Annotated in this window: 52 protein-coding genes and 1 pseudogene (1 of these 53 running past the window's edge); 32 read left to right on the top strand and 21 right to left on the bottom strand. The window is 46.5% G+C overall.

The window, feature by feature from the left end; translation table 11 throughout:
* Positions 1-77 precede the first annotated feature (77 nt).
* Positions 78-1,343 carry an MFS transporter gene (locus tag N2245_RS10795; RefSeq protein WP_494536736.1) on the bottom strand — a complete coding sequence of 422 codons (1,266 nt, stop codon included), beginning with the start codon at positions 1,341-1,343 and terminating at the stop codon, positions 78-80.
* Between the two features lie 33 nt (positions 1,344-1,376).
* Positions 1,377-2,693 carry an HD-GYP domain-containing protein gene (locus N2245_RS10790; RefSeq protein ID WP_494536735.1) on the bottom strand — a complete coding sequence of 439 codons (1,317 nt, stop codon included), beginning with the start codon at positions 2,691-2,693 and terminating at the stop codon, positions 1,377-1,379.
* A gap of 532 nt (positions 2,694-3,225) precedes the next feature.
* On the opposite strand from N2245_RS10790, the gene polA reads away from it, so the two are divergent.
* From polA to N2245_RS10750, 8 genes are all read left to right on the top strand, one after another.
* Positions 3,226-6,000, top strand: a complete 2,775-nt coding sequence (gene polA, locus N2245_RS10785; RefSeq protein WP_494536734.1) for a DNA polymerase I — start codon at positions 3,226-3,228, stop codon at positions 5,998-6,000.
* Between the two features lie 80 nt (positions 6,001-6,080).
* Complete coding sequence (gene infC, locus N2245_RS10780; protein WP_494536744.1) at positions 6,081-6,677, top strand: translation initiation factor IF-3; 597 nt, start codon at positions 6,081-6,083, stop codon at positions 6,675-6,677.
* Positions 6,655-6,855 carry a 50S ribosomal protein L35 gene (gene rpmI, locus N2245_RS10775; protein ID WP_012874719.1) on the top strand — a complete coding sequence of 67 codons (201 nt, stop codon included), beginning with the start codon at positions 6,655-6,657 and terminating at the stop codon, positions 6,853-6,855. The genes infC and rpmI overlap by 23 nt, the downstream gene beginning before the upstream one ends.
* A 9-nt stretch (positions 6,856-6,864) precedes the next feature.
* The gene (gene rplT, locus N2245_RS10770) at positions 6,865-7,230 is read left to right on the top strand and encodes a 50S ribosomal protein L20 (RefSeq protein WP_494536733.1); all 366 of its coding nucleotides are present in this window, start codon (positions 6,865-6,867) and stop codon (positions 7,228-7,230) included.
* Positions 7,231-7,245: 15 nt separating this feature from the next.
* Positions 7,246-8,052: a TrmH family RNA methyltransferase gene (locus N2245_RS10765; RefSeq protein ID WP_494536743.1), complete on the top strand. Its 807-nt coding sequence runs from the start codon at positions 7,246-7,248 to the stop codon at positions 8,050-8,052.
* Between the two features lie 3 nt (positions 8,053-8,055).
* Positions 8,056-9,066 carry a phenylalanine--tRNA ligase subunit alpha gene (pheS, locus tag N2245_RS10760; protein ID WP_494536732.1) on the top strand — a complete coding sequence of 337 codons (1,011 nt, stop codon included), beginning with the start codon at positions 8,056-8,058 and terminating at the stop codon, positions 9,064-9,066.
* 37 nt (positions 9,067-9,103) lie between these two features.
* Positions 9,104-11,536 carry a phenylalanine--tRNA ligase subunit beta gene (gene pheT / locus N2245_RS10755; RefSeq protein ID WP_494536731.1) on the top strand — a complete coding sequence of 811 codons (2,433 nt, stop codon included), beginning with the start codon at positions 9,104-9,106 and terminating at the stop codon, positions 11,534-11,536.
* Positions 11,537-11,543: 7 nt separating this feature from the next.
* A complete protein-coding gene (locus N2245_RS10750) occupies positions 11,544-12,569 on the top strand; it encodes an aminotransferase class I/II-fold pyridoxal phosphate-dependent enzyme (RefSeq protein WP_494536730.1) in 1,026 nt (341 codons plus the stop codon).
* A gap of 5 nt (positions 12,570-12,574) precedes the next feature.
* On the opposite strand, the gene rph is transcribed toward N2245_RS10750, so the two are convergent.
* From rph to uvrC, 3 genes are read right to left on the bottom strand one after another with little or no spacing between them, the layout of a single operon-like run.
* Positions 12,575-13,312, bottom strand: coding sequence for a ribonuclease PH (rph, locus tag N2245_RS10745; protein WP_494536729.1), 738 nt, complete (start codon positions 13,310-13,312; stop codon positions 12,575-12,577).
* A gap of 22 nt (positions 13,313-13,334) precedes the next feature.
* Positions 13,335-13,952, bottom strand: a complete 618-nt coding sequence (locus tag N2245_RS10740; protein ID WP_494536728.1) for an L-threonylcarbamoyladenylate synthase — start codon at positions 13,950-13,952, stop codon at positions 13,335-13,337.
* 2 nt (positions 13,953-13,954) lie between these two features.
* Positions 13,955-15,796, bottom strand: coding sequence for an excinuclease ABC subunit UvrC (uvrC, locus tag N2245_RS10735; protein WP_494536727.1), 1,842 nt, complete (start codon positions 15,794-15,796; stop codon positions 13,955-13,957).
* Positions 15,797-15,892: 96 nt separating this feature from the next.
* Here uvrC and ftsY point away from each other — a divergent pair, with 96 nt between their 5' ends.
* The 8 genes from ftsY (at position 15,893) to N2245_RS10695 (ending at position 22,058) form a co-directional block, all read left to right on the top strand.
* Positions 15,893-16,837, top strand: coding sequence for a signal recognition particle-docking protein FtsY (gene ftsY, locus N2245_RS10730; RefSeq protein ID WP_494536726.1), 945 nt, complete (start codon positions 15,893-15,895; stop codon positions 16,835-16,837).
* Between the two features lie 14 nt (positions 16,838-16,851).
* A complete protein-coding gene (gene ffh / locus N2245_RS10725) occupies positions 16,852-18,177 on the top strand; it encodes a signal recognition particle protein (RefSeq protein ID WP_494536725.1) in 1,326 nt (441 codons plus the stop codon).
* 99 nt (positions 18,178-18,276) lie between these two features.
* The gene (gene rpsF / locus N2245_RS10720; RefSeq protein WP_494536724.1) at positions 18,277-18,573 is read left to right on the top strand and encodes a 30S ribosomal protein S6; all 297 of its coding nucleotides are present in this window, start codon (positions 18,277-18,279) and stop codon (positions 18,571-18,573) included.
* A gap of 15 nt (positions 18,574-18,588) precedes the next feature.
* The gene (locus N2245_RS10715) at positions 18,589-19,032 is read left to right on the top strand and encodes a single-stranded DNA-binding protein (protein WP_494536723.1); all 444 of its coding nucleotides are present in this window, start codon (positions 18,589-18,591) and stop codon (positions 19,030-19,032) included.
* 24 nt (positions 19,033-19,056) lie between these two features.
* On the top strand, positions 19,057-19,407 hold the full coding sequence (rpsR, locus tag N2245_RS10710) for a 30S ribosomal protein S18 (protein ID WP_494536722.1): 351 nt from the start codon (positions 19,057-19,059) through the stop codon (positions 19,405-19,407).
* 84 nt (positions 19,408-19,491) lie between these two features.
* Entirely contained in the window at positions 19,492-20,688 is a 1,197-nt protein-coding gene (locus tag N2245_RS10705; RefSeq protein WP_494536721.1) for a peptidylprolyl isomerase, read from the top strand.
* Positions 20,689-20,769: 81 nt separating this feature from the next.
* A complete protein-coding gene (locus tag N2245_RS10700) occupies positions 20,770-21,738 on the top strand; it encodes a branched-chain amino acid transaminase (protein ID WP_494536720.1) in 969 nt (322 codons plus the stop codon).
* Between the two features lie 8 nt (positions 21,739-21,746).
* Positions 21,747-22,058 (top strand): hypothetical protein, encoded by a 312-nt coding sequence (locus N2245_RS10695; protein WP_494536719.1) that lies wholly within the window; start codon positions 21,747-21,749, stop codon positions 22,056-22,058.
* 2 nt (positions 22,059-22,060) lie between these two features.
* Here the strand turns inward: N2245_RS10695 and N2245_RS10690 are convergent, their stop codons facing one another.
* From N2245_RS10690 to N2245_RS10650, 9 genes are all read right to left on the bottom strand, one after another.
* Positions 22,061-22,525: a hypothetical protein gene (locus tag N2245_RS10690; RefSeq protein ID WP_494536718.1), complete on the bottom strand. Its 465-nt coding sequence runs from the start codon at positions 22,523-22,525 to the stop codon at positions 22,061-22,063.
* A 21-nt stretch (positions 22,526-22,546) separates the two neighbouring features.
* Positions 22,547-23,245: a succinate dehydrogenase iron-sulfur subunit gene (locus N2245_RS10685; RefSeq protein WP_494536717.1), complete on the bottom strand. Its 699-nt coding sequence runs from the start codon at positions 23,243-23,245 to the stop codon at positions 22,547-22,549.
* 24 nt (positions 23,246-23,269) lie between these two features.
* Positions 23,270-25,000, bottom strand: coding sequence for a succinate dehydrogenase flavoprotein subunit (gene sdhA / locus N2245_RS10680; protein ID WP_494536716.1), 1,731 nt, complete (start codon positions 24,998-25,000; stop codon positions 23,270-23,272).
* 11 nt (positions 25,001-25,011) lie between these two features.
* Positions 25,012-25,392, bottom strand: a complete 381-nt coding sequence (gene sdhD, locus N2245_RS10675; RefSeq protein WP_494536715.1) for a succinate dehydrogenase, hydrophobic membrane anchor protein — start codon at positions 25,390-25,392, stop codon at positions 25,012-25,014.
* Between the two features lie 13 nt (positions 25,393-25,405).
* A complete protein-coding gene (gene sdhC / locus N2245_RS10670) occupies positions 25,406-25,765 on the bottom strand; it encodes a succinate dehydrogenase, cytochrome b556 subunit (RefSeq protein WP_494536714.1) in 360 nt (119 codons plus the stop codon).
* Between the two features lie 79 nt (positions 25,766-25,844).
* A complete protein-coding gene (locus N2245_RS10665) occupies positions 25,845-26,930 on the bottom strand; it encodes an isocitrate/isopropylmalate dehydrogenase family protein (protein ID WP_494536713.1) in 1,086 nt (361 codons plus the stop codon).
* An 86-nt stretch (positions 26,931-27,016) separates the two neighbouring features.
* Positions 27,017-27,853, bottom strand: coding sequence for a response regulator (locus tag N2245_RS10660; RefSeq protein ID WP_494536712.1), 837 nt, complete (start codon positions 27,851-27,853; stop codon positions 27,017-27,019).
* Between the two features lie 8 nt (positions 27,854-27,861).
* Positions 27,862-29,262 (bottom strand): sigma-54-dependent transcriptional regulator, encoded by a 1,401-nt coding sequence (locus N2245_RS10655; RefSeq protein ID WP_494536711.1) that lies wholly within the window; start codon positions 29,260-29,262, stop codon positions 27,862-27,864.
* 94 nt (positions 29,263-29,356) lie between these two features.
* The gene (locus N2245_RS10650; RefSeq protein WP_494536710.1) at positions 29,357-30,247 is read right to left on the bottom strand and encodes a DMT family transporter; all 891 of its coding nucleotides are present in this window, start codon (positions 30,245-30,247) and stop codon (positions 29,357-29,359) included.
* Positions 30,248-30,321: 74 nt separating this feature from the next.
* On the opposite strand from N2245_RS10650, the gene N2245_RS10645 reads away from it, so the two are divergent.
* The 8 genes from N2245_RS10645 (at position 30,322) to N2245_RS10610 (ending at position 39,962) form a co-directional block, all read left to right on the top strand.
* On the top strand, positions 30,322-30,846 hold the full coding sequence (locus N2245_RS10645) for an adenine phosphoribosyltransferase (protein ID WP_494536709.1): 525 nt from the start codon (positions 30,322-30,324) through the stop codon (positions 30,844-30,846).
* An 18-nt stretch (positions 30,847-30,864) separates the two neighbouring features.
* Positions 30,865-32,130, top strand: a complete 1,266-nt coding sequence (locus tag N2245_RS10640) for an adenosylhomocysteinase (protein ID WP_494536742.1) — start codon at positions 30,865-30,867, stop codon at positions 32,128-32,130.
* A 24-nt stretch (positions 32,131-32,154) separates the two neighbouring features.
* Positions 32,155-33,579 (top strand): phosphoglucomutase/phosphomannomutase family protein, encoded by a 1,425-nt coding sequence (locus tag N2245_RS10635; protein WP_494536708.1) that lies wholly within the window; start codon positions 32,155-32,157, stop codon positions 33,577-33,579.
* A 10-nt stretch (positions 33,580-33,589) separates the two neighbouring features.
* Positions 33,590-34,261, top strand: a complete 672-nt coding sequence (locus N2245_RS10630; protein ID WP_494536707.1) for a uracil-DNA glycosylase family protein — start codon at positions 33,590-33,592, stop codon at positions 34,259-34,261.
* 29 nt (positions 34,262-34,290) lie between these two features.
* Complete coding sequence (locus N2245_RS10625; protein WP_494536706.1) at positions 34,291-35,952, top strand: ribonuclease J; 1,662 nt, start codon at positions 34,291-34,293, stop codon at positions 35,950-35,952.
* Between the two features lie 208 nt (positions 35,953-36,160).
* Entirely contained in the window at positions 36,161-38,170 is a 2,010-nt protein-coding gene (locus N2245_RS10620; RefSeq protein ID WP_494536705.1) for a DNA translocase FtsK, read from the top strand.
* A gap of 49 nt (positions 38,171-38,219) precedes the next feature.
* Positions 38,220-39,263 carry a sensor histidine kinase gene (locus N2245_RS10615; RefSeq protein WP_494536704.1) on the top strand — a complete coding sequence of 348 codons (1,044 nt, stop codon included), beginning with the start codon at positions 38,220-38,222 and terminating at the stop codon, positions 39,261-39,263.
* Positions 39,264-39,281: 18 nt separating this feature from the next.
* Positions 39,282-39,962, top strand: a complete 681-nt coding sequence (locus tag N2245_RS10610) for a response regulator (protein ID WP_494536703.1) — start codon at positions 39,282-39,284, stop codon at positions 39,960-39,962.
* 5 nt (positions 39,963-39,967) lie between these two features.
* Here N2245_RS10610 and mutL read toward each other — a convergent pair whose 3' ends face one another.
* Positions 39,968-41,725: a DNA mismatch repair endonuclease MutL gene (gene mutL, locus N2245_RS10605; protein WP_494536702.1), complete on the bottom strand. Its 1,758-nt coding sequence runs from the start codon at positions 41,723-41,725 to the stop codon at positions 39,968-39,970.
* 32 nt (positions 41,726-41,757) lie between these two features.
* Here mutL and recO point away from each other — a divergent pair, with 32 nt between their 5' ends.
* Positions 41,758-42,522 carry a DNA repair protein RecO gene (recO, locus tag N2245_RS10600; protein WP_494536701.1) on the top strand — a complete coding sequence of 255 codons (765 nt, stop codon included), beginning with the start codon at positions 41,758-41,760 and terminating at the stop codon, positions 42,520-42,522.
* A 3-nt stretch (positions 42,523-42,525) separates the two neighbouring features.
* On the opposite strand, the gene N2245_RS10595 is transcribed toward recO, so the two are convergent.
* Both N2245_RS10595 and N2245_RS10590 read right to left on the bottom strand, forming a co-directional pair.
* The gene (locus N2245_RS10595) at positions 42,526-43,017 is read right to left on the bottom strand and encodes a hypothetical protein (RefSeq protein ID WP_494536700.1); all 492 of its coding nucleotides are present in this window, start codon (positions 43,015-43,017) and stop codon (positions 42,526-42,528) included.
* Between the two features lie 4 nt (positions 43,018-43,021).
* Entirely contained in the window at positions 43,022-43,762 is a 741-nt protein-coding gene (locus tag N2245_RS10590; protein WP_494536699.1) for a SpoIIE family protein phosphatase, read from the bottom strand.
* A gap of 103 nt (positions 43,763-43,865) precedes the next feature.
* On the opposite strand from N2245_RS10590, the gene gatB reads away from it, so the two are divergent.
* Together gatB and N2245_RS10580 are read left to right on the top strand one after the other, a co-directional pair.
* Positions 43,866-45,317, top strand: a complete 1,452-nt coding sequence (gene gatB, locus N2245_RS10585) for an Asp-tRNA(Asn)/Glu-tRNA(Gln) amidotransferase subunit GatB (RefSeq protein ID WP_494536698.1) — start codon at positions 43,866-43,868, stop codon at positions 45,315-45,317.
* Positions 45,318-45,424: 107 nt separating this feature from the next.
* A complete protein-coding gene (locus N2245_RS10580; RefSeq protein ID WP_494536697.1) occupies positions 45,425-46,684 on the top strand; it encodes a Glu/Leu/Phe/Val family dehydrogenase in 1,260 nt (419 codons plus the stop codon).
* Between the two features lie 4 nt (positions 46,685-46,688).
* On the opposite strand, the gene N2245_RS10575 is transcribed toward N2245_RS10580, so the two are convergent.
* The 3 genes and pseudogenes from N2245_RS10575 to N2245_RS10565 form a co-directional block, all read right to left on the bottom strand.
* Positions 46,689-47,345 carry a potassium channel family protein gene (locus tag N2245_RS10575; protein WP_494536696.1) on the bottom strand — a complete coding sequence of 219 codons (657 nt, stop codon included), beginning with the start codon at positions 47,343-47,345 and terminating at the stop codon, positions 46,689-46,691.
* Positions 47,346-47,355: 10 nt separating this feature from the next.
* Positions 47,356-47,772: pseudogene (locus tag N2245_RS10570) on the bottom strand (potassium channel family protein); the annotation flags it as partial.
* Positions 47,773-47,786: 14 nt separating this feature from the next.
* The gene (locus N2245_RS10565) at positions 47,787-48,512 is read right to left on the bottom strand and encodes a metallophosphoesterase family protein (protein ID WP_494536695.1); all 726 of its coding nucleotides are present in this window, start codon (positions 48,510-48,512) and stop codon (positions 47,787-47,789) included.
* 128 nt (positions 48,513-48,640) lie between these two features.
* On the opposite strand from N2245_RS10565, the gene N2245_RS10560 reads away from it, so the two are divergent.
* Positions 48,641-48,862, top strand: a complete 222-nt coding sequence (locus N2245_RS10560; RefSeq protein ID WP_494536694.1) for a hypothetical protein — start codon at positions 48,641-48,643, stop codon at positions 48,860-48,862.
* Between the two features lie 16 nt (positions 48,863-48,878).
* Entirely contained in the window at positions 48,879-49,511 is a 633-nt protein-coding gene (locus tag N2245_RS10555) for a hypothetical protein (RefSeq protein WP_494536693.1), read from the top strand.
* 36 nt (positions 49,512-49,547) lie between these two features.
* On the opposite strand, the gene secA is transcribed toward N2245_RS10555, so the two are convergent.
* A complete protein-coding gene (gene secA, locus N2245_RS10550) occupies positions 49,548-52,247 on the bottom strand; it encodes a preprotein translocase subunit SecA (protein WP_494536692.1) in 2,700 nt (899 codons plus the stop codon).
* 296 nt (positions 52,248-52,543) lie between these two features.
* Here secA and selA point away from each other — a divergent pair, with 296 nt between their 5' ends.
* The 3 genes in view from selA to N2245_RS10535 are tightly spaced (at most 23 nt apart) and all read left to right on the top strand, a layout consistent with a single transcriptional unit that may run on beyond the window.
* On the top strand, positions 52,544-53,950 hold the full coding sequence (gene selA, locus N2245_RS10545) for an L-seryl-tRNA(Sec) selenium transferase (protein WP_494536691.1): 1,407 nt from the start codon (positions 52,544-52,546) through the stop codon (positions 53,948-53,950).
* 23 nt (positions 53,951-53,973) lie between these two features.
* Positions 53,974-54,936: an LLM class flavin-dependent oxidoreductase gene (locus N2245_RS10540; RefSeq protein ID WP_494536690.1), complete on the top strand. Its 963-nt coding sequence runs from the start codon at positions 53,974-53,976 to the stop codon at positions 54,934-54,936.
* 18 nt (positions 54,937-54,954) lie between these two features.
* Positions 54,955-55,760: the 5' portion of a Gfo/Idh/MocA family protein gene (locus N2245_RS10535; RefSeq protein WP_494536689.1), read on the top strand. It continues 439 nt past the right edge of the window; the window shows 806 of its 1,245 coding nt (coding positions 1-806); the start codon lies at positions 54,955-54,957; its stop codon lies beyond the right edge, outside the window.

Below are 55,760 nucleotides of genomic sequence, written 5' to 3'. Positions count from 1 at the left end.
CCACACCCCTCTCAGGGGCGCGAGAAAAATAATATCAATTAGTTGGAACAACGTCAAGGTGATTTTGCAGAATTTTTCTATTTGGCTTCTCTGGCTTCTTTGATAAGTAAGCCCAGCATTCCAACTAACGTTAGGGCTATTCCTAACAATCCCCACATATTCTGAACACCGATCTTCTGGGCTCCTATTCCAGCTAACCAGTTGGCAGTGATTATTGACAAGCTAAGCAACATGCTTCTCAGCGAGAATATTCTGCCAAGCACATCTTTGCTACACAATTCCTGTACTAGCGTTACGCTTGGTACAAGCATCATCATGTTACCAATGCCACTTAGCGCTAGCACGAACATGGCTACCCAGATATTACCTATTATCGCGAGTATACCTGTGGAGATTCCCATGACTATAAGCCCACATAATATAACGGGACCTTTATGGATCCTATATCCCCATCTGCCAACTAGCAATCCTCCTAGAACGCTTCCGAAGCCTATTGCACCCTCAAGGAGTGAGTACCCGAAGCCACCTGTATTAGTAACTACAGCTGCGTAGCCGTAAGATAGAGTGTTTGCTCCTGCACCTATCAGCGCTGCTAAAGTTACGAGTACAGTATTGGTCCTAATATATGGATTTTGGAAAGCTACTTTCAGGCCAATAACAATGTCGCTCAATATCCTGCGCCAAGAGATGCTAGTACTAATTTTGCGACCGCTAGAAACGGAGTCACTGGTAGACATCATTGCTATCATCCAGGCGGAGAACCCGTAAGTGGCAGCATCAATTAGAAATGCTAGATGTATCCCGCTGTTTTCAGAAGCAACTGATAATCCAGCTATTACTAATCCAGCAACTGGATAGCCAATGATATCGGCGATGTTATCCGTTATTGACGAGAGTGAATTTGCTGCCAATAGACTTTCTTCTGGAACAATAGAGGGAATTATGGCTTGTTTTGCCGGCCTAAAGAAGAGTGTTATTGCGGTGATTAACACCGCCATCATGTAGATGGAGTTTATGTTGATACTTGCTAACCATGGTATGCTAGCCGCCATTGGCACTCTCAATAAGTCAGATACAAGCAGTACTTTTCTGCGATCCCATTGATCAACCAGTGCTCCTGCTACTAGTCCCAGAAGCAGAGATGGAAGCCCTATAGATACCCAGACGAGTGAGACCTTTTCCATATTGTTGGCGGTCAGGTTACCAACCAGCACAAGCAAAGCGATTTGGTGGAGTCTATCTCCAAAGGCTGATACCAGCTGCCCTATCCAGAGCAGCCTAAAATTGTTGTTCGCTAGCACGCTTTTGTAAGAGTAGCTATTAGCTATAGCCTGCGAGCTCAACCCTTAGCTCCATTTCACTCGAACAACTGCAACCTATGTATTTGCCTGTTTATCGAACACTACATTTATGGATATAGGCATTGCTACTTCAGCCCTGTTTTCCATGACCTTCAAAAAAGCTTCTACGACTTTCGGATCGAACTGTCTCCCTGCTTGTCTCTTGATCTCGAGTAGTGCGTCTGGCTTGTCAGCACCTTTCCTATAAGGCCTGCTGCTTACCATAGCGTCATAGGTGTCCGCAACTGCTATTATCCTTGCCCCGAGTGGGATATCCTCGCCCGCAAGTCCATCCGGATATCCCATGCCGTCCCATCTCTCATGGTGATGCCTAATGGCTGAAAGACACTCTTCATAGGCGCTAAGCGGGGATAAAATGTCCTCTCCATACTCTGGGTGTTTTCTTATCAGCTCCCACTCTTCATCTGTCAGCTTGCCGGGCTTAAGAAGCACGGCATCTGGAATGCCTATCTTGCCAAGATCATGCACTCTTGCAGCAGAAACTATGGTTTCAGTGGTTTCCCCAGGAAGTCCTAGCTCCTCACATATAAGTCTAACGTAATGTGCAACCCTGATAGAGTGTTGGTCGGTTTGTGGATCCCTACGGTCTAAAATGTCTGACAATCTTTCAATAGTTTGAAGTGTCTGTGTTCGTAGGTTGTCGAAGTTCTTGAGAGAGTAGTAAACTGCTGCTAATGGGGATGCTACTAGTAATACAGAAAAGGGGTTGAGAGAAAACAGTATTGCAATCAGTAATCCGAGGGCTGGTTGAATTAGAAACTGTACTACTATCCCACTAAGCCCTTTCCTAATGACAAGAAGAGGGCTAACTTCCTCTGATAATGAAATCACTGTAGATACTAAAAACGAGTTGATAACTAAACAAACGATTGCACAAACTATAGCTGCAATAATATTTTTGGGCATTAGAAAATAAGCAGCGTTTATAGATTGATATGAAGCTATTCCCTCTTTAAGAGCTTGCCAAGTGAGCCCTGCTATGAATGTTGTAATTGCCCATTGACTGCCATTGAATATGCTTTTAATAATAGGTTTTCGTATTATAAAGTCTGATATTAAAGTGCCTAAGGCTACCAACGCGCATTGCTGGGGGAAAAGTAGTATGGCGCCAAAAGTTGCTACTGTGGACATCGACAAATTCATGTTCTTCATGAATAACTCTACTCTGTAGATGTCCGATAATATAACTGCTAGAACAAATGCCAATAGGGCTATCTGATCTCTATTAGAGAGATAGACTAGGTTCTTTGCTGATAAGATTATCGTAGCCAACCCAACTAGGGTTGTGATTGCTACGAACAATAATACCTTTCTGGGTATCTGCCCTAACAAAAGCTATGCTCCCAATCTATCTAATTGATGCTAATGTTCTGTGCCTCATGATACATCATTTTATGCGCTTTAGCTCTAGATAAATAGTACTATTTTATGGATTACTTTTCTTTGTCTTACCCTGCTAAACGCAAAAACATCGGTGGTTTTACACCGATGTTTTTGCGTTTATTTCGAAATTTTTAGCCGAAGTCGGGGATTAACCCCACCTAAGTCCGAAGCTAGACCACTTCATGATTAGTACCTCCTATTTTTACTCTCGTCTATCTCGGTTTTTGCTTCTCTGATGCGCGCATCTCTTTGATGCATAAATGCTACAAAATGCTAAGGCGAAAGTCAATACCCTAAATGTAAAAATTTTTGTAAGTATAGATATTTCGCAATCTACAGAGCATGCCATTTATGTTCGTATTATAATCATCAATTTGGATTGTTGCATAAACGATACAAAACTCCTCGTGAGAGTCCTGAGTTGAGGAGTGTTATAATGGTCAATGACTTGTAAAAGCAGCTAATGGTTGAAGGGTGCGCTGTGAAGGTAGTACTGATAGATGCTTACTCTCTAATCTATAGGGCTTATCACGCTCTGCCGTCTGATTTGGCAACTTCCAAGGGGGAGAAGACCAACGCCATCTATGGCTTTTGTAATATGTTGGTTCAGGTAATAAATCGCGAGGAGCCCGACGCTATTGCTGTTGCTTTTGATATCGGGAGGGCATTCCGTCATGACGAGTTCGTCGAATATAAGGCACAGCGTGCACCCATGCCTGATGATTTGCAGGCCCAGATAGGGAGAGTAAGGCAGCTTATAGCAGCTTTTGATATCCCTGTCTATGAGGTACCAGGATACGAAGCCGATGATGTTATAGGTAGCCTTGCTAAGAAACTATCCTCACAGGGGCATCAAGTAGTCATAGTTACGGGAGATAAGGATTTTCTGCAGCTAGTAAGCGATTCGGTTAGCGTGGTGTTACCCGCCAGGGGCAGGTTCTCGGAAGTACAGGTATATACTCCGGATCTGGTTCGTCAGCAATATGGTTTCGATCCCAAGTACATAGTAGACTTCAAAGCTCTAATGGGTGATACTAGTGACAACATCCCTGGTGTTCCTGGTGTTGGAGAGAAGACGGCCAGAAGTCTTATTCAAACCTTCGGTAGCCTTCAAAATATACTCGAGAATGTTGATTCGATCAAGCCTGAACGTATACGCAATGCGATAAAGGAACACCAGTCGCAGTTAATGCAAAATCTGCGACTGGCTACCATAGTTACTGATATAGATGTTGATATTGAGCCTGTGATATCCCGTGTATGGACTCCAGATATACAGAAAGTAAACGAGATATTCCGTGAGCTGGAGTTCCGCAGCTTAATGTACCGTCTACCTAAATATTTTGAACCAAAAAATATCTCGGATGAGAAAGTTGCCTCTGTAGAGAGGGGTGAGCAACCTCAGATCCAGGAGAGATATGAAATCATAAGTGATCAGGAAAGATTGCGCCGCTTGGTGAAGGAGCTTCTTGCGAAGGAATACATAGCTTTTGATACGGAGACAAGTGGCAAAAATGTGATGGAATCGGACCTGGTAGGTGTCAGCTTTTCCCCTGAGGCGGGGATAGCTTACTATGTCCCCATCAATGGGTTTAGTGATGATGGTACAAAAGACTTGCTTGGTGAACTTAGTCCTCTGTTAGAAGGTGGACCGAAAAAGATAGCCCATAACGCTAAGTTCGATTATATAGCTCTCTACAAACACGGAATAAGGGTGTTGCCTCTCTACTTTGACACCTCAATAGCAGCCTTTCTGCTCAATGAGACCTCTGTAGGTCTTAAGGATCTCGCTGCTACGAGACTCGGTGTTCAAATGACTACCATAGATTCGCTCATAGGCAAGGGCAAAAATCAGAAGACCATGCTGGAGGTCTCTGTGGATGAATGTGCTCGGTACGCTTGTGCCGATGCAGATATGACCTTCCGCCTGTTTACGATGTTAGAGAAGGAAATAGCTGATCGAAAGCTCCAAGACTTGTTCTATACTCTTGAGATGCCCTTGGTGCCGGTCTTGGCCGACATGGAGATGACCGGTGTTGCCGTTGATGCTGATGCTCTTAAGTCTCTATCAACTAAACTTTACGAGCAGATACGTGATATTGAATCTCAGATATATGAGATTGCTGGATACGAGTTTAATCTTAAATCTCCGCAGCAATTATCTAAGTTCTTGTTCCAGGACTTGGGACTCAAGGGTATACGTAAGACATCCAAGGGTTACTCCACGGATGCTGCCACTTTGGAAGCACTCAGTGGTCAACATCCAGTTATCGACCTGATTCTCAGCTACAGACAGCTTACGAAGCTCAAGGACACCTATGTAGATGCACTACCTCTAATGGTAAGTAGATCAACCGGAAGGTTGCATACGAACTTTAGTCAGACTTCCGCAGTTACTGGCAGACTTGCCTCAAGTGATCCCAACTTGCAGAACATACCGATAAGGTCATCGCTTGGTAAGGAAGTTAGGAAGGCATTTGTAGCTGGCAGTCCTGAAAAAAACAATGCCATCTTCGATGAACCTTCTGTCCTACTTAGTGCTGATTACTCGCAGATAGAGCTGAGAGTCCTTGCCCATGTGACCGATGAACCTAAGCTAAAGGAGGCATTTTCCAAAGATATCGATATCCATGCCCTGACGGCTTCCAGGTTATTTGGGGTCCCTATAGAGTCTGTAGATGACAACATGCGGAGAATGGGTAAAACTATCAACTTTGGGATAATATACGGTATGAGTGGCTTTAGATTGGCAAGAGATACGGGCTTGGAGCAGCGTGAGGCCAATCTGTTCGTAAAAAGGTATATGGATCAATTCCCCAGAGTTAAGGCCTACTTCGAGCAATTGATCAGGGAAGCCGAGAAGAAGGGTTACGTGGAGACTCCGCTAGGTAGACGTAGGTATCTTCCAGATATCACCTCTTCAAATCCACAAAGACGAGAGGCTGCACGAAGGGCGGCAATCAACATGCCCATTCAGGGTATGGCTGCAGATATCATCAAGCAGGCGATGATAGATGTCCGCTCAGCTCTGGAAAGAGAAGGCATAAAGGCCAAAATGATATTGCAGGTCCACGATGAGCTTCTTTTTGAAGTTGCTGAGAGCCAACTGGATAGAGCTGCCGAGGTTATTGTAAGGGAGATGTCAACGGCATTCGATCTCTCCGTGCCGTTGGTAGTTGAAGCAGAATATGGCCCTAATTGGGGCGAAATGACTCCAATAAGGAAGGTTTCTGTAAGCCAAGAGGCTAACGCATAACGTCTTTATTTTGGTATATTTATGAGTGTTACCATATCTCCCGGAAGGGTCTAATTTGTACTTAACACAGGAGGTTACTAATCAGTAAGAACTTAAGGATCAATGAAAAGGTCAGAGCGCGCGAGGTGCGTGTGATAGATGAGGATGGTACTCAATTAGGCATCATGCATCCTCTGGCAGCTCTGGATCTCGCGCGCCAGAAGGGTCTTGACCTGGTGGAGGTGGCTCCCAACGCTAATCCACCAGTCTGCAGATTGATGGACTATGGTAAGTTCCGCTACGAGCAGACTAAGAAAGAGCGAGAGTCTCGTAAATCTCAGAAGCAGATTGTCATCAAAGAGGTGAGGCTCAAACCCAAGATAGATGTCCATGACCTGCAGACCAAAGCCAAGCAGGCCAGGAACTTCCTGGAAGAGGGCGATAAAGTTAAAGTCACTGTGCAGTTCAGGGGGCGTGAGGTTGTACATCCTGAGATAGGCCAGGAACTCGTCCAGAGGCTGATGGATCTTATAGGGGATGCTGCTACTGTAGAGCAGCAACCAAAGCTTGATGGCAAGAATATGACTGCCCTGCTTGCTCCTAGAAAGGAATCAGCTAAGCCTAAGAAGGCTAATCAGTCACAAGAAGAAAGTACTCAAGGGGAAGCAAAAGGAGATGCCGAAACTAAAGACAAATAAAAGTGCAAAGCGAAGATTCAAGATAACTGGCACTGGAAAGATCCTCAGGACGAAAGGTATGAAGAGCCACCTTCGGAGGAAGAAGTCTACCAGGGCCAAGCAGGATTTTGATCGTATGTTTGAGGTATCGCCCGCGGATCGCAAGAGGCTTCGCAGGGCACTACCATACGGAGTTTAGGGGGTAAAGATGCCTAGGGCAACTAACAGAGTAGCGTCTCATAGACGTCATCGTGAGGTTATAAAGGCTGTAAAGGGACACAGGGGTACCAGAAGTAAGCTCTGGGGCAAGGCTAATGAGTCCCTGATGAGGGCCTTGCAGTATGCGTACAGAGATCGCAGGAACAGAAAGAGAGATTTCAGAAGGCTATGGATAACCCGCATCAATGCTGCAGCAAGAATCAATGGTCTAAGTTACAGCCAGCTCATGCATGGCCTGCAGTTGGCTAATGTTGAGATAGACAGAAAGATCCTTGCTGATATGGCTGTGAAAGAGCCTCAAGCCTTCGCTGGGATTGTCGAGCAGGCGAAACAGGCTATTGTCGCTCACTCTTGATGTCTAGAGGGTAATATTCTGATTACAAGCAGATCTAACCAGCAAGTCAAGTGGTTTAGACTGCTGAGAGAGCGCCGGGGGCGGAAAGCCTCCGGCGCATTTCTAGTTGAGGGGCCAAGGGCTATACAGCAGGCTATATTGGCAGGACACAAACCTCTCAAAGTTCTATATTCTCCTGAAGTGGTTGTCAGGAGGGATGTTGTCAACAAGGTCCTTGGCCAACTAAATTCAGAGACCCAGCTTCTAGAGGTCTCGGAAAACGTATTATCCAGTGTTTCTGATACCGTTACTTCTCAGGGTATAATTGCTGCCTTCAAACTTCTAAGTTGGCACCCTAGGGAGGGTGTAGATGTTGATACTGGTCCGGTGCTTGTGCTGGATAGGGTGTCGGATCCTGGAAATGTAGGGACCTTATTGAGGTCCGCTGCAGCTGCTGGCAGTGCAGCTGTGCTACTTTCTGAGGGATCAGCGGATCCTTATAATCCCAAAGCTGTAAGGGCTTCAGCTGGCGCTTTGTTCGCAGTCAGCTTTGCTGTGCTGCCTTGGAAAGAGATACATGAAGTGTTGCATGCTGTGCCGAAGAGATTTGCAGCTTATTATTCAGACTCTTCACAGGCTTATTACTTAGCTGATCTATGCCCTCCCTGTGCTATACTTGTCGGAAGCGAGGCATCAGGGCTAAGCTATCAGGCATTGTCTTTATCTACTCACAACCTCTGGATTCCGATGCAAAACAATATAGAATCTCTCAATGCAGCTGTTGCGGGATCTATTCTATTATTTGAATCTAGAAGGCAAATGCTAGTCAGGGAAGGTAGATAGAATATGAGCTTAACAGAGGAGATCACTAATCTACGCGAACAGGCCCTAAGCGAGCTAGGTTCAATCTCAGATGAGCGCAGCTTGGAAAACTGGCGTGTAACTTTTCTGGCCAGGCGTGGCCGTTTGGCCGATATCATAGCACGGATTCCTTCCCTTCCTGTTGAAGAAAGGCCTGCTGTAGGGAAGATGGCTAATGCCCTCAAAGCCGAGCTACAACAATTGTACGAGAGTAAACTATCTGATATTAGGCGATCAGCCATATCGCAAGTAGATGTAACCTTGCCAGGTATACCGCCTATAGTTGGTGGGCTGCATATCACTCGCCAGACGATATATGAAATGGTTCGAATCTTTGGTGAGATGGGATTTAGCGTATATGAGGGTAATGAAGTTGAGACGGATGAATATAATTTCTCCCTCCTAAACATACCTCAGGAGCATCCGGCCAGGGACATGTGGGATACCATCTACATAGATGACAAGCTCTTATTAGCTACTCATACCTCGCCTGGGCAGATTCATGTTATGAGGAAGTATTGTCCGCAACCTATAAGATTTGTTTTGCCAGGGAAGGTACACAGATACGAGGCCGTAAGTGCAAGACGTGAGAGCATGTTCTATCAACTAGAAGGCTTGGCGATCGGGGAAGGTATAACCTTGGCCACACTCAAGGGTACATTTGAGAACTTCGCAAGGCAACTCTTTGGCCCTGAGCGTAAGCTTAGATTCCGTGGATCTTACTTCCCTTTCACGGAGCCCAGTGTAGAGATAGATATAACCTGCTCATGCCTAGGTAAAGGCTGTATCCTTTGCAAGGGCAGTGGATGGCTAGAGATCGCAGGCGGGGGTATGGTTCATCCTGTGGTTCTCAGGAATGGTGGATATGATCCATCAAAGGTATCTGGGTTTGCTTTTGGATTTGGGGTGGAGAGATCCGTTATGCCTAGGTTTGGTATAGATGACATAAGATTATTCTATGGTAATGATCTAAGATTTCTTCGCCAGTTTTCCTGATCGCATGTAAATAACTACATGAAGGGAGTCCGGAAGGGTGAGGGTACCAGTAAGTTGGCTAAGAGAATATGTAGATTTTTCCTGTTCTATTGAGGAGCTAGCCCATACTCTGACCATTGCCGGTTTAGAAGTTGAGAACATAGAACGTATAGGTCAAGAATGGGAGAACATATACGTTGGGTTGGTGCTACAGGTCGAGAAGCACCCCAATGCAGACAGGTTACAAATAGCTCACGTCGATTATGGTCATGGTCAGGTTAGTATAGTAACGGGTGCTCCAAACATAGCTCCTGGACAGAAGGTAGCCCTAGCGCTAGCGGGAGCTACGCTAGTAGACCCCTATTCCGATCAATACAAGACTTTCAAGCTAAAGCCCTCTAAGATAAGGGGAATACTTTCTGAGGCTATGGCCTGCTCTGAAAAAGAGCTTGGCTTAGGGGAAGATCATACTGGTATCCTCGTACTTGATCCGGAAGCTCCGGTAGGGACTAAGCTCCAGGACGTGCTTGGGGACTATATACTGGATATAGCTCTTACTCCTAACTTCTCTTACGCCAACTCAATAGTAGGTATAGCTCGCGAGGTCGCTGCTCTTACCGGTACCAAGGCTAAAGTCCCAGTTCCCAATGTAGAGCTGTCAGGGGACGTGGGCGTAGATGCCTGGGTTGAATCTGAAGATCTTGCTGCCAGGTACATGCTACAGAGGCTTGATAACGTCAGGATAGGACCCTCATCTGCGAAGATAAGGCGAAGGCTTGTGCTATGCGGGATGCGTCCCGTGAACAATGTGGTCGACATAACCAACTACGTCATGTTGGAGTTGGGACAGCCTTTACATCCTTTTGATGCGGATAAGGTGAAAGGAAAAGTAGCTGTGAGGAGCTCTTACCCAGAAGAGCAGCTAGAAACAATTGACCACCAGCTACGGATTGCTCCTCCTGGTACTGTCATGATCGCTGATGATGAGAAGCCAATAGCCCTCGCGGGCATAATGGGAGGGCTCAATACAGAGGTCACAGACGATACAAGGAATATACTCTTAGAATCGGCTACTTTCAATGCCCCACGTATAAGACGTGCAGCTAGACTTCTTGGTCTGCGCAGTGAAGCTTCCTCCCGTTTTGAGAAAGGTATGGATCCAGAGCTCGCAGGTCTGGCCCTTGCAAGGGCTGTTGAGCTCCTGCAGCAGGAGTGTGGTGCCCAACCTAAGGGCGCTCCATTCGATTGGTATCCTAACCCTAAAAAACGCGCTTACATAGATTTCCCAGTTTATGAGGTAAAGCGATTGCTGGGAATAGACATACCAAAGGATCGGATAGAAAGGATACTTACTTCCCTTGAATTTGAGGTGCAACAAGAGGAAGGTGACTTGCTAAAGGTCCTACCCCCAAGCTACAGAAATGATGTTTCCATAACAGCTGATATAGTTGAGGAGGTAGGAAGAATATGGGGTTATGAGGAACTTCCTTCGCAACTACCAGGAGGTACCCTCCCATTCAACCTCACAGATAGGTTTTTCTGGGTGGAGAAAAAGGCTCGTGAGTGGCTCGCAGCTGCTGGCTTACAGGAAGTCATAAACTATGATCTTATATCAGCCCGTCTCATAAATAAAATGGCAAGCCTCTATCATGAGGGTATGCATCCACCTGTCTGGAGACCACTTGATGAAGTTATCAAGGTTATCAATCCCACCTCTCCCGAAAGAGAGTACCTTCGACCATCTTTGATCCCTGGCTTGTTGCAAAACGTTGGCGATAATCTGAGATTTGTCGACAAGGTTTGGATATATGAGTTAGATAGGGTATTTGTAAAGGCTGACGGAGAGCGACCTCAAGAACCTAAGCGCCTTGCTATAGCAATGGCTGGTGTGAGGTGGCCTGTATCTCCGCACCTGCCCCAGACTAAGACGACTATTTTCGACCTAAAGGGAACGATACAGGCATTTCTGCATCACCTTGGGGTAGAGTTCGAAATGCTTCCCTCTCAACTTGGCCCAGATGCTGTTAACGTGTTGCAGGTGTCTGTCGGTGGAAATGTTCTAGGTAATATATTCCAGATAGATCCTACCTTACTTAGGGATTTGGATATTGATGAAGATGTTTTTGTGGCTGAGCTTGACTGGGAACAGATCAAACAACACGCTAGACTAGAGAGAAACTACGTACACTTGTCCCGTTATCCAATCGTTAGGCAGGACTTAGCAGTCTTGGTAAGTGCGAGTATACCGGCAGGAAATGTGATCAGAGTTATATGGGAACAAGGGAGCCCACTTCTAGTGCAGTGTGAACTTGCTGAAGTGTATCAAGGTGACCAGATACCCGAAGGTACAAAGAGCCTGCTTTACAAACTGGCTTTCCAGGCTGAGGATAGAACTCTGACTGAAGAGGAAGCTACTAAGGTTAGACAGAAGATCGAAAACGCACTAAGATCCGAGGTGGATGCAAAGATACGCGGTGTTGACATAGAATAAAAGTACTATGAGTCTCAGATCAACTAGGGATAAGAGCCTGACAGAGCAACCTCTAAGGTTGCATATGAATGAAAACCCCTATGGTTGCTCGCTGCTGGTATACGAATCCCTAGCAATGAGTGAGCAACTTACTAGAGTGCAAAGCTCTGATCCCAATCACTTGCTGGCAGCTATAGGCAGATATGCTCAGCGTTCGCCGGACGAGATATATGTAGCAGATACCTTGAATGATCTCCTTTTTAGGGTATTCTTTATTCTAGGCCAATACAACAAGGATTTGTTCACCGCCAACCCCGTATCTGAGCCTATACGCCGAATTGCTGAGCTCTTGGGACTGGAGTTGATTACTTTTAGAACACGAGTCAGTTCCGGACAGTTTGTGTTTGATTCAGAGAAACTTCTAGATCTAGGTGCAAAGGTAGTTTATATCCAGTCGCCCCATGATATCACAGGTGCAGTTGCAGCCTATAAAAATATGGTAGAGCTTCTAAACGCTGGCGTACTCATCATCGTCGATGAGATCTACTCTGAATTCACAGAGCGCCCAATAGGTCTACTTGGAAAAGAGTTTCCTAATCTGGTCTCTATAAGAAGTTTTGCCCCTTGGGCAGGACTCTGGGGTATACCTGTTAGTTATGCTTTGATGTCGGCAGACCTAAGAGAAAGGCTAAATGCTATTTGGCCTATTAGAAATCTTACTGCTGCCTCGCGTATAGCGGCTGGAGCTTCCTTGGATGATGCCCAGAATCTGATGACCAGGGTTAGAAGGATAAGAGTGGAGAGGGGTAGATTATATAGGCAGCTTCGTAAGCTCAACTTCGTGGAGCCTCTGCTATCACAAGGTCCGTTTGTCACCTGTAAGGTTACTCGAGGTACAGCTGCTAAGGTCTGTGATCTCCTCAAAAGAGAGGGCATAATGGTCTATGACTGTGCTAACGGTGGATTGCCTGGCTATATAAGAGTATCCGTAGGAACCCCAGAAAACACTGATCAGCTTATAGCTACCATGTGTCGTATATCTGTTGAAATATAAGCCTGCTATTGGGGCAAGTCTAATGAACTCAGCACTTTGCTCTGGCTATCCATTAGCTCTGCTATCCCCTTGTCAGCCAAAGAGAGCATAGCATCTAGTTCTTCCCTGCTAAATGACACTCTTTCGGCGGTAGCCTGGATCTCAATGTACTCTCCGAGATGGTTCTTGACTATGTTGAGGTCCGTATCAGCTGTTGAATCTTCTGCATAGTTTAGGTCAAGCATTGGGATACCATTCACTATACCAACGCTCACAGCTGCCACGGGGCTTACTAGATCTCTATATGTGTCTGGGAAGATCTTCCTGAGGGCTAGTACAGTGGCTACGTAGCCTCCGGTTATAGAGGCTGTCCTTGTACCCCCGTCTGCTTGCAGAACATCGCAATCTACTATTATGGTGATCTCACCTATTTGGTCCAGCTTGACAGCTGCTCTCAATGACCTGCCTATCAGGCGTTGTATTTCTTGTGTTCTCCCTTGTAGCCTGCCAGTGTGCGATTCCCTAGGGGTCCTTGTCTGTGTGGAAGCTGGTAGCATCGAGTACTCAGCAGTTAGCCACCCCTGTCCTGTTCCCTCTATGAACTTTGGAACGCCTTCTTGAATGGAGGCTGCACATAGAACCTTAGTAACCCCGCATTGGATGATTGCAGATCCCGGAGGGAATGCTAGCGGATATATCTCTATGCTATGAGGTCTGAGCTCGTTAGGTTTTCTGCCATCAATTCTTACTACGTCTTGCAGCATACTTTCCCTTTCTACTAACTCTTTATTTCTCAATTATCGCTCTTATCTGCTCAGCTAGCGCTCCCTCACGTACAATTAAGGGCTTTTCCTTGCTTAAGTCGACTACTGTACTTGGCTTGCCGATCCTGCAGGCTCCGCCATCCAAGATGATAGCTACTCTGTCTCCCAGGTCGTGCTCCACATCGTCGGCTGTCAGAGGATTACGCTCTCCCGAGATATTGGCGCTCGTTACAGCCATTGCCCCGCCACACTGACGTATGATCTCTCTAGCAGGTTCATAGTCAGGGATTCTAAAGCCAACAGTACCATCTTTCGACCCCACGGCTTCGGCTACGTCCTCCCTGGCTCTAACTACCAAGGTTAGAGCTCCTGGCCAAAATGTACGCGCTAGCTCAATGGCAATGGCATCTATATCTTTTGCATATTCCTCAAGATAGGAGTCATCTGAAAGCAATATTGGTATAGGCTTATCTAGAGGTCTCTCCTTAGCTCTGTAAATTTTGGATACCACCTGTGGATCGACTATTGACCCTACACCATACACTGTATCCGTGGGGAAGGCTATAAGTTCGCCCTTTAAAGCGAAATCTACTGCTTGTCTAATAGCTTCTTTGTCTTCTATAGGTTTACGTATAGCCAAATCTATAGAGCCTCCTTCAGCCTTATTACCGTTGCTCGATCTATCCCCTTGACTGCAGCCATTATCTCGTCAATACTGGCTTCTCTGATCTTTGACACACTACCGAAAGCCTGTATCAAGGCCTTCTTGCGTTTCGGTCCTATACCTGGAACCTGGTCTAGAATACTACCTACAGACTTCTTGTTATGCAGGGATCTGTGGTAGCCAAGAGCAAATCTGTGTGCTTCATCCCTTATTCGCTGTAGAAGATACAGAGCTTCCGAATCTCTAGGCAACATTATAGATTCCGATCTACCGGGTTTGAACAGTTCTTCTTGCTGTTTCGCAAGCCCGAAGACTGGTATGTTGCCGAGGCCAAAGCTCTGGAGGACTTCTACTGCTACTCTGAGTTGTCCCTTGCCACCGTCGATAATTATGAGGTCTGGAAGCTTACCCCAACTAGTCCCCTTGTAATCATCAGAGATAGCCCGCTTAAACCTTCTAGTAAGCACCTCTCTCATCATCTCGAAGTCGTTTGGACCTTCGACTCCCTTGATGCGGAATCGACGATATTGATTACGAGCAGGGGCTCCATCTTCGAACACTACCATGCTACCTACAGCATCGACTCCCTGCACGTTAGATATGTCGTAGCACTCTATTCTAGTGGGCTTGGTGGGTAACTGAAGCTCTTTCTGTAGCTCCAACATGGCACCGGTTCTTTTCTGTTCCTCGCTTAGCCACTTGAAGCGCTTTCTTTCAAGTCCTTCCTTGGCATTTTGAGCAGCCATGTTCACTAGCTCTAGCTTCTCCCCCTTAGTAGGCACCTCGAGAAGGATCTCTCTCTTGTGGTAATCTTGTAGTGCTGATCGTATAAGTTCTATCTCATCTGGTGGGTATTGCAACACTATGCGACCAGGTACGTTATATGCACCTATATAAAACTGCTCCAAGGCTATTTGTATTATCTGGCCTGGTGATTGGTCTTCTATAAGCTCAACAACTGAGTGATCATGTCCCACTAACCTGCCATCACGGATAAATAGTCTTTCTATACCGGCCTCACCGCCATCGATCGCTATGCTTATTATGTCCATGTCCTCGTTGGTCGGTAGGACTACTTTCTGTCTCTGCCTTATATCCTCTATGGCCTTGATCTGGTTACGATATAGCGCTGCCTTCTCAAACTCCAAGTTCTCAGCAGCTTCTTCCATCTTCCTTCTGAGCTTCTCCGTAAGCTCATCGTGCTTCCCTTCGAGGAACAATATTACCTGTTCGGTAGCTGCTCTGTATTCTTGAGGATCGGCTCTACCCGCACAGGCCCCCAAGCATCTGTGTAGGTAGTAAGGTAGGCAAGGGCGTGACTGCTTACCATCGATGGGTTCGTTCTCTTTATGGCACAGCATGAAGTGCTGGTGAATCAGCTTGATAGCTTCAGCAGCCGATCCCAAGGCGGTGTACGGACCATAATACTTGCTGCCATCGTTTATGATCTGCCTGCATTTGAGCACCCTGGGGAATTCTTCCTGGACCGTGACCTTGATATATGGTAAACGCTTGTCGTCCTTGAACATGGAGTTGTACTTGGGCATGTGGTGCTTGATCAAGGTCACTTCTAGAGTGAGTGCTTCGTGCTCAGAGTCGGTTACTATGTAATCTATGTCGTGTATCTGTGGGACCATCTCCCTGATCTTCTCTGGGAGATGTTTAGAGCTAAAGTAACTCCGCACCCGGTTACGAAGCACTTTGGCCTTGCCGACGTATATCACTTTGCCATGCTTATCTTTCATGAGATATACGCCAGGCTTTTCGGGGATAGCTTGTAGTCTTGTTATTATTTCCTCTTTACCGAGATTATTGGACATATAAGGAAAACACCCATAAGATTCTATCACAACAAAGAAAGAGCCCAGGGAATAGGACCTTATATAATTATGTTGTGTCTTTGGAGGTGTGTATAGGTGGTTTTTAGATTCCTAAAGCGCAGACAAGATCCACAGGAGAGAGAAGAGAAGATCGAATCGGGATTGGAGAAATCCCGCAGAGGTATCTTTAGTCAAGTAGCTGCTCTTTTTGATCGCGAAGAGATAACGGACTCGACTTGGGAAGAACTTGAAGAGCTTTTGATAGCAGCTGATGTTGGAGTGGAGACTACTTTGATGCTGCTTGATGTGCTTCAAGATAGAGTTGAAGCTGAGCGTATACGTAGACCTTCCGAATTGAGAAAGGCCCTTAAGGAAGAGTTACAGGCAATATTAGATTCCGCTTCTAATCAGCCAATCGAAGTCAACGATGGCGAGCTACTTGTTATGCTCATCGTTGGGGTCAACGGAGTAGGAAAGACTACCACCGTTGCTAAGCTCGCTCACAAGTTCGCTTCTGAAGGCGCAAAGGTTGTGGTGGGAGCAGCCGATACCTTTAGAGCTGCTGCTATAGATCAGTTGCAGATATGGGGTGAAAGAGCTGGAGTTCCTGTTATCGCTGGCGCTCCGAACTCGGATCCTGCAGCTGTAGTTCATGATGCTTTAGCGGCTGCAAGATCCAGGAGCGCTGATGTACTGATAGTAGATACGGCGGGGAGGCTACATACCAAATACAACTTGATGGAGGAGCTTAAGAAGATACAGCGTGTGATAGACAGGAATGGCAGCCCTGCCCAGGAGAACCTGTTGGTTCTAGATGCTACCACTGGGCAAAATGGACTTGTTCAGGCTAGGAAATTTGCCCAAGCAGTACATTTGGATGGTGTCGTGCTTGCTAAGATGGACGGCACCGCTAAAGGTGGTATAGCCTTCGCCATCGTCAACGAGATGAAAATACCTATTAGGTATCTTACTACTGGTGAGAAACTAGGGGATATAGCGGAATTTGATTCTAAAGATTTCGTAAACGCCTTGTTAGGTTAGGGGAGTGCTCGAGTATGTTTGAAAACCTTACCGATAGACTACAGGGTGCCTTTGATAAATTGACATCTAAGGGGAAGCTGCAGGAGAGCGATGTCGATCTCGCACTTCGAGAAGTACGTATTGCCCTCATGGAGGCAGATGTCAATCTGAAGGTTGCTAAGCAGTTCATAAATCAGATTAAAGAGAAGATCAGTGAGCAGCGTGCTCTGGAGAGCTTGACTCCTGCGCAACAGATAATCCAGGTAGTGCATCAAGAGCTCGTGAGTTTGTTGGGTAGTGACCAGTGCAAGCTAGAAACTGCCTCCACTCCTCCAACTATATATATGCTAGTCGGTCTACAAGGTAGTGGTAAGACTACCACGGCTGCAAAGCTCGCATTGTATCTTCGCAAGCAGGGCGCTCGTCCTTTGCTGGTTGCTGCCGATATCTACAGGCCAGCAGCCATAAAACAACTTCAAACACTTGGTAGCTCTCTAAACATACCGGTATATTCAGAGGGTGCGTCTGTACCTCCCGAAAATATCGCAACAAATGCAATCGACTTTGCTAAGCAGTCCTCTCTGACGCATGTGATTCTGGACACTGCCGGGCGTCTGCATATAGACGAAGCCATGATGGCCGAGCTTGTTCGCGTAAGAGATAAAGTCTCACCAACGGAAATCTTGTTGGTGGTAGATGCTATGACCGGCCAAGAGGCTGTAAAAGTCGCTGAGCAGTTTCATAATACCCTGGGCGTTACCGGTGTAATTATGACTAAGCTCGATGGTGATGCACGCGGTGGTGCCGCCCTATCGATAAGGGCAGTTACCGGAGTGCCCATTAAGATGATAGGCACTGGTGAGCGTCCGGATGCTTTCGAGCCACTGATCCCTGACAGATTGGCCTCAAGGATATTAGGCCTTGGAGATATGCTCACACTAATCGAGCGCGCTCAGGCAGAGTTTGACGAAAGAAAGGCCAAAGAGCTTGAGCGGAAGATGCGGACTGCTACCTTTACCCTGGAAGACTTCTATGAGCAGCTCCAGACAATGAAGAGGATGGGGCCACTATCTCAACTTCTAGAGATGCTCCCTGGAGTTGGTTCGGCCATACGTCGTCAGGATATTCAGATAGATGACAGGGAGCTTAAAAAGGTAGAGGCCATAATCCTAAGCATGACTCCCGAAGAAAGGCAGCATCCTGAGATAATCAAGGGTAGTAGACGACGCAGAATTGCTGCTGGGAGTGGGACAACTGTAGCAGATGTCAATGCCTTGCTAAACCAATTCAACCAAATGCAGAAGATGATGAAGCAGATTACATCAGGCAGAATCCCTAAACTGCCCGGTCTATTCGGTTAGTCTATAGGTTGGCAAATATGATCTAGTTGGTATAATTTTGTGTTAACCTTTCTGCCCGGCATTAGAAAAGCCCGGCAAACCCATAGGAAGGAGATTTGCATGAAAGATTACGAATTAATGGTTATCATAGATCCAACTACACCGGATGAAGAGATACCGAACGTCTTAGAAGCTATCAAGCAGAACATTGCTGCTCATGGCGGTGAGGCAGGTGAGCCCGATACAAGCCCCCCATGGGGGAGGAGAAGGTTAGCCTACCCTATCAGGAAGCATAACGAGGGCTTCTACGCGGTGCTCCGCTTCAGGCTAAGTCCATCGGAGTCACGGAATCTGGATCGGGATCTAAAACTCAATGATCGAATAATGAGGTTTCTCATAACTCGCACCGATAAATAAGTAAGGAAACAGAACATGGCTAGAGATCTCAACAAGGTAATGCTAATAGGACGTCTGGGCACGGATCCAGACCTAAGATATACCCCAAACGGGACGCCAGTTGCTACCTTCAGACTTGCCTGCAATAGGAGAAGGGCTCCCTCGTCTGAAGGAGAGCAGAGAGAAGAGACAGATTGGTTTACGATTGTGGTCTGGAACAAACTGGCGGAATTGATTGGTAATAATCAGCTATCTGTTACAAAGGGGTCGCGTATATATGTTGAGGGCCGTCTGCAAACCCGCTCTTGGGATGATCAGCAGACTGGTCAAAGGCGTACTGTTGTTGAGGTCGTTGCCAACGACATAATTCTTCTTGATTCCCGTAATCGACAGGCTGAGAAATCTGATGAGCCCGATTTGGATACACAGGAGGGCTTGGGAGATAGCTCAGATATAGATATAGATGACATAAACTTCTAGATTTGATAAAAGGAGTGATATAAGGTGAGCGAAGAGCTTGAAACTCAGGTTCCTGAGACGTCTGAAGCTGAATCCACGACAGCTGCTACAGCAACGGCTGAGACTTCCCAGCCTGCTGCTTCTGAGGCTAGGGTAAGGCCTAGAGGTAGATATGTACCTAGACGGAAGGTGTGTGCGTTCTGCGCAGATCATATAGATAAGGTCGACTATAAAGATATAGCCCGGATAGGTCGATACCTGTCTGACAGGGCTAAGATAGAGGGGCGTAGAAAGACTGGTACCTGTGCCAAGCATCAGAGAAGTCTTGCTGTAGCCCTAAAAAGAGCTCGCTACATGGCGCTAATGCCTTATACAGCACAGCATATACGTCCATAAATGGGATAAGCTTGCTTAACTAACAGAGACCTGATAAATGCAGGTCTCTGTTAGTTTTATTTGACAGTTGCTTTGGGGGATTGGATGGCGAAGCAAGTGCTCAGGTCGTTTTTTGATCGTTTTTCATACAGGCGCTATTCCACTGTTAGTAGGGTTGATCGTGAATATCTTCTGCAGCGTCTAATAATTTCATTTGTGGCGATAGCGTTACTAATTGTCGTACTTATCATCGCTGTTCCTCTGATCAAGCAGTATCTTTGGGAACCATCTCGGACATTAGCCGTTGTGGGCAATGAACGTATCAGAAGGGCTGATTACGATCAGTACGTGAAGATGCAAGTATTAGGTATAACCGATGCACCTGAAAGTCTAGCTTCCCTCTACCAGGTTTATAAGGCTGATCCCGAATCTTTCCCTCAAAGAGTCAAAGATGCTATCAATTCCTCCATGTTCTCAACAAGTGATGTTGATGCCTACACTCTTGATCAAATGATAAATAATCTAGTTCTGAATCAGACTGCTAGTAAGCTAGGTATAAATATTTCTGAGCAAGAAGTGCAGGCTAAGATAAAAGAAGTTATGTCGGCAGTAGGTGCATCTGCAACGCCTACCTCGCTACCTACCACTACAAAGCCTTCATCAACCTCAACACCTCAAGCTAAAAGCACTCCTAAGATCACACCCACGGCTGCTAACTTACCGTCAGATTACCAGAATTTTGTGTCTTCGCTCCAGAAGTCTGCGGGCATTTCAATGGACATGTATGAATCCATGGTGGTACGCCCTGCACTTATACGCCAGAGATATCTTGAAACCAAGGTTCCTAAAAGTGCTGAACAGGTACATGTACGTCATATACTAGTCAGTACTAAGCAGCAAGCCGAAGAAGTTATTAAGGAGCTTAGGCAAGGTAAGAAGTTTGAGGTTATCGCCAAGGAGAAGTCGATAGATGATCAGACCAAGTTGAAAGGCGGTGACCTAGGATGGGCTCCTAGAGGCTTCTATGAGAAGTCTTTTGAGGATGCTGCTTTTGCTCTTACCAAAGTGGGGCAGATAAGCCCACCTGTTCAGACTAGCTATGGCTGGCATGTAATTCAACTGCTTGGTAGGGAGAAGGACCGTCCGCTAACAGAGACACAGAGACAGCAGTTGGGGCAGTACATGTTGCAGCAATTTATACAGGAACAGAGGCAGCAGATGCAGAAGTCTGGGGATCTAAAGGTGAATATACCACCTACCCCTACTCCTATATCGTCACCAACGCCTACTGTTACCGGGTAAATAAGGTTAGTACTTGTACCAAGATTAAGATTGGGCTTATTCTTACTATGGGTGGAACTCTTTGAAAGGAGAAGTTTTCAGATGAATCCTGGGAAATATGCTTATCTTAGTGGTAATTTTGTGCCCATAGAAGAGGCCAAGATCTCTATAATGACTCATGCTTTCAACTACGGCACAGGTTGCTTCGAAGGTATCAGGGCTTACTGGAACCCGGAGCAGTCGGAGATGTATGTGTTCAGGCTTGCCGATCATTATAAGCGTCTTGAAAGATCTGGCAAGCTGCTAATGATGGATCTTCCAGCCAGCATAGATGAGCTGTGTAATATAACAGTGGAGCTCCTTCGTCGTAACGAACACAAAGAAGACACTTACATCAGGCCTTTGCTCTATAAGTCTTCTACGGTGATTGGCGTTAGACTACATGATCTAGAGCACGACTTTGCTCTCTTCACATCTCCCATGGGGCAGTATGTTGAGGTCGAGGAAGCAGCGAAGGTATGCGTGTCTTCTTGGCAGAGGGTGACGGACAATTCAGCTCCAGCAAGAGCAAAGATAACAGGTACTTATATTAACGCTGCACTTTCCAAGACCGAGGCCTCCTTAGATGGTTATGATGAAGCAATTGTACTTACTGATAACGGTCATGTATCGGAAGGTAGCGCGGAGAACATATTCCTGGTAATGGATGGAGTGCTCGTTACACCTCCAGTATCAGATAACATCCTTTCTGGTATAACTCGTTCTACTCTAATTACCATTGCTAAGGACATACTGGGTATCCCCACTATTGAGCGGAGTATAGACAGAACAGAGCTGTACGTAGCTGATGAAATATTCCTATGTGGAACTGGTGCTCAAGTAGTGCCTGTAGGGGAGGTTGATAGAAGAAGGATAGGTAATGGGGGCGCGGGCCCTGTAACAAGTGAGCTTAAGTCTCTGTACGAAAACATAGCCAGAGGGATAGATGGGCGCTACCCAGAATGGCGCACTCCAGTTTATAATCGAGCTGCTGCCAATGTGGCCGATTCTCTTATGACATCTACTTCCTGATAAGAGGAATGGGTAACATCAATTCTGAGGACCCTGTCAAGGGAGAGGTAAATACGACTGAATCTGGTGGCTCTAAGCGGGTTGAGGGGTCTCCTCAACCCGCACCACCGCACGCCCGAAGTTTTTGGAATCTTGCAGGTTTGTTATTGGCTACGATTGTCCTGCTATTTCCGCTTGTCTGGATAGTGGTTGTAATCGGCAGGGCTATGGGTAGGTTCCCTGGCTCTCAAATCGATTGGCTATATGCATCTCTACTTGTTGCGATACTGGCGGTGATTGTATGGTTACTGTCTAGAATATTTTCATCACGTATAGGCTAGGCCTACTTCCTAGCCCTGCGCCTTCTGCTTCCCTGCCGTACAGGCTTATTTCTCTCAGGTCCTTTCAGCGACGTTGATGTAGGTACATACCTCTTGCGTCTTCGCTCTGCCTCTACCTGCATTCTGTACATTTCCTGGTATTTAGTGAAGTAGAAGTATAGGCTATAGGCTATCGTAGCGTATATAAGTAGTAGCATAAAGTAGAGCCAAGCTCTTCTGTTGAAGATTACACCTTGGTAGAAGCACCCTGCTACCAACAGCGAGGCTATACCTAGCCAGAAAAATGTCCCACCCATTACCCTCAGGTACTTGGATGCTAGAGGGTTGCTCTCAATATATCTTTTGCTCCAGTACCATATGCCAGCCCCCAGCAGGGTACTGAAGATATATACTACTAATACACCGAACAGTGCAGGCTCTGTAGTCAACTCTTGACCGGACAGTATTTCAAAGAGGTAGTCTACCATTCAGAGCTCCTGTAAGTAGTCTCATGACCTATCATAGAGAAGTTTTCTCTTAATTTCCTCTATAGCATTGGTGACTTGTATACCTCTGGGACAAGCGTCTGTGCAGTTGAAGACTGTTCTACAGCGCCATACACCGTCTACATCGTTAAGCACAGCCATCCTCTGCCCAAAACCCTTATCTCTGCTATCGAATATAAATCTATGCGCGTTAACTAAGGCTGCTGGACCTAGAAAGTCAGGATTAGACCAGAATGGTGGGCAAGCGGTAGTACATGCGGCGCAGAGTATGCACTTGGTTGTATCGTCGTAGAGCTCTCTATCTTCAGGAGACTGTAGTCGTTCCTTCTCAGGTGGTTCTTCGTCATTTATTAGATATGGCATTATTGCCCTGTATTTTTCAAAGAAAGGTTCAAGGTCTACCACCAAATCACGAATCACTCTGAACCCAAGCAATGGCTCTATAGTCATCCTTTGACCTATATCCCTAACCAGCACCTTGCACGCTAGCCTGTTTACGCCATTTATTCTCATAGCATCAGACCCGCACACTCCGTGAGCGCAAGATCTGCGGAAAGTCAGGGTACCATCCTGGTACCACTTGATATGGTTTAGCAAATCAAGCACCCTGTCTGTAGGCTCCGCTTCTACCTCATATGTAGCATAGTAAGGCTTCTGGTCGGTCTGTGGATTATAGCGCCTGATCTTGCAAGTTACTAGCATAGTCTTGTCCTCTACGATGTCTCTCTAGTACTTTCTCTCCTGAGGCTGGAACTTAGTTATGGTTACTGGTTTATACTTTATCTCCTTGTGGTCGTCTTTGTTCCAGATTAAAGTGTGTTTCAAGAAGCGTGCATCATCCCTCTTGGGGAAGTCCTCCCTGTAATGGGCGCCGCGACTCTCTTCGCGAGCCAGCGCACATTCTATAACTGCCTCAGAAATGTCAAGCAGTGATCCCAACTCCAAGGTCTCGGTCAGTTCTGAATTGAACCAAGTTTGCCTGTCTTGAAGCGCAACATGTTGATAACGCTCCTTAAGCTCCTGGATGCATTCCCTTGCCTGCAACAGACCTTTGGCGTTGCGTACCACAGAAACCTTATCCATCATCTCTTCCCTGAGCTGATCGCGAATACGGGCTGGAGATTCACCATGCTTCCTTGAAAGGAGTTCTGATATCTGCTCTCTAGCTGGTGCGTCTGGCTTAGGGGGTAAGGTTAACAAATCGTTCTCACATACGAACTTTGCCATGTGCTTTCCAGATCTACGCCCAAATACTATCAAGTCTACTAGTGAATTCGTGCCTAGTCTATTCGCACCATGGACGGATACACATGCACACTCACCAGCAGCGTATAGCCCATGAACTGGGGTGTTATGCTCATCCTTTAGAACTCTCCCATCGACGTCAGTGGGAATACCCCCCATAGCATAGTGTGCTGTAGGTTGTATAGGGATTGGGTGATGAACGGGATCGATCCCGAGATAAACTCTTACGAATTCGGCCAGATCTGGTAACCTCTTCTCTATTACCTCGGCACCCACATGAGTTAAATCCAGATAGACATAGTCCTTGCCGTCTATTCCTCGTCCTTCTTTTATCTCCTGATAGATGCATCTGGAGACCATATCTCTAGGTGCCAGATCTAGGAGCGTAGGCGCATAGCGCTCCATAAACCTTTCTCCTAGATTGTTACGAAGTATTCCGCCTTCTCCTCTAGCACCCTCGGTAAGCAGGATTCCTAGTTTATATACCCCTGTGGGGTGGAACTGGTACATCTCCATATCTTCAAGGGGCAATCCGTGCCTGTAGACTATTGCGACTCCATCTCCGGTACAGGCCAGAGCATTGCTGGTAATCTTCCACGCTCGTCCGTATCCTCCTACTGCGAGCAGCACGGCTTTCGAATGGAAGACATGGATCTCACCGTCCTGTATGTTAAGTGCAACTACTCCACAACATGCATCGTCCTGAAAGATTAAATCTAATAGTTGGAACTCAGAAAAGAAGTGAACATCGTGCTTAATACATTGCTGATATAAAGTCTGAAGGATCATATGTCCCGTACGGTCTGCCGCAAAGCAAGACCTGCGTACTGGGCCTTCCCCAAAGTTTCTGGTATGACCACCAAACCTGCGTTGGTCTATCTTGCCGTCTGGTGTGCGACTGAAGGGCAGTCCGTAATGTTCAAGCTCATATACACCTTCTATGGCCTCTCTAGCTAGGATCTCGGCGGCATCTTGATCTACCAGGTAGTCCCCACCCTTGATCGTGTCAAACATGTGCCATTCCCAGTGATCCTCTTCTAGGTTCCCTAGAGCCGCACCTATGCCACCTTGGGCAGCTCCAGTATGAGACCGAGTGGGGTAAAGTTTACTGATGACTGCTGTTCGTATATTGGGGTTTTGTGCTAACTGCAGTGCTGCCATCAAGCCAGCGCCACCGGCACCAACTATCACTGCATCGTACTTATGATACACCTCGAGTCTCCTTAGCTAGTCTGAGGTTGGAAGGTTAGTATTACCAATGCTCCGAGAACCGTGAATATGAGAGATATCGAGTAAAGAGCTGACAGCGCAAACAACCGCCAGCTACGAGATCTGATGTAGTCGTGGATTATTACTCTTATGCCGTTGACTCCATGACTCATCGCCAATAGCAACAGTACTAGATCGTAAGTCCTCCAGAATGGAGTTGCAAATCTAGCTGCTACGAAAGCATAGTTTATCTGTTCAACAGGGGTGGCTATATGCATGATGTACACATGCCCTAGTGCTAGAAATAGAAGAAGCACCCCTGAAATCCTGAAGTAATACCAAGACCAAAGCTCGAAGGTGCCTGTAGGCCTCTCTGACCTTCGTCTGTCGTACATATCCTAATCCTTTCTAGGCCTTGAAGAATATGGGGCCCAGCAACAAGATCCCGGTAGGTATCAGGCACACAATGGTTAGCCCCAGTGCTGCATAAAACATTTGCTTTTGATATTTGTAACCGGATGGCCAGAAGTCTATGAGTATGATTCTCACACCGTTAAAGGCGTGATATAAGACACCTGCTATAAGTACGAACTGGAGAAATCTCATGATCGCCCACTCGTGGTATATACGAGTTATAGCATCATAGTATTTTGGGCCCCATCCAATCAGTGCCGTGTCCACTATATGTATGAACAGGAACAATAGAACCCCAACGCCGCTGATTCTATGAAAGATCCATGCCCACATGCCCTCTCGACCACGGTACATCTGTCAACTGCCTCCTGCTGGTAGAAGATGATCCAACCATGGGCATTATAGATGCGACTTGGCAGTTAGACAACTGTTCCTAGATTTTCTGCAGCTTCTCCACTATGGCCCTAGCTACCTCGCTAGTACCTGACGCCCTATCACGCTGATCCATGGGAAGTAAATCATAGGTTACGGTCTTGCCCTCTGCGATTACCTCAGCTATGGCTTTCTCGAGCCTATCTGCGGCTTCACGCTCGCCGAGATGTCTGAGCATCATGACGCCAGATAGCATCATTGCCATGGGATTGGCTTTGTTCTGGCCTGCATATTTGGGTGCACTACCATGTATCGGCTCAAATAGAGCACCGTCCTCTCCTATGTTGGCTCCTGGTGCTACTCCGAGTCCACCTACCAGTCCAGCGCATAGATCTGAAATTATATCTCCATATAGATTGGGGCATAGGAGCACGTCGTAGAGTTCAGGCTTCTGAACCAACTGCATACACATGTTGTCGACTATGACATCGTTACATTCGATCTCGGGATACTCTTTGGCTACCTCGCGGGCGATCTCAAGGAAGAGTCCATCGGTGTATTTCATTATGTTGGCTTTATGCACTATAGAGACTTTCTTTCTGCCATTTTGTTGTGCGTACTCGAAGGCAAAACGTGCTATCCTCCGTGTGCCCTCTACCGAGATAAACTTTATTCCTATCCCGCTATCGTCCGGAATCTTGGCAGAGGATAGCTTGGAAAGGAATTCTGTTGCTTCCTTGGCCTCCTGAGTCCCTCTCTCAAACTCGATACCGCTGTACAGATCTTCTGTGTTCTCTCTAACTACCACTAAATCAATGTTCTCATACCTAGATTGCACTCCCTTGTAAGTTTTGCAAGGGCGAAGGTTAGCATATAGATTTAGAGCCTTCCTTAGGGCAACGTTTACGCTACGGAAGCCTGTACCGACCGGAGTCGTTATAGGACCCTTTAGTGCTACTTTATTCTTCTTTATGCTGTCTATAACCCTTTGGGGTAGTGGAGTCCCCTCGGATGCTATGACATTCTCTCCGGCCTGCTGAATATCCCACTCGAAAGGAACTCCAGTGGCTTCCAAAACCATCTTTGTGGCCTCAGTAAGCTCTGGCCCAATGCCATCTCCTGGTATCAGGGTGATTCTATAGGTCACTGACTACCTCCACTCCGTAGTAATTAGAATTGTTTTTACTTCCACAAAAAATTATGGAGCCTCTGAAATAGGCTCCATAGCGCATTCTACTCTGGTCCCGAATCTAAGGAGATCTTTTCGTCCAAGCTGAAGTTAAGGTTTGGAAACTCCCACTTCTTGGCTACGCCGTCCCTGTCGAGCGCTATAATGTAACCCCTCTCTTTGTCCTTGTTAGATAGCAGTGTCTGTAAAGCATCCTGAAAGGCTTGCTTTGCCTGTCTTTTGAGTGCTTCTACGTTATCTTGCTTTACAATAGCAATAAATTGTGGGCCACCTACATGCCCTAGAAAACCATCTGAAGGTTCACAGTTATTTACAGCTTTTTGAAGACACTCAGAGGCTGTTCTTATGAGGTTGTCACCCTCGCTAAATGAGTAGGCTTCATTATAGATCCTGAAATTGGAAATAGTGATGCTCACAACTTTCCAGTTTGTACCTGGCCTGACACGTTTATCGATCTCTTCTTCTATTGCTCTCTTTCCCGGAAGACCAGTTAGATCTGATATCTTCTCACTATAAAGGTGATATAGTCTAGCTCTTATCCTGATAAGTAGCTCATCGATGTCAAAGGGCTTTGTAACATAATCTTCCGCACCGCTCTCATAGCCAGCTACCAGATCAGATGTCAGGCTCTTGGCGGTGAGCATTATCACAGGGATATCTTGTAGTTTAGGATCGGATTGCATCCTGGTACAAACTTCGTATCCGTCTATGCCTGGTAGCATGATGTCCAGGATGACAAGATCAGGCGGACGTATCCTCATAAGATCGAGGGCATACTCACCTGAAGGGGCAGTATCTACCGTATACCCCTCCATGGTTAGATGCTCTTTCAACAAATCTAGTAGTGCTGGTTCATCATCTACAACTAGGATTCTGCTCATTACGTACCTTACTGAGCTGCTAATTGCTCTTCCCTTCTATACTTGTCAGCCGTTCTTAGCTTCCTTTTGAGTTCGGACTCACTGATGTCCAGTATCTCTGCCGCCAAGGCATGATCCCCCTTGGCTTTCTCTAACGCTTCTAGTATGATCTTCGACTCTATTATTCGCATAGCCTCATCGAGAGATCGGGTCTTATCTATGACCTCACTCAGGTCTATGTTTCTGCCCGTCCTGATCTGGCTGAATACAAGATGGTGAGTAGTTATGACTCCCCCCTGAGCCAGTATGACGGCTCTCTCAATAGTGTTTTCAAGCTCTCTAACATTACCTGGCCAATCGTGCTCCATCAATACCTTTATGGCCTCTTCCGATATACTTGCGGGAGGCCCGTCCTTATGATACTTGTGCTTCTGAAGGAAGTAGTCTACTAGCAGTGGAATATCTTCCTTGCGTTCTCTTAATGGAGGCAGATGTATGTGAATGACATTCAGTCTATAGAAGAGATCTTCACGGAATTTACCAGCTGCAACCTCTTCCTCTAGCTTCTTGTTGGTGGCAGCAATCACTCTAGTGTCTACTTTGATCGTAGAGGAACCGCCGACACGCTCGAACTCCCTCTCTTGAAGGACCCTTAACAGCTTCCTCTGGGTGCCAAGTGTCATCTCTCCTATCTCATCAAGGAATATGGTGCCTTTGTGAGCAAGCTCAAACCTACCTTTCCTCTGTCTATCTGCACCCGTAAAGCTGCCCTTTTCGTGTCCAAAAAGTTCACTCTCTAATAAGGTCTCCGGTAATGCTGCACAGTTGACCTTGACTAAAGGTCCTTGGCTAAAGGTCGAGTTATAATGAATAGTCTCCGCAACTAGCTCTTTCCCTGTTCCTGTTTCTCCAGTGATAAGGACTGTAGCGTCAGAAGCTGCTACCAAACCTATGGTTTTGTAGACCTCTTGCATCACGGGGCTATTGCCTATAATCCTAGAGGTCTTGTCTGGGGCTGCAACCTCCTCTGCTCTTCCTCTGACCTTGGTTGATAACTTTTGTTGTTCAAAGAACCTGTTGATAGTCCTTGTTATATCATCGAGATCGAAAGGCTTTGTAATATAGTCCCAGGCACCAAGTTGCATAGCCTTGATGGTAGTGCTGGAGTTACCGAAGGCCGTCATCACGATCATAGGGACGTTCATCCCTTTGGCCCTCAGTTGCTTGAGGACCTCGATACCATCGATCTTGGGCATGCGCACGTCCATCAATATTAGATCAGGGGAAGATTGCTGGACCTGATCTATTACTTGTTCTCCATCCAGAGCTATCGAGACCTGGTAACCTTCATCTTCCAGCAGGTCTCTCAGTATCGTCCTGATAGAAGGGTCATCGTCAGCTACGAGAATATGGCGATTGCCTTCCGCCAATTGACTACTCCTGTGGGAATTTCAAAAAGTTGTTATCCGAAATAAAAAGTTCCCTACGGCAGAAATTATATGCTAATTATCATCTTAGCTGCAATTAGGGTGTACGATCGGCTGTAAGTATAACAGTAAGCACTCCCAATAGTATTATGAACATGCCGATCATATCTCGTAAGGTTACCGGCTCTTTTACAAACAGCCATGCCAGAAGGGTTCCCCCAGGAACTTCCAGCGTCGATAGAACGTTAGCATGTGCCGCGTGTATTCTTCTGAGAGCTGCGTTGTAGAGTGTATGTCCCATACCAAGGGGTACAATGGCGAGGGCCAAAAGGGCGATGATATTGGTCGTAGTGTAGGAACTGTTGATCATTGAGCGTAATGCTAATGGTAGTAGCCACAATGATGCCATCAAGTAGGTACCCCCAGCATATACCAATAGGGGATATTTATCTCGTTCACCTCTACCCATAACTGAGTAGACTCCAAATGCCGCTGCTGATAGGATAGCCAAGAAGTTGCCTATCAATCTGCTCTTATCAAGCCCCAGGTCAAAGCCAGAAAATATCATTACTCCCACGACTACTATGCAGATACCTAGCCACTGCTTCCAGTTAATGCTTTCGTGTAATGCCAGCGCTGCAAAAAGGGCGACGAACACTGGAGCGGTATATACGAGCGCTAGAGAGTTGGAGACGGTAGTATATTCAAGAGACGCTATATAGAAGAAAAAGTGCATTGCTGCTACTAACCCATACACAAGAAAACGGTAGTTGAATGGGTTGCGTTGCAAAGATAGTTGAGACGATACCAAAGCTGCGCCTAACACTAACATGCCAGCTATAAGCATTCTCCAGAAGGTTATCTCAATGCTGCTGATATCTTTGATTACCCTTATGAGTACGGCACTAGTGCTGAACATCGATACGGCAACAAAAGCCAAGGCGATGCCTGACAACTGTTTAGTTCTGTCCTTGGTGCCTTGCTTCATACCTTCTAACCTACATAGTTAGTAGATACGCTATAATCCTTTCTAGGTTTACATTTCATAATTTGAGGAGAAAAGTGTCTTCAGATCAGTATCTAGCAAAGTTGATAAGAGACGTCCCTGATTTTCCCAAGCAGGGGATATTGTTCAAAGATATTACCACACTTCTCAAAGATAAGGACGCGTTTAAGAAATCTATAGACCTTCTGGCGGATAGGTTTGCTAACGACCATATAGACAAGGTCGTGGCAGCAGAAAGTAGAGGCTTCATCTTTGGGGCTCCCTTAGCCTACCTACTGAACGCCGGGTTTGTGCCTGTTCGCAAGTTGGGCAGGCTACCAGCTAAAGCTATAAGAGCTGAATATACTCTTGAGTATGGCACTAACTTTGTCGAGATACATGTGGATGCGATAGAGCCTGGAGAGAAGGTTCTTATAGTAGATGACTTGCTAGCTACTGGTGGCACTGTGGGTGCCACTATAGAACTCGTAAAGAAGTTAGAGGGAGACATAGTAGCGTTAGCTTTCCTGGTAGAGCTGTCCTTCCTGAATGGTAGAGAAAGGCTGAAGGACTACAGGATAGAAACCATAATAACTTACTAGTCTTAGGAGGCAAATAAACTGAGTACTTCTACTTATTATGACGTCAAAGACATGTCTCTAGCAGCTAAGGGACATGACCGTATAGCTTGGGCTGCTCGTGAGATGCCAGTGCTTTCTAGCATAGCAAACAGGTTTGATCGTGAGAAGCCGCTGGCCGGGGTGAAAATAGCCGCTTGTCTACACGTAACTACCGAGACGGCCAATCTCATGCTTGCTCTTATGAGAGGTGGAGCTGAGATAGCTCTTGCTGCGAGCAATCCGCTCTCAACGCAGGACGATGTTGCCGCAGCGCTCGTTGAAAAGGGTATATCCGTATTCGCGATCAAGGGGGAAGACGAGAACACTTACTACAGCCACATAAGGGCTGTGTTGGATACACATCCTAACATCACTATGGACGATGGTGCGGATCTTGTAACGACTCTGCACACTGAGCGATTGGACTTAGTAGACGATGTACGGGCGGGAACTGAGGAAACAACCACTGGGGTTATTCGCCTCAAAGCTATGGCTGCAGACGGGCAACTCAGATACCCCATCATAGCTGTTAATGAGGCCTATACTAAGCACCTATTCGATAACAGGTATGGTACTGGTCAGAGTACGATCGATGGCCTTCTGAGGGCAACGAATATCCTGCTAGCTGGAAAAGTGTTTGTCGTTGCAGGTTATGGTTGGTGTGGAAAGGGGTTGGCCACCAGAGCTAGAGGTATGGGCTGCCAGGTAGTGGTCACTGAGGTAGATCCTATAAAAGCTCTTGAGGCTGTGATGGATGGTTTTCGTGTTATGCCAATGGCTGAAGCCGCTAAGATTGCTGATGTTATAGTCACGGTTACTGGAGGGCTTCATGCGGTCGATGCTAAAGCTATTCAAAACCTCAAGGATGGAGTTATCTTGGCGAATTCAGGTCATTTCAATGATGAGATAGATATTCCTGCCATAGAGAAGATGTCAGTAGCTAGAAGGGTAAGAAGAGATTTTGTCGAGGAGTTTGAGCTCAAAGATGGCAGGAAGATTTATTTGCTTGCCGAGGGACGACTTCTAAACCTTTCTGCAGCTGAGGGACATCCGGCAGCCGTGATGGATATGAGCTTTGCTAATCAAGCGCTGTCGATCGAATGGTTGGTCAATAACGCTTCTGGGTTGGAGCCCAAGGTATTCTCCGTTCCCGAGGAAATAGACAGGAACGTGGCCCGAACTAAGCTTGAGTCTCTAGGCATTACAATAGATGAACTGTCGGAAGAGCAGCTAGCCTACGCTTCAGAATGGAGATCTGGTACCTAATATCTATATGGAGGAAAGTCAAACATGAGCAGTGTCATCAAGTTTGGTACCGACGGTTGGCGTGCTGTCATCGCCGAAGATTATACTTTTTCTAACGTACGATTGGTTTCGCAGGCGGTTGCTCAGTACTTGAATAAGGATGTTGGTGGGGAAGCACCCATTATCATTGGCTATGATACTCGCTTTGGTAGTGAGTACTTCGCTCAGGCTGCTGCAGAGGTATTGGCAGCTAATGGAATCAAAGTCGTGCTAACCGATATATATACCCCCACCCCTGCTGTATCTCTGGCAGTTATAGAGCAGCATCTACGTGGGGGCATCGTAATAACCGCAAGTCATAATCCGGGCATATGGAATGGATTCAAGTACAAACCCGATTACGGCGGCTCAGCCTCACCTGAAGTTATAGCGAAGATAGAGGCCGAATTAGCAGGATTGCAGCCTGGGGATGTTCGGAGGATACCTATTGAAGAGGCTAGGTCTAAGGGATTAGTGGAGCTGCAGGATGTAGGTCCGGCATATCGTAAGAGGCTATCTGAGTTGGTAGATGTCGATGCTCTCAAGAGTCGCCAGGGAACGGTTGTTTACGATGCTATGTTTGGAGCCGGAATAGGACATCTTCCCCAGTTGCTAAGCGGTGGAAACCTGAAGGTGGTTGAGATAAACAACGAACGTAATCCCATCTTCCCAGGCATGCATGCCCCAGAGCCTATAGCTCTAAATCTCCGCAAGCTTTGCGAAACTGTGCCTCAGGTTAATGCATCTCTGGGAATTGCCACCGACGGTGATGCTGATCGTGTGGGTATAGTAGATGAGAGGGGTGAGTTTGTAGACCAGCTCAAAGTATACGCTCTCATAGCTTATTATCTGCTTGAGGTCAGAGGTCAGAGAGGTCCTTTGGTCAAGACCATATCTCAAAGCTATATGGTCAATAGACTTGGGGCTCTCTACAACGTTCCTGTCTATGAGACTCCAGTAGGGTTTAAGTACGTTGGCCCCAAGATGATGGAGGTCGATGCCATACTTGGAGGAGAGGAAAGCGGCGGATTTGGGTTCAAGGGACACATTCCAGAAAGAGATGGAACCCTAGCCGGTCTTGTGATCCTTGATCTTGTCATGCATCTGGGGCTACCTCTAAGTAAGGTAATACAGCAGATAGAAGAGAAGGTAGGTAAGTCCTACTACAAGAGAATTGATCTCACTTTCCCAGCAGAGCAGCGTTCTGAGATTATTGAGCGTCTTAGGAGTAATCCTCCTGAAACTTTGCTTGGACAAAAAGTGGTGAAGTTCCAGACTGAAGATGGCTTCAAGTACACCCTTGAAAACGACACTTGGTTGCTAATACGATTCTCTGGAACGGAGCCTGTTATAAGAATCTATACCGAAACTGATTCGTCTGACAAGCTTGATCAGATGCTAAATGAGGGGCGCAAGCTAGCTGGAGTATAGGATTGCTGTTATGAACCCTGAGGGAAAACCAAGAAAAGATTCATTAGAGCTTATAGCTAGCGAAGTAAGGAAGTGTACTAAATGTCCTCTTAGCGCTACGCGCACTAATGCTGTTCCTGGGGAGGGTAATCCCTCCGCACAAATAATGTTCATTGGCGAAGGTCCTGGTTTTAATGAGGACAGACAAGGTAGGCCGTTTGTTGGGGCAGCTGGTGCTTTCCTAAACGAGTTGTTGCAATCAGTTGGACTCAGGCGTGAGGATGTCTTCATAACTAATGTGGTCAAGTGTAGGCCGCCTGGGAATAGAGATCCGTTGCCTGAGGAGATACAAGCTTGTAGCTGTTATCTCGATCGTCAGATCGAGATTATCAAGCCTGCAGTCATAGTGACCTTGGGAAGGTATTCGATGGCCAGGTATTTTCCTAATGAGCGTATCTCCAGAATCCATGGCCAGCCAAGGAGAATAGGGGATCTAACAGTGGTTCCTTTGTTCCATCCAGCTGCTGCCCTGCATCAACCTGCACTCAAAGAAACCTCGATCTCCGACTTCAAAAAGATACCCAAGATAGTAGAAGAGGCCCTTGCCGATCGTGCTAGTAGTCGGAGTATAGATCAAGACGATCGTGATGATAACGATAACAACGATAATATAGAAAACCTAGAACAACTCAAGCTATTTTGATAGAGATGTGTTTCTGAAAGGATCTAGCAGTGCCTGACAGTGTCAGAGTAATACCCCTTGGCGGTGTAGGTGAAGTAGGCAAGAACATGCTTGCCGTAGAGTATGGGAATGAGATCCTTCTGCTGGATTGCGGTCTAGCTTTTCCCGAAGAAGATATGCTTGGTGTGGACCTACTCATTCCCGATATCCAGTACTTACTCAAGTCTCGTAAGCGTATAGTGGCTTATTGTATTTCGCATGGTCACGAAGATCATATAGGTGCTTTGCCCTACATACTCCGTGACATAGATGCTCCTATATATGCTACTCCCCTAACAAGGGGGCTAATAGAGGTAAAGCTAAAAGAAGCTAACCTATTGCAATCTGCGCGCCTTAGAACATATAAGGACGGTGATGTGGTCAGAATAGGTAAGTTCACCGTCGAGCCTTTTCATGTGACTCATAGTATCCCTGATGCAGTGGGACTAGCGATAACTTGCCCTGTGGGTACTATTGTTTACACAGGCGATTTTAAGTTTGATCCTACGCCTGTGGATGGCAAGCAAGCAAATTACGGACTTATAGCTCAGATAGGCCGAAGAGGTGTACTTACCCTTTTGTCCGACTGTGTGCACGTTGAGACGAAGGGTCACACGCCTAGTGAGCAGGTTGTAGGTGATACCTTTAGAAGAGTATTTGCCGAAGCTAAGGGAAGGATTATCATAGCTACCTTTGCATCCCTTATAGCCAGAGTACAGCAGATAATAAACGTCGCTGCTGAATACGGTCGCAAGGTAGCAGTCGTCGGCAGGAGTCTTGAGAATAATGTTGCTATGGCAAGGGAGCTAGGGTACCTAGATCCTAAGGATGGTACTCTTGTTCCCCTGCATCAACTGAGGAAGGAGGATGCGGACAGATCGGTTCTGATAGTCACGGGTAGTCAAGGGGAGCCCACTAGCGTACTCAATCGCATCGCAAACCAGGACTACCGCCACGTGAAGATAGTGCCCGGAGATACAGTTATTATCTCGGCTACCCCAATCCCCGGCAACGAGACAGCCGTATCCAGAATAATCAACAACCTGTTTGCACTGGGCACCGACGTCATCTATAGCGCTATAGATACTGTGCATGTTTCGGGGCATGCCAGCTCGGAAGAGCTGAGGCTCATGCTTAATCTCGTACGGCCAAAGTATGTTGTTCCTGTACATGGCGAGATGAGGCACTTGGTAATGTACAAGCGCCTTGCTATGAGTGTGGGCATTCCTGAGGATCATATCCTGATACCTGAAAATGGAGCCATAATGGAGTTCAGTAAGGAGCAAGCCCGCATAGTAGAGGTTTATCCCAATAACATGGTGTACGTTGATGGCATATCTGTTGGTGATGTAGACCATGTTGTGTTGAGAGATAGAAAGCTGCTTTCAAGAGATGGTATGGTGATAGTCGTGGTAGGTATCGATCGAAATGACGGTAGCATTCTGGCGGGCCCGGACATTATCTCTAGGGGCTTTCTTTACGCGGGCGAAGATGATAACCTGCTGGAAGAGGCCAAGGAGCTAGTATCTAACAGCATTAGACATCAAGAGGAAAGTCCTCCCCCGCCAGAATGGAGTTGGGCTCATCGTAAAATCAAAGATATATTAGGGGAATTCCTCTACAAACGGACCGGTAGACGCCCTATGATTTTACCAGTGGTAATGGAGATCTAATCCATTGGTAAAAGGGGGCTCTTGAGTGTCATCCAGTACCAAAAGACAGCCGGTAAATGCTAAGTCCGGTAGCCAGCGATCTGCAGGCAAGACTACAGTCAGAACTCCGAAATCCACCAGGTCTTTGTCGCAACCTAAAAATCGGTTGTCTCGGACTCCGACTAGTGGGCGATACCCTGCAAACACGCAGGTGCGACTCTTTGGCATTATGTCGCTTATTCTAATAAGCCTTGCTGCGATCTATTATACTTCTGTTGAAGGCTCATTATCTGGGGCGGTAGGCGAGCTATTCTCACATCTGGGTATAGTATCGATCCTAATACTGATTGTGTTCGTAGGTGTACCTGTTCTGTCCCTCTTTGCCCCACGCCTCTTGCTGGAATACGTTGATGTGAAGAGATTGTCTGCCGTTGTAGTTCTAGCTGTGTCTGGGCTAACCTTGTTGGGATTATTACACCTAGGAGGTATGTGGGGTAACAGCCTGGCAGATGTTCTCTGGCAAGCCATGGGGGTAGGAGCAGCGGCTTTAGTCCTTGTAGGAGTCCTAATAGGGTTACTACTCATGGGTGTTCCCCCCAGGAATATTCGAGATGGATTCCTCCTCTGTCTTAAGCTGGCAATAAGAGGCTCTGTATTGTTAGCTAGACTCTTTTCTAAACTTGCAAAGCTTCTCATATCCTGCTTCTGCGCCGTATTGAGTCGCTTTGCTCGATTTATGAGGTCCAGGAGGAAACCTGTAGTAGTAGTCAATCATGTCAAGCCTACAGCTACCAAGAAGGTCCCAAGGGATATAAGGGAGATACCCAAACTAGTCCTCCCTCAGAAGGAAGATCCTGTTGTCTCACAGAGCAGTAGTAGTGGTCCGCTACCCCCTATAGAGCTGCTTGAGCCTTCTGAACAGGTTGAAATTAGTGAAATAGACGCCATGCAAAAGGCAAAGATCATAGAGGATACGCTAAGTACGTTTGGGGTGGAGGCCTATGTTAGGGAGATCAATCCAGGCCCTACAGTCACTCAGTTTGCCTTAGAACCCGGTCGAGGTACCAAAGTAAGCAAGATTACATCCCTTCAGAACGATCTTGCCCTGGCTCTAGCAGCTTCATCTATAAGAATAGAAGCACCAGTGCCAGGCAAGCCGAGGGTAGGTATAGAGATTCCCAACAATCAGTCTATAACGGTCAAGCTAAGGGATGTAATGGATACCTCGGAGTTCCAGAACTCGAAGGCAAAGCTCAAGCTCGCTCTTGGTAGGGGTGTCACTGGTAGACCCGTAGTGGGTGACCTTGCTAAGATGCCCCATCTGTTGATAGCAGGTGCTACGGGAGCCGGCAAGAGCGTATGCCTGAACAGTATCATAACTGGACTGTTGTTTCAACACACACCAGATAGTCTGAGGTTCTTGATGGTGGATCCCAAGATGGTAGAACTAAAGACATATGATGGCATCCCCCATCTACTCTGGCCTGTAGTTACCGATACCAGCAAGGTTGTGGGTGTGCTGAAGTATGCTGTTGCCGAGATGGAAAGGCGCTACAAGCTTCTGTCTGAGCTAGGTATTCGTAATATAGATGCCTATAATAAGCGAGCTGAAAGCGATAATCAGCCAAAGCTGCCGCAAATTGTGATTATAATCGATGAACTGGCAGACCTAATGATGGTTGCTCCAGATGAGGTTGAGTCCCTTATATGTAGGCTAGCTCAAATGGCTAGGGCGGTGGGTATACACCTAGTTATAGCTACACAGAGACCTTCAGTTGATGTACTTACTGGTCTTATCAAAGCTAATTTCCCTTCACGTATCGCTTTTGCGGTTAGCTCTCAGATAGACTCTAGAGTCATACTTGATATGCCAGGAGCTGAGAGGCTGCTTGGACGTGGTGATATGCTCTTCCTTGGTCCGGATTCATCCAAGCCTATTCGTGTTCAGGGCACACACGTATCCGATGTAGAGATAGAGTCGGTTGTTAAGCACTGGATACAGGTGCAGCCAGCACAGTATGATCCTGAGGTAGGGAGGATCATTGACGCAGAGACTCAGAAGACTACAGATGCTGCTGAAGACCCTCTGTATCAGGAGGCTGTTGAGATCGCAAACTCCACTACCAAGGTCTCTACAAGCCTATTGCAGCGGAGACTGAGAATAGGCTACAACCGAGCTTCAAGGCTTATGGATGCTCTAAGAGATAACGGTATCATAGATGCTACATCTGAAGGTTGAAATGTAACTTGACATAGATATATCCTGTTATGAGGAATATAGCTTTGTTATGAGCAAAGATAAAGAGTTAAAGGATAATGGCCAAATAGCAAATCAAGCTGCCTTACAGCTCTCTGAGAGAGTCCAGGGGTTTCTTGGGGAGCTCCGAGAGATGCGGCAAAGGGTCAAGTCCCTGCTAGATGCTAAGCAGCTAGATTTAGACCAGTTGCGTATATTGCTGGATGATCTGCAGTACGCTAGCGAGGATCTAACTGGTAGAGATAGTGAAAGGTGGAAAACAAGGTTAGAGTCCTTAAGCCGGACGGAAATATCTATCAGGGATGAGATCACAAAGCTAAAGCAGGTTCTAGAGAGGATAGATGGGTTCATTCAGATAATCTCACTTGCAGATACCGTGGAAGACAATACGGACTCTGGCTTTAAGGATGCCTTTACCTTGATGCGTGTTTTGCAAGGGCAAGAGATGGAGCGTTCACGGCTCGCAAGGGAAGTTCATGATGGTCCTGCCCAGGTAATGGCCAATGCCATAATGGCCATAGAGTATTGCGAGCGCTTACTTGAACGCAGGCCGCAGAGCCTTCCAAGCGAGTTGCATCGCATAAAACTATCCTTGCGCCAAGGTTTGGAAGAGGTCAGAAGATTTATATATGATCTGCGCCCGAGTGATCTGACTAGAGAGGGCATAATTGCTACTTTACGTAAGTACGCTGAGGATTATCAACAACAAGGCATCGAGGTCTCTATAGATATAGATGAGGCAATTGATAAACTGACCAACGATGAGCAGAAATTCGCTCTGTTTAGAATTATACAGGAGGCTATGCAGAACTCCCGCAAGCATGCTTCTGCCAGCGAGGTCAGGATTCAAGGACGTATAGTGAGTGATGGGAGCGTAGAGCTTCTAATAGCAGATAACGGAAGAGGATTTGATCCTGAGGATAGAAGCGAGAGAGGTGAACACTACGGTCTTAGAAACATGAAGGAAAGGGCCGAGGCCTTGCAAGGAACTCTTGATATAAAGTCTTCCATAGATGATGGTACCGTAGTTCGTGTTATCTTTCCCGTATCTAAGGTTTTGGCTGTTCGGTATTGATTCTTCAGGGGCGCGATTATGGGCATCAAGGTACTATTGGTAGATGACCATCCTCTATTTAGACAAGGAGTATCTCATGCGCTCTCTAACTTCCCAGACCTGGAGGTGGTTGGAGAGGCATCTGACGGACAAGCTGCAATAAAGTTGGTGGATAAGCTTTCCCCTGACGTAGTAGTAGTTGATATAAATCTGGAAGGCCTTAATGGTCTTGAGGCGACCAGAGTTATAAGGAGAAGATATCCTAACGTGGGAGTGGTTATTCTTACTATGCATGAGGATGATGAACAGCTATTTAACGCCATCAAGGCTGGTGCTGCTGCCTACGTGACTAAAGACACGTCTCCAGATAGGTTGGTGGATATTATTCGTCGAGTTGGTAAGGGAGAATACATAATTAACGAGAATCTGATAACCAAGCCTTTTGTCGCGTCCCGCGTTTTGAAGCAGTTTCGAGACCTGGCAGCGCTTGAAGATGAAGAGAATCTATTCACTCCGCTCACTAGTAGAGAAGTTGAGATTCTAGATTGCATTGCTAGAGGGATGAGCAACAAGGAAATCGCTCGCCAGATGTCCATATCAGATCAGACTGTAAAGAATCACATAACATCCATTTTGCGTAAGCTGGCCGTAAATGACCGCACACAGGCCGTTATTTATGCCCTGAAAAGGGGATGGATAAAGATAAACGACGAGACTTAGTATAACTATCCTTTCCTGCCAAATTCCCTCTCGAGTTGAGATTTCGTAAGTTCCAATATAGTTGGTCTCCCGTGAGCACAAGCAGTGGGGAAATTAGTTTGCTCTAGCTGTTCTATGAGCGATCGCATTTCCTGTATTGATAGCTGTTGACCCGCTTTTATGGCGCTTCTACATGCTAGTGACACTGCTACGGCGTTTCTCCTGAGCTCGACGTTGGAGAAGTTGTTGATATCTTGACACAGGTCTTCGATAAAGGCCATGACCTCTTCCTTGGGAAGTATCGCAGGGATAGATCTAATGATTACCTCTTTGGGGCCAAAAGATTCGGCCTCAAAGCCTAGCCTGTTCATTTCATCGACCAGGTTTTTCATAAACGCTGCTTGATGATCTCCCAGCGTGACTATGATGGGATCAAGAAGCATCTGGGAGGCTACTTTGTCTGTTTCAAGCTCCTTCTGTATTCTCTCCAAAAGTATTCTTTCATGAGCCGCATGCTGGTCTATAAGATACATGCCGTTTGGCCCCTCCGCGATTATGTAAGTTAGGGATATCTGTCCAAGCACGCGCAGAGGTGGCAACTTGGGCAGAGTTCTCTCTCCCTCGAAATTGCTAGCTGTTTCCGTCGAAGTTGACTCGATATGTTGGGGTTGAGTAGATGTAGTTGGGTGCCAGGCATGATTTTCTGATGTAGAGGCGGAGTTGAAGCTGAATGTAAGTATCTTCAGCTTGCCTTGAGAGTGATCATCTTGAGGGAGTTCTGCATCTCGCGAAGAGAATACTTCCTGAAGGGCTGTCCTTATGGTTCTCCCAACCGCACTGGCCACTCTTCTATCATCCGCAAACCTGACTTCGGCCTTAGTGGGGTGTACGTTGACATCCACAAACTCAGGTGGAATTAGCAAATTAATTATTGCTATAGGAAACCTTCCCACCATAAGGAGAGATGAATAACTTTCTTGTATCGCAAATATCAACTGTTTAGCTGAAACCGGACGGCCATTGACAAACACATGTATATCTGATCTATTGCTACGGTTTATAGATGGTAGACTCACGTATCCTTTGATCTCTAACTCGTCTTCTTTATATGCTATTGGAATCATTTGATCTCTAAGCTGCAGGCCAAAAACCGATCCTATGCAATCTAGGAGATTACCTTTACCAAACGTTTCAAGTTGTTTTTTGCCGTCTATATGTAGTTCAAACGCTATATTGGAATGACCTAGGGCGTATTGCTTGACTGTAGATGTAATTCTAGATGCTTCCGATGTAGGTCCACCAAGGAATTTCAGTCTTGCTGGAACGTTGTAGAAAAGGTTTCGGACTTCAACTTGAGTGCCCTGTGGCATTCCTACCGTTTTGATTCTTGTATTCCCGGAAGAAAAGCATTCAAGCTCTGCTCCGGGAGAATCTCCATGTTTACTGCGTATCCTTAACCTACTGACGGAGGCTATGGCGTATAGCGCTTCTCCCCTGAAACCTAAAGTGGTTATCTTGTATAGGTCTTCTGATGAAGATATCTTACTGGTTGCGTGCTTCTGTACGCACAACTCGAGATCTTCCCTGGGTATACCAGTGCCGTTGTCAGCTACTCTAATTAGATCCAGTCCCCCATTTTCTACGTAGATCTGAATCTTGGTGGCTGAGGCATCTATAGAGTTATCTATAAGCTCCTTGACAACAGATGCAGGTCGCTCTACAACTTCCCCTGCGGCTAGTTGCCTTATTGTCTCCTGGTCAAGAGGCTTGATGTTGTGGGCCATTCTTAACAACCTGAGCTTGATATAATTCATTTATGCAGGAAAGAGTTTACAAAACGCAAGCTATAGTTCTTCGGCGCTTTGACTTTGGAGAGACTGGCAGGCAGTTAATAGTCTTTACTCCAGATATTGGTAAGATCTCCCTAATAGCCAAGGGTACTAAGAAACCGACGAGTAAGCTCGCAGGACATCTCGAGCCATTAACTCTAACTCAGCTTGTAGTTGCTTCTGGACGTAATATAGATACAGTAACGCAAGCACAAACGATCAAGTCTTTCGCTAATGTTAGGTCAGATTCCAGAGTCATACCTTTTGGACTAATAGTGGCCGAGCTCCTGGATCGCATGATTGCTGAAGGGGAGCCTAATCGAGAAATATGGACCCTTGCTGTTGACACACTCGAGAGGCTAAACAGCACAAACGACCCTTGGAAGCCAGTTACCTATTTTCAAGTAAGGTTGTTGATACTAGCTGGATACCAACCAGAACTGAAGGTATGCAGTCGTTGTGGGCAAGATGTTGACCCTGAGTCGGTTTATTTCAGTCTATCAGCAGGCGGGATGGTTTGCCGTGAATGTAGCAGAGGGGATCCGAGTGCCGTTGTAGTTAGCCCAAACGTTATCAAGGCTCTGAGGCTAGCCTCTCTAACTTCATATGAAATGTTCGAGAAAGTGCGTATACCTCAAGACTTAAGGCTGGATGTTGAAGCGATAATAAGAAGAATTTATGCCCATATCCTGGAGAGCGATATTAGATCTATAGCTATGCTTAGAACATTTTATGGAACTGATGAAATCTAGCTATTAAAGTTCTTCAGGAATAGGTAGTCCTTCATAAATCTTGCTAGGTTTTTGTTCTTCCCCGAGCTCATCAGGAATAGCTATATCTTCTCTCCGCTCGGATGACTGGATATCGCTACCTATCTCATCGGGAACCACTTGGTCCTGTTTATCCTCTTGGAGCTTGTTAAGCACCGTCATTAAAACCTCCTCGGGACTGATATTCGTTGTATCCACCGTAATATCGGCTGACTTGCGGGCCTTGTCTAACCTCTGTAACTGGGCTGCGTAGTTATAGGGGCTCATCAAAGCATGCCCCCTTCTTCTTACGGCCTCATATGTGGCATGTAAATATATCACGATGGGTAGACCTTTGTTTAGAAACAGATCTGGGATGCACGAGTGCTCTTGGGCCACCACCCTAGCTTTAATACCGAATTTGCTAAGGTTCTTGGCCAACGTAGTCTTGCCCGAGGCACATACCCCTACTATGACTATATCCTTGTGAGCTCCCATGATGCTATCCCTCCGAGGCTAGCATATCCTCTCTAATAGGCATAACTATGGACATAGTACGCCTTTCTTCATCCTTTTCTCTCTTAGATACAGAAAGTATAGCTATAGACATATCATCTGACGGACGACCACTGTCTAGCTCCACTGCTCTAGTCAGTATGCAATCTGCCAGATCAGCAGGTGCTTTGACAATTGATAGACAGCGAGATATAAGCTCTTGGAGATCCAGGTTTCTACTAGCTCTACGCCCAGCATTTAGAATGCCATCTGTCATCGCTATGATCATAATCTTGGGACGAAGTGGTACTGTTAGGTAGCAAGGGCGTGTTTCTGGATAGATCCCAAGAGAATTTGAGGAACCAGAGAGTTCCTTAATGATCAGTTTACCGTTGCTCTCTACCAGGTACACAGGCACACTGGAATTGGTTGTAATCCTGCACACTTTATCTTTAGTGTCTGCAGATATCGTTATGAGCGCGCAACTTACTCGCCCACCCCTATAATGGTAAAGGTGGTCGTGCAGGGCTTCGTGTACCGCCGTATCTCGAACCCCTTCCTTTAGTAAGCCCACAGCCTTAGATGTAACCAGATTGCTTAGAGTTTTAGCAGCGTATCCAGAACCCTGGGCATCAGCTATAACTATGCTAAGTCCCCCAGACGGTCGCTCCACCACCTCTACAGTATCGCCACTATCGCGCGATGCATATCTGTTGAGTTTGCTTATTGCTACATCCAGCTGCCACAAATTGAACACTCCTACCAAATGGGTGATAACATAGTATCGGACTTTATAAAGTAAAAGACAATGTTAGCTTTCTAGGCTTGAATTGGAGGTTGAGGTTTCACATATGGAGTATGAGGCCGTAATAGGGCTTGAAGTGCACGCTCAACTATTAACCAAGACTAAGATGTTTTGTCGCGATCTGGCTGACTATTCTGGCGCAGCTCCGAATAGTCATATATGTCCAGTATGCGCAGGTTTCCCAGGTGTGCTTCCGGTGATTAACGAAGCTGCAGTTGAGCTTGCCCTAAGAGTGGGCTTGGCTCTTAACTGTAATATAGCTCCTATCAGTAGATTTGACAGAAAGCATTATCCATATCCTGACCTTCCTAAGGGATACCAAATAAGCCAGTACAATCTACCCTTGGCAACTGATGGCTATGTAGAACTAGAATCTGGCAAGAGGGTTGGAATTATCAGGGTTCACATGGAAGAGGATACGGGTAGGCTTCTTCACAGACGCTCACCTGAGGGTGAAGTGTACACCTTAGTCGATTTGAACAGGGCTGGGGTACCTCTCCTAGAGATAGTTACTAAGCCTGATCTCCGATCAGGTACAGAGGCCAGAGAGTTTGTATCCAAACTGCGACAAATCCTGCGCTATATTGATGCTAACTCGGGCAACATGGAAGAGGGAGCGCTCAGGGTAGATGCCAACGTCTCTGTCAGGCCTAAAGGCGAGACCTATCTTGGACCCAAGGTAGAGATCAAAAATATGAACAGCTTTAGGGCTGTTGAGAGAGCCTTAGATTATGAGATAAGTAGGCAGATACAAGTTATATCTAAAGGAGGTGCTGTTGAGAGGGAGACTAGAGGATGGGATGAAGCGGAGGGAGTAACCCTACCTCAACGCACTAAGGAGATGGAACATGATTATAGATACTTCCCAGAACCTGATCTGCCTCCCCTAACAATCTCCATTGAGAGGATATCTCGTACCAGGGAACTTATGCCTGAGCTTCCTGATGAACGCAGGCAAAGATTTGTAAGCCAGTATGATATAGCAGAGTCTGATGCTAGAGTTCTTACTTCTTCTAAAGAAGTAGCCAACTATTTCGAGGCAGTTGTGGAGAAAGTGCCCTCATCGGTTGGTGCCAAAGGTGTAGCCAACTGGATAGTAAATACTTTGTTCGGGATATTGCAAAAAGATGGCAAGGATATAACCGAAACGAATGTTACTCCAGATTACCTGGCTGAGCTTCTTGTTCTACTACAAGAGGGCAAGATAAATACCACTACTGCCAGATCTATACTAGAAGAAGTGCATGCTAGTGGTAAGTCTCCGCGAGTAATTGTGGAAGAACGGGGACTGTCGGTGATAGCGGATAGCGATCAGATAACCTCGATTGTGATTAAGGTCATTGATAACAATCCTCAAGCTGTTGCCGACTATCTCAAGGGGAAGAAGCAGGCCATAGGATTCCTGCTTGGGCAAGTCATGAAAGAGACGAAGGGTAGGGCTAGCCCAGATATTGTTAGGGAAGTTCTAACTAAGGAGCTTGCACAGCGATCAACTTAGGTATTTTCGCTCTCAGATTTAAGTGATAACATTCCCCCGGCTAGCACATAGAATGCAACACCATCATGTGCTAGTCGAGGATTATTTTGGGTAAAAGGAGAGTTTGCATGATCACAGAACTTGAGAAGCCTAATCCTTACGAGATCGCTTGTCGGCAGTTTGATATAGCAGCTGACAAGCTAGGGTTAGAAGAGGATCTTAGAAGGGTCTTAAGATCAACTAAGAGGGAGCTCACCGTTCACTTCCCAGTAAAGATGGATAACGGTGAGGTGAAGGTATTTACGGGCTACAGGGTACATCATAATGTAGCAAGGGGGCCGGCGAAAGGCGGTATACGTTATCACCCTGATGTAACCCTCGACGAAGTTAGAGCTTTGGCCATGTGGATGACCTGGAAGTGTGCAGTAGTGCGGTTGCCATATGGTGGGGCAAAGGGGGGAGTAATCTGTGATCCAAAACAAATGTCTCAGAAGGAATTGGAAGGACTAACAAGACGGTTTACTACAGAGATAAGCATACTCATAGGTCCAGACAGCGATATACCAGCTCCTGATGTGAATACTAATTCACAAACAATGGCATGGATCATGGATACTTACAGCATGCATCATGGATACAGCATCCCAAGCGTAGTTACGGGGAAGCCAGTCAATATAGGGGGATCAGAGGGAAGATCAGAGGCTACCGGTAGAGGTGTGGTGTACGTCCTCGAGTCTGCAGCCAAGGAGCTGCACATGGATCTTTCTAAAGTCAAAGTAGCAGTTCAGGGATTTGGTAATGCTGGATCTGTGGCCTCAAGCATACTCCATAATCATGGCGCTTGTATAGTTGCTGTAAGCGACTCTAGAGGAGGTATATATAATCCATCCGGGATAAACCCAAATGAGGTGCTTGAGCACAAGATGGCCACCGGCTCGGTAGTTGGTTTTAGGGATGCGGAGACTATAACCAACGATGAATTGTTGACTTTGCCGTGTGATGTGCTCATTCCGGCTGCCCTGGAGAACCAGATCACCGAACACAACGCTGACCAGATAAGGGCCAGAGTTATCGTGGAGGCTGCTAACGGTCCTACAACCCCAGATGCTGATGAGATTCTATTTGACAAAGGTGTGCTAGTGATCCCTGATATCCTTGCGAATGCAGGAGGGGTCACTGTAAGCTACTTTGAATGGGTCCAGGATAAGCAGGCATTCTTCTGGTCCGAGCGTGAGATCAACCAGAGACTCAAAGCTATACTGACTTCGAGTTTCTCTGAGGTATATCAGCTTTCCAGGAACCAGAAGACCTCCATGCGAACAGCAGCCTACATGATTGCCGTAGATCGTGTTGCCAAGGCCACCAAACTTAGAGGTATATACCCCTAATAACTTATTGGCTTAGAGCTGCCCTCAGCTCATCCTCACTTTCTCTGCGCGCCAAGGCTATCACATCATCGCCTGGCGCAAGCTGAGTGTCAGGGGTTGGAATTATAAGCTCTCCATTCCTAATCACCGCACTTAGAGCGACATCTGGGGGCAGCTCCACTTCTCTTAGAGGTTTGTTGATATAAGGGCTTCTAGGAGAAACCTTTGCTTCTATAATGGCCAGCTCGGCATGCCTAAGGGTCAATAGGTGAGCTATCTCTCTATCAGGCAGGTTTTGCTCTATGTAACTCAGGATGATGTTGGTAACAGATATGGTCGTGTCGATACCAAGCCTCTTAAATATCTCTTCATTTTTCGGATTGTTGACGCGCGCTATGGTATGCTTTGCTCCAAACTTCTTCTTAGCTACTTGACAGATCACTAAGTTGTCCTCATCTTCGCCAGTAACAGCAATTACGACATCAGCTCTTGATGCTCCTGCTCTCCGAAGAGTCTCTGCCTCTGCACCATCTCCCTGTAGGACAACTGCCCCGAATCGCTCAGTAAAAGTGGCAACTTTGGAAGGATTCTTCTCTATCAATAGTACTTCGTAGCCTTCGTTGACTAGCGTCTTGGTAAGATAGTAGCCAACCTTACCACCTCCGACTACTATGATGTACATATCCTACCCCCTATGAACCTTGGTTCTCCTTAATTATGCGATCATGAATAATCCCCACGATAATTGTGGTTGATGGTATCGTATCTATTCCTAGTTCTCTGTACATATCCGCTCTGATGGGATCATAGATCCTGGTGATGACATGAGGTACCTTGAAGATCTCCTTAGCGATCTGAGACGCCATTATGTTCCTGTTGTCCCCGTTGGTAGCCGCAACGAATGCGTCTGCCTCTTCTATACCAGCGCTCCTGAGAACATCTTCATCTATGCCCGTGCCCTTAATTGTTTTACCAGTAAAGTTCTCCCCTAACCTTGAGAACTGGCTCTCGTTGAGGTCGATTACAGTGACTTCATGACCTTCCTCATCTAAACTTCTAGCCAAGGTGCTACCGACTCTTCCACAGCCTACTATTATTACTTTCATCTTATAGAGAGTTCCTCCTAACGACCGTAACTAAGCCTTTGGATAAGCCACTCGCTTGATCCTATAGCTCTCATCATATGTTGAGTTTTTTCTATGTCGTACTGCACACGATGAAACTCTATAAGCTCCCGGTCCACATCCAGGATGGCATAGGCTGCCCTTGGATCCCCATCGCGAGGTTGTCCAACACTTCCTGGATTTATAAGCATGCGGTTGCTACCTATCCTGAGAGCGTAGTCGTCTTCAGGTCTACCTGCTATTGGCTCTCCTTCCTTCCTGTGAGCAAAAACCATTTGGATGTGACTATGTCCCACAAAAATGATCTGCTGTTTCGTGAAGTTAAATGCCTCTTGTGCTTGTTCTGGAGTTAGTATGTACTCCCAAATAGGGTCGGATGGAGATCCGTGTACCAAGTAGACGTGCTCGTGTTCTAGATGCTCTGGCATCTCCTTTAGGTATTTCATATTGTCATCTCTGAGCTGTCGTATTGTCCATTGTATAGAGCGTCGAGCATCGCTATTGAATTCTCGCATAGAAATCACGCCAGCTGCAGCTGCATCATGGTTACCCATTACTACCACATGATCCAATTCTCTTAGTAAGTCTATGCATTCATTAGGTTGGGGCCCATAGCCAACAACGTCTCCCAGACACCAATACTGGTCGACATCTCCCATATCCTCAAGCACTGCTTGCAGTGCTACTAGGTTAGCATGTATATCTGATATTATTCCAAACCTCAATACTTTAGGGCTCCTATAGTAAATGCGTGGTTCTGGGCAGTATATATAAGAGAGTAAGTGTTTGCAAATTGAATGGCAAGAACATTGCTACTCACAATCATAAATTCTATTACAAAGAGGGTAAGAAAGTGAGCTTTATAGATAGTATGATTGGTAACTTCCTAAAGGGGATGGATGAAGAGCAGAGACGTAGACTGATACAGAGTGTACAGGAGCAAGTACTTGCAAACACTACGCCTCAAGAGCGGGAGGCTATACTAAGAGAATTTGCTGAGAATCTGATATCTAGTATTCCTGAAGATGGAAGAGCTAGGTTGCTCGAATATATCATGAATGCCCTCAAAAAGTAGAGCGAAGGAGTAGAAGATGATTTTCAGAAGGAATACCAGCAGAAATAAGGAGATAACAATACGAAAGCCTAAGGTCTCTACCCGCACAGTTACGATAGATATCCCAGATGAGATAGCGTCTGCAATGAGCCCAGAAAATCTGGCAAAACTAAGGGAGGAGCTTAGGCGTTATGCTGTAGAGCTCTCCGAAAGTGCCAGGGAATCTGCGGATAGATTTAACCGTGAAACAATGCCAGCTCTAGCAGAAAGAGTAGAACAAGTTGCTGAAACCCTTAGAACTACTGGGAGAACATCACTTCAGAAGGGCGCTGCTCTTGCTCAAACTGCATCTGAAGAAATCATCCCTTCTGTAAAGAAAGGTGTTGAGAAGAATATTCCTGCGATAACTGCTTCCATTAAGCAGAAAGCATCAGAAAGTGTCCAATCCACTGAGGAGATTGCAGCAGAGCTTGCTTCTAGAGTGAAACCCTATACATCTCAAGCCAAATATGGAGCCGCGAGTGCCTTAGAAAGTACGAAGAGTTTCACTAAAGATTCAATAAAGCTTGTATTCTGGCTTACGGTTGCTGCGTGGTTACTGCTGATGATATTTGTCCCGGATAAAGAAAAGAGGAAAGAGCTTTACAATCGAATACTACAATTTCTCTAGCTCCTTCCTCTGGTCTTAGCTATTTAAGTTTGTCCTTTACTGAGCCCTTGCTGCTGCCTTAGCAGTAGGAGCTCCATGGCACTTCTTGTACTTTTTGCCGCTACCGCAGGGGCAAGGATCATTTCTACCTATCTTCTTGGACTTACTCCTTCTCATTGTGGGCTCTGCATCTTCTTCGCGATTGGTACTCATGGAGCGTACGATGGGTTGAGGCTTCTGAACGATGTTCACCTTGTATATTGAGTTTGCAACTTCATGTTCAACTGTCTGTATGAAGTTCTGGAATAAACTATACGCCTCGGTCTTGTACTCAACGAGAGGATCTCTCTGTCCGAATGCTCTAAGCCCAATCCCCTGGCGTAGCTCCTCCATGCTGGTAAGGTAGTCAACCCAGATCATATCTATAGCTCTCAAGAGGACCATGCGTTCTAGGAATCGCATATTGTCCTCTCCTACTTCCTGCTCTCGTTTCTGATAAGCTTCTTCTGCTAGTTCGTACAGGAAGTCCTCAATCTGCTCTGGGGTAAGGCCCTGGATGGATTCTGGGACTACATCTTCGGGCAACGGGAATATAGAAGCAACCCCCCTAAGCAGTCCTTGTAGGTTCCATTCATCGGGTTCCTGGTCGGAAGTATAGTCCTCTACCAAGCGTTTGATCTCGTTACGGATTATCTCCATCACGCGTTCTCTGGTGTTATCACCTGCCAGTATCCTATCACGCATGGAGTAGACGGTTTCGCGCTGCTTGTTCATGACATCGTCATACTGGACGACGTGTTTACGTATATCGAAGTTGTATCCTTCAGCCTTGGCTTGAGCAGCCTCTATCTGCTTGGTAACCAGGCTGTTCTCTATCGGCATGCTCTCGTCCACGCCGAGGCGATCCATGATCCCAGCAACTCGATTGAGTCCGAAGCGCCTCATTATCTCATCTTCCAGAGAGACATAAAAGCGTGAACTTCCAGGATCGCCCTGGCGCCCGGATCGCCCTCGAAGCTGATTATCTATTCTGCGAGCTTCATGCCTTTCTGTGCCGATTATATGAAGGCCACCCTTGGCAACAACCTCATCATGAGCCTGCTGCCAAAGTGTACGGGCCTCATTCATAATCTCTTCAGGTATATTGTCCTTGGTATTAGGATCAAAACCGTGCTTGGCAAGTACTTCCTTAAGGTATAGATCGAGTGTACCACCTAGTATAATGTCTGTACCTCTACCAGCCATATTAGTAGCAATAGTAACTGCGCCGGGTCGGCCAGCCTGAGCTACTATGGCTGCCTCTTTCTCGTGGTACTTAGCATTTAATACCTGATGGGGAATGCCCTCACGTTTTAGCAGCTGACTTAGGTACTCGCTCTTCTCGATCGAGGTCGTACCAACTAGGACGGGACGACCTATAGAGTACAACTCCTTTATTTCTTTAACTACAGCTTCAAACTTAGCCTTTTCTGTCTTGTAGATCCTATCTGGATGGTCAACCCTTATCATGGGTTTATTGGTAGGGATCTGTACTACTTCCATGTTGTATATCTTGCCGAACTCCTCGGCCTCAGTAGCCGCGGTACCTGTCATGCCAGCGAGCTTCCTATACATACGGAAGTAGTTCTGAATTGTAATGGTTGCGAGAGTTTGACTCTCCCTCTCTACTCTGAGTCCTTCTTTGGCCTCTATTGCCTGGTGGAGCCCTTCAGAATAGCGACGACCGTACATAAGGCGGCCAGTGAATTCGTCTACTATGATTACCTGGCCATCGATGATTGTATAGTCCTTCTCCTTAAGGTAGAGTGCCTTAGCCTTCAAAGCGTTATCGAGATAGTGAGTGGCCTCGAAGTATCTTGGATCATACAGCGATTCGTCTTCAGGAATATTGAGTATGCGCTCGACTCTTGCAATACCCTCATCTGTAAGGGTTACAGTGCGGTGTTTGAGATCGACAGTGTAATCCCTTCCTTCCTGAAGCTGGTTGGCTATACGAGCAAATCTATAATAGACCTCTGTATTCTGCTCTGCCTGGCCACTAATTATCAGAGGTGTTCTAGCCTCGTCGATCAGGATGCTATCCACCTCATCCACTATTGCATAGTTAAGCTCTCTCTGTACTTTTTGAGAGAGGTCTAGCACCATGTTGTCTCGAAGATAATCGAAACCAAATTCGTTATTCGTTCCATATGTGACATCGGCCTCGTAGGCTTCCCTCCGGGGTACAGGTCGAAGCATCTCTAGATCGCCGGAGTAATCGGGGTCAAAGACGTAGGCAGCTTCATGTTGTAGGCAGCCTACAGTCAAACCTAAATAGTGGTATACCTTGCCCATCCACTGAGCATCTCTGCGGGCAAGGTAGTCATTGACTGTTACTACGTGCACCCCGCGGCCTTCGAGTGCATTGAGGTAAGCGGCGAGGGGAGCAACGAAGGTCTTACCCTCTCCAGTCTTCATCTCGGCTACGTTGCCTTGATGGAGCACGATACCACCCATTAACTGGACATCAAAATGCCTTACTCCCAAAGTCCTGCGAGTTGCCTCCCTAACCAGGGCAAAGGCTTCAGGTAGGATGGCGTCCATTGATTCCCCTCGAGCTATTCTTTCCTTGAACTCGAGGGTTTTAGCAACCATCTCATCCCGAGATAGTTGCTGTACTTGTGCCTCTAGGCTGTTTATCTTTTCTACAATTGGCCTGAATCTCTTTGCAGCTCTCTCAGCGGAGGAGCCAGTAAGCTTGCTTAGTAACCCCAGCAATTTCTACCTCTTTGCAAATGATGTAACTAATATTCCTAACCAGTCTACCACTTATGACTACTAGGCTACAATCAAGTCGTAGCATACCACCTTATTTAGACGCTTTGTATTCATACAAGGTTCTCTATACTAGGAAACAGTTATGATACTCGCTAGATTCCAAGATAGGTAATTGTAGTTGGTAAGAACACTCTTAGGAGGAGTATATACTCAGATACTACTAGTGTTTAGTTAGATGCATGGTTGGTTACCTTTGAAGAAGTTGTTAGTTACTTTGCTGCAGTGGAGTAAATAAGGTGAAAGAGATCAGAGAACCAAAAGATCTCCCTTCAGTCGAAGAACTTGTGAAGCATTTGGAGCCCTTACAGCTTCCTAGACCACTGTTGGTGGAAGCTGCAAGGGCGAGTATCCAAGAAATGAGAACTCAAATACTCAAACACCTCCATGCACGAGAAGCTTCACCAACTTTAGATGGAGAGATCTCATTCCTCCGGTTGGTAGAAAGGGCTAAGCAATTTATTGATATTTGGACTAGGTCTTGGCCTGTAAAGGTAATAAATGCCACTGGTGTGTTGTTACATACTAATCTTGGACGTGCTCCTTTATCCAAAGCTGCGATAGAAGCTATGGTGAATGCTGCAAGCTATTGCGATCTTGAGATAGATATAGAAAGTGGCGAACGTGGGCACAGGGATAAACACGTTGCGGACCTGTTAGTAAGGCTGACCGGAGCAGAGGCCGCTACGATAGTCAACAACAACGCAGGAGCACTGTTCCTGACTCTTTCTGCTCTAGCCGCTGGCAGAGAGGTTATAGTCTCCCGTAGTCAATCTGTTGAGATAGGAGGGCGCTTTAGAATTCCTGATGTAATGGCTCAAAGTGGTGCTTTTCTTAAGGAGGTTGGAACTACTAACAGAACTTACGCTTCGGACTACCAGAATGCTATATCAGAGTCCACCGCTGCTCTCTTGGTAGTGCACAGAAGTAACTTTAGATTGATCGGATTCGTGCATGATCCCTCTTTATCTGAAATTGTGGAGATAGGGAAGTTGTACAACCTCCCGGTGATACATGATCTTGGTAGTGGCGCTTTAGTCGATAGCTCAATGTTTGGACTGGAACATGAACCCATGGTCCAAGAGAGCGTCTCTGCTGGAGTAGCTCTAACGCTTTTCAGTGGAGATAAACTCTTAGGAGGTCCACAGGCCGGCATGATTGTGGGGAAAAGGGAGTATGTGACCAAGATCCGTAGCCACCCTCTTTTCAGGGCCTTGCGATGTGATAAAGTAACTCTTGCTGCCATGCATGCCACTTTGATGCACTACCTTCGAGGAGAGGAGCAGCAAGCTGTACCTGTACTGTGGATGTTAGGTCGAAAGCAAGCTGATCTTTACTCTACGGTGCAAGCTTGGAAGAGCAGCCTCTTAGATTGCGGGGATGGCTTTGAGGTAAGGGAATCTGTATCAAAGGTAGGTGGAGGTTCTATCCCAGAGATTCCAATAGCAAGCGTTGCTCTAGTTATCGATCCGTCTAAATGGAAGCTTTCAGCAGACGAACTCGCTTATAAACTGAGGATTGGTGACCCGTCTGTAGTCGGTATAGTTGAAGATGATAAAATCTGGCTTGATGCTCGTACAGTAATGCCTGAGGAAGAGCAACTCCTGGTACAGGCCGTAAGAAGAAGCCTGTTGTTTCGAGATTAGGTAACCTCATATGGAGGGGGAGAGTGAAGATATCTTTGTTGATAGAAGGCCAGCAAGGATTAAACTGGCAATACTGGAAAAAGCTCGTACCAGCGATAGACTCTTTAGGTTTTTATGGTCTGTATCGGTCCGACCACTACGTGGACACAGCTCCCCCTAACAAGGATTCTCTTGAAATGATAACTTCTATTACATGGGCATCACTCCACACATCCCGGTCTATATTAGGACCAATGGTAGCCCCTGTTTCCTTTAGAGATCCTGTAATGTTAGCACGTCAGGCTCTTGCTTTACATGATTTGAGTCGGGGTAGATTTGTGTTAGGTCTTGGATCGGGTTGGCAGGAGCGAGAACATGCGATGTTTGGGTATGACTTAGGTACGATCAAGCAGCGCATGGACCGACTGGAAGAATCACTGCAGGTGGTGCGATTGCTGCTTGACAATCCAAATGATAGAGTTAGCTACACTGGCCATTACTACCATCTCGATAATGCCCTATTACTACCTAGAGGCTATATGGGAGGTAGGCCAAAGCTTCTAGTAGGTGGGTCAGGTCGAAGCAGAGTGCTTCCTCTGGTTGCGAAGTATGCTGACATATGGAACTCGCTTAGGGTATCTCCTGAGCAGTTTCGTGATCTCTCTGCTTATCTCAATGAGTTGTGTGGTAGTGCTGGGCGTGATCCTGGTGAGATACATAGGTCATTATTTACCTCGGTGTTCCTTGCCCGGGAGAGTGGACATGTAGACGAAGTGTTGCGTGAGGCAGCCAGCTATTATAGAGTAAACACCAACAACCTCTCAGAGATCGCTGAGTATCTTGGCAATCGCAACGCTATCTGGGGAACGCCAGATATGGTGATTGATCAGATGCGAATGTATCGAGATGCTGGTGTGCAGGAGCTAGTGCTTCGTTGGATAGCTTGGGACGATCTTGAGAGACTCGAAGCATTAGCTGATTTAGCCCAACAAATGGACATTAAATAATGTGCTGGAGGAGAAGATATGCAGGATAACGTACTCACTGATTGCCTTCGCGTTGGAGTTGTGGGCAGCGGATTTGTTGCTAGGTTTCACCTTAATGCGTTCGAGTTTGTGCGCAATGTACGCATCGCCGGTGTCTATAGCCCGAATCCCGCTCATAGGGAGGATTATGCGCAGCTAGCTAATCAGAAAGGTCTAGGTCCATGCAAAGCTTATGAGTCTTTAGAGTCTATGGTGCAGTCTGATGAGATAGACGCTATATGGCTGCTTTCTCCTAACTTCACCCGACTGGATCATATGAGGACGATCCACAGATTGGTGAAAGATGGTAAAGCCTCCTTGATGGGAGTAGCCTGCGAAAAACCTCTTGCTCGTACGCTGGCAGAGGGCAGAGAAATGTTGGCTATGGTTCAAGATGCGAATCTAAATCATGGTTACCTAGAAAATCAACTCTTCTCCACCCCAGTACAGCGAGGGAGGGACATTATTTGGCGGCGGGCAGTTCCTAATACTGGTAGACCTTATCTGGCGAGAGCTGCGGAAGAGCATAGTGGCCCACATATGCCTTGGTTCTGGAGACCTGATCTTCAGGGTGGAGGAGTGCTGCTGGATATGATGTGTCATAGTGTTGAGGTTGCTAGGTTCTTGCTGACAGAGCCTGGAAAACCTCGTAATTCTCTCAAATTGATGAGCGCTACTGGTACGGTGGCCAACCTGAAGTGGACTCGTCCAGAATACATTCAGAAGCTTATACAAAACATGGGCCCGGAGGTCGACTATTCAAAAAGGCCGGCTGAGGACTTTGCTAGGGGTATATTACACTTTCA

Source organism: Thermobaculum sp. T2p, assembly GCF_059335935.1.
This window is presented reverse-complemented; position numbering and strand designations above follow the sequence as displayed.

Coding starts and splice junctions, on each gene's coding strand:
- rpmI (WP_012874719.1), top strand. CDS start 6,655: ATGCCGAAACTAAAGACAAATAAAAGTGCAAAGCGAAGATTCAAGATA.
- rplT (WP_494536733.1), top strand. CDS start 6,865: ATGCCTAGGGCAACTAACAGAGTAGCGTCTCATAGACGTCATCGTGAG.
- pheS (WP_494536732.1), top strand. CDS start 8,056: ATGAGCTTAACAGAGGAGATCACTAATCTACGCGAACAGGCCCTAAGC.
- N2245_RS10750 (WP_494536730.1), top strand. CDS start 11,544: ATGAGTCTCAGATCAACTAGGGATAAGAGCCTGACAGAGCAACCTCTA.
- rph (WP_494536729.1), bottom strand. CDS start 13,312: ATGCTGCAAGACGTAGTAAGAATTGATGGCAGAAAACCTAACGAGCTC.
- uvrC (WP_494536727.1), bottom strand. CDS start 15,796: ATGTCCAATAATCTCGGTAAAGAGGAAATAATAACAAGACTACAAGCT.
- ffh (WP_494536725.1), top strand. CDS start 16,852: ATGTTTGAAAACCTTACCGATAGACTACAGGGTGCCTTTGATAAATTG.
- rpsF (WP_494536724.1), top strand. CDS start 18,277: ATGAAAGATTACGAATTAATGGTTATCATAGATCCAACTACACCGGAT.
- N2245_RS10715 (WP_494536723.1), top strand. CDS start 18,589: ATGGCTAGAGATCTCAACAAGGTAATGCTAATAGGACGTCTGGGCACG.
- N2245_RS10705 (WP_494536721.1), top strand. CDS start 19,492: ATGGCGAAGCAAGTGCTCAGGTCGTTTTTTGATCGTTTTTCATACAGG.
- N2245_RS10700 (WP_494536720.1), top strand. CDS start 20,770: ATGAATCCTGGGAAATATGCTTATCTTAGTGGTAATTTTGTGCCCATA.
- N2245_RS10695 (WP_494536719.1), top strand. CDS start 21,747: ATGGGTAACATCAATTCTGAGGACCCTGTCAAGGGAGAGGTAAATACG.
- N2245_RS10690 (WP_494536718.1), bottom strand. CDS start 22,525: ATGGTAGACTACCTCTTTGAAATACTGTCCGGTCAAGAGTTGACTACA.
- N2245_RS10685 (WP_494536717.1), bottom strand. CDS start 23,245: ATGCTAGTAACTTGCAAGATCAGGCGCTATAATCCACAGACCGACCAG.
- sdhD (WP_494536715.1), bottom strand. CDS start 25,392: ATGTACGACAGACGAAGGTCAGAGAGGCCTACAGGCACCTTCGAGCTT.
- sdhC (WP_494536714.1), bottom strand. CDS start 25,765: ATGTACCGTGGTCGAGAGGGCATGTGGGCATGGATCTTTCATAGAATC.
- N2245_RS10660 (WP_494536712.1), bottom strand. CDS start 27,853: ATGAGCAGAATCCTAGTTGTAGATGATGAACCAGCACTACTAGATTTG.
- N2245_RS10650 (WP_494536710.1), bottom strand. CDS start 30,247: ATGAAGCAAGGCACCAAGGACAGAACTAAACAGTTGTCAGGCATCGCC.
- N2245_RS10635 (WP_494536708.1), top strand. CDS start 32,155: ATGAGCAGTGTCATCAAGTTTGGTACCGACGGTTGGCGTGCTGTCATC.
- N2245_RS10630 (WP_494536707.1), top strand. CDS start 33,590: ATGAACCCTGAGGGAAAACCAAGAAAAGATTCATTAGAGCTTATAGCT.
- N2245_RS10620 (WP_494536705.1), top strand. CDS start 36,161: ATGTCGCTTATTCTAATAAGCCTTGCTGCGATCTATTATACTTCTGTT.
- N2245_RS10615 (WP_494536704.1), top strand. CDS start 38,220: ATGAGCAAAGATAAAGAGTTAAAGGATAATGGCCAAATAGCAAATCAA.
- N2245_RS10610 (WP_494536703.1), top strand. CDS start 39,282: ATGGGCATCAAGGTACTATTGGTAGATGACCATCCTCTATTTAGACAA.
- mutL (WP_494536702.1), bottom strand. CDS start 41,725: ATGGCCCACAACATCAAGCCTCTTGACCAGGAGACAATAAGGCAACTA.
- recO (WP_494536701.1), top strand. CDS start 41,758: ATGCAGGAAAGAGTTTACAAAACGCAAGCTATAGTTCTTCGGCGCTTT.
- N2245_RS10595 (WP_494536700.1), bottom strand. CDS start 43,017: ATGGGAGCTCACAAGGATATAGTCATAGTAGGGGTATGTGCCTCGGGC.
- gatB (WP_494536698.1), top strand. CDS start 43,866: ATGGAGTATGAGGCCGTAATAGGGCTTGAAGTGCACGCTCAACTATTA.
- N2245_RS10580 (WP_494536697.1), top strand. CDS start 45,425: ATGATCACAGAACTTGAGAAGCCTAATCCTTACGAGATCGCTTGTCGG.
- N2245_RS10575 (WP_494536696.1), bottom strand. CDS start 47,345: ATGTACATCATAGTAGTCGGAGGTGGTAAGGTTGGCTACTATCTTACC.
- N2245_RS10555 (WP_494536693.1), top strand. CDS start 48,879: ATGATTTTCAGAAGGAATACCAGCAGAAATAAGGAGATAACAATACGA.